Raw genomic sequence first — 55,140 nt, 5'->3', positions numbered from 1 at the left:
ATCCACAACCGAGTTACACACATTTAGCCTCCTAGAAAGGCATTACGATATCTCGGCGGGCGTTCGTGTCACGGACGCTAATTTCTAAGGGGATAGATGAGATGCTCACCACCAATAGTTTTTCAACAGTATCCGCCAGTAGCGGGCATTCACTGCCAGTGTCACGACAACTCCACTAAGGTATCGACGAAAGCGCGCACGGCCGGGTTCGACCTTCGGCTTTCTGGCCACAGCGCCGTGATATCGTGCCGGTTCACTGCATAGTTGGCCAGAACCGGAACAAGCGCCCCACGGCTCACCCAGGCGCTGGCCATAAAACTGGTTGCCATTCCTATGCCGGCACCCGCCGCAATCGCGGCAATCACGGCTTCACTTGCGTCCACGATGATGGCGCAGGAAGGCACAATCTCCACCTCCCTGTCCCCGACGCGGAAAGGCCAGCGGAACAGCTGGCCGCTGCTCTGGTAGCGCAGGTTGACCGTCTGGTGCTCTTCCAATTGGTCCGGATGGGTCGGCGGGCTGCGCCGCGCCACATATTCGGGTGAGGCATAGCAGCACAAACGATGCGGTAGGAGGCGGCGCGAGAGCAGGCGCGAGTCTGACAGATCGCCGATGCGCACCGCCAGATCGAAGCCGCCTTCGATGAGATCCACTATGTGATCGCTCAAACGCAGATCGATGTTCACCTTGGGATAGAGACTGCGAAAACGAGGAAGCAGGGGCGCGATGATATGCAGACCGATCGGCAGTGAGGCAGCAATCCGCAATGTGCCGGCGGGCTCGGTGCGCACTGCTTTTGCCGCCTGTTCGATGTCTTCGGCGTCGTGCAGCAGCCTTAGCGCACGCTCATGCAGATCGTGCCCTTCTGCCGTCAGCGTCAGGGAACGCGTCGTGCGCGCAAAGAGCGAGACGCCAAGCTGCTTCTCCAGCCGCTGAATGCTTTTACTGACCGCCGATGGTGAGATGGACAAGGAACGTGCGGCAGCGGTGTAGCTTCCGAGCGATCCGGCGCGGGCGAACGCGATCAGCCCTGTCAGCCGATCAATTCCTATTTGTTCCTTCATGGCACTATTAAAGCGAATAATCTCACCATTATCAATGCAGCCAACTAGTCATATCTTCAGTCATGGAAACGACATCCAAAGAGGTAGCGATGACTGACATGATGAAAGCCGTGCGTTTGCACGAATTCGGAGGACCAGATGTCCTTCGCTATGAGGATGCACCCCGACCGGAAATCTCGGCGGACGACGTGCTCGTTCGCGTCCATGCCGCGAGCCTCAACCCGCCGGATCTCTATCTGCGCGACGGCTATCGGGTTCTGCCGCCAGAGTGGCACCCCAGTCCACGCTTTCCGCTGATCCTTGGCACCGACGTTTCCGGCGAGATCTCGGCTGTCGGTGAAAACGTGACGCAGTTCAAGGTCGGCGACGAGGTCTATGCGATGGTCCGGTTCCCGCATGACTTGATGACGGGAAGCAACGCCTATGCAGAATACGTTCGCGTTCCCACATCGGATTTGGCACTGAAACCTTCGGGGGTCGATCATATCCAAGCGGCCGGCGCGCCGATGTCGCTTCTGACCGCCTGGCAATTCTTGGTCGATCTGGGACATGATGAGCCGAACCCGTTCCAGATCTTCGCGCATGCGCCGGAACCGCTCGACGGCAAGACGGTGCTGGTGAACGGCGCGGGCGGCGGGGTTGGCCATCTCGCAGTCCAGATCGCGAAATGGCAAGGCGCAAAGGTGATTGCCGTTGCTTCCAGCAAGCATGAGGCGCTTCTCAATGATCTCGGTGCCGATATTATCCTCGACTACACGAAGGCGGCTGCCGAAACCGTGGCGAAGGATGTTGATCTGGTGCTCGATGCCGTCGGTGGCGCGGGCATGGAACGATTTCTCCCCTGCATCAGGCAGCATGGCGCCCTGTTTCTTGTAAACCCGCTGGGCTTTTCAGGCCATCATGAAGCTGCCCGACGAAAGATCACCGTCTCGACGACGCAGGTGCGTTCGAACGGAGCGCAACTGGCGGAGGCTGGCCGTCTGCTCGATAATGGCTCCGTTCGGGTAGTGATCGACAGTACCTATCCGCTGGCCCAGGCGTCGGCCGCTCATCGTCGGGCTTCCGAAGGGAGCATCCAGGGTAAAATCGTGCTGGACGTCGCCTGATTACAACGTGACCAGTCAAAGCTCAGGCCGCCGCGAACAGGCGGTTGAAGCGCTGATTCGGGAATATCCTATGTTGATCATAACGGGGCAACATCCACGTCGATCTGGCCGACCTGGCAAGTTCATGAAAGAACTGAATGCGCTGGCCCCACAACGCGGCAGCGTCCGGGAAGCGTCCGATACTGCCGTGGACGACCCACAATCCAGGATGATCGCTTCATCCATCGTGAGTTCCGGGATCAGATCTTGGTCCGGGGTGTCCGCAGCATTGAAAACCTAGTCGCCAGGCCAAAGCCTCAATTGGACAACGTCGTTGTATTGGGAGAGCTGTCCACTCGATCGGCGTAACCCGATGTTGGACTGAATTGGCAAGAGCATGCCAACATGGCATTGACGAATTCCTCGATAATTGACCGTCGCGAGAATTTAGCCGGTTTTTTAAAACCATTCTTAAGTGAGAAATGCATTAATGACCCCAAACCAAATGGGGCATCAATGCGCGTTCTTCTTCATCTTTTCGCTCTCGTCACACTTCTTCTTCCTTTGACCGCCTATGCCTCTGGTGACGATGATTGGCATGTTGCCAAGGCGAGCAGCCAGGTACGCTATACGACCGACCAGTCAATGTGGAAGGACTTGCAGACAGGCGACGTCGTTCCAAACAGCGCCTGGATCTCGACGGGCCCTCGCGGAAGGGTACAGCTTGTGCGCGGTGTTGAAAGTATCGGCTTCCAGCCAAGCACCCTGGCTGCAATAACAACGAAGTCGGGCGGACTGTTCAGCGCGCGCAAGACCAACATCCTCCAGCAGATCGGCGAACTCGATCTTGAGATCGAAAAGCGCAGCCAGCCTCATACAACCGTGCAGACACCTTATCTGGCTGCTGTTGTGAAGGGCACAATTTTCCATGTCAGCGTCGGCAAGACAAACGCTTCAGTGTCCGTTGATCGTGGCCTGGTACAGGTAACCTCATTCGCGAGCGGCCAGCTGGCCAATGTCGGCCCCCGTCAGCGTGCCACCGTCGACCGGAAGTCGGGAATGAAGGTATCTGGCGCGAACTCGCGGCCCACAATTAGCCCGGTTGCGCCGTCTGTTGCAGTTGTGCCTGCCGTGGGGACGACAGCGCTCGCAGGTCAGGCTGAAGTCACGACAGATGACAAGGGCAAGTCGTCCAAGGCGAGCAATGATGCAAACGCGAAGAACGCCGCGCAAAGCAACGGGAAGTCCGGCAAGGGCAGCTCCGGAAGCAACGACAGTGGAAAGAGCGGCAACGGCAACAACGGTAACGGGGGTGGCAACGGCAGCAGCAACGGCAACTCTGGAAGCAACGGGAATGGAGGCAGTTCCGGTGCCGGAAGCAGCGGCAATAACGGCAATGGGAACAGCGGAAACGGTGGCGGAAACAGCGGAAACGCTGGGGGCAACGGCAAAGGCAACAACGGTAACGGGGGTGGCAATGGCGGCGGCAAGGGCAATAGCGGCAAGGGCAACAACAAGTGACGAGCTTTGGCTCTTCCCTGCGGAGAATGTGCTCCGCAATTGCCGGGCCGATCGCCTTGCGTGGGGGGCTCATAGCCGCGATGCTCGCGCTTCCGGTCGTCGCGCCTGCGCTCAACGCAATCACCGCTCTTAATGACGGCCTGATTGCCCAACGCTTCGAGTGGGCGCCACGAGAAGCCTCGGGAAAAATCGTCTTCATTGCCATCGACAAGAAAACGCTTGACGAGGTCGGCGTCTGGCCTTGGCCACGCGGCATCTATGCAAAGCTTCTAGCAAAGCTTATCGCGGCGGATGCAGCAGATATCTTTTTGGATATCGATTTCTCAACGCCATCAAACGCGGCCGAAGATGGCGCGCTCTCATCTGCCCTCGAACAAGCCGGCAGCGGGGTCTTGCTGCCGGTCTTTCGCCAGCAAATCGCTGCGGCATCGATTAACACCAGCGTCACCAAGCCGATTCCCAGTCTGCTATCCAATGCCTGGCCAGTCTTTGCCAACGTCACCACGGATGCCGATGGCGTTGTGCGCAAGTTCGACTTCGGCAGCGAATTCAATGGCGCAGCAACGCCGTCTGCCGCTTCCGCCCTTGCCAGAAGCGCTGAGACTTCAGGACGACGGCTGATTGATTTTTCCATCAAACCCACCAGCGTGCCGACCTATTCTATGGCGGATGTAATTTCCGGGAAGGTTGCGGCCGGCCAACTTTCAGGGCGTTCGGTCGTGGTCGGTGCGTCTGCGACCGAGCTTAAAGATATCTTCCCGGTACCGGTGAATGCAGCACTGGCTGGTCCGCTCATTCATGTGCTTGCAGCGGAGACACTGATCCAAGACCGTCTTCTGACAGCGTTTAATCAGACGCCGCTGGAGCTACTCCTTGCGGCCGCGCTCATCGTCGCCATCTTGTTATCGCGTTCGGTAGGCCTGGCGAATCTTTGCCTTCTCGCCGTTGCCGCGGGAATGGCCGGCGAAGTCGCTGCTTTCATTCTCCAGAAGGATTTTGCAATCATCACCGGGACGGTAGTGCCGTGGCTGCAGCTTATTCTGGCAGGCGGTCTGGCGCTGACCGAGCGGATCGATCTCGGCCAGATGCTGGCCGCCCTTGCTAATATTGAAGCACGCAATACCCGCCGCCTGATGCGGCGGATTATCGCCGACAGCTCGGATGGGATTGTTGCCTTCACCAGCGACATGGTCATCGCTGAAATCAGTGAATCTGCCAAATCGATTCTGCGCGTGGGCGCCGGAGCACATCTGCTGGCAAGTTCAGAGCATTCCGTTGCTGCCGCAGTTCGTGGTCTTACAGCTCTATACAATTGCGAGCCAGGCAGGATCCACAGCACCGTCATCGAGTTCGTCAGGCATAAAGATGACTGCAATTCGATAACCTACGAAGTGGCCATCACCCTTTCACCAGTCGAGGAACAGGGGAGGCTAGGTAGAGGCTCATTCGGTGGCTGCATGATTATCCGCGACGTTACGTCTCGCAGGGCGTACGAGGCAAAGCTCAAGCGGATGGCAGAGCGCGATGAACTTACGGGGCTTCTGAACCGGCGTGAATTCCTTGCACGTTTCGAAGGGCGCAACGGCGTAGTGGCCGTCCTGAACATTGAGCGCTTCTCGGACATCTGCGCGACACTGGGTCGCGATGTCGGCGACACCTTTCTAAAGGCTGTCGCTACACGGCTCTCCGCCACTTTTCCCTGTGAATTGCTTGCGCGCATAGATGGTGACCTGTTCGCTGTCCTCAGTGCCGGGGAAGATGCCAACCCGGCTCTTCATGCGGGCTTGCTCCTCGCCGCCTTCGAATCGCCTGTTGTATTCGACGAGATATCAGCGTCGGTGGCTGTTCGCGTCGGTGTCGCAAGGGTTGGTCTGGAAAGTGCCGAGAGTTCATTACGGGCTGCCGAGTCCGCGCTCGACGGTGCGAAAAAAACGTCGGAGCGATGGTCGATGTACGATCCGGCGGTGGCACTGCAGCAGGTGCGCTCCAGACGTCTCGAAGCCGACATGAGCAATGCGCTGCGAGACGGACAGTTTTTTCTTCTTTACCAGCCGCAGGTCGATCTCGTGACTGGCCGCTTCGTGGGTGCAGAAGCGCTGCTGCGCTGGCGCCATTCGGAGCTTGGGCTCATCGCACCAACGGAATTTATTCCCATTGCAGAATCTTCGGGAATGATCTGCGATATCGGACGATGGGTTATGATGGAGGCCTGCGCGGAGGCCATGCTGTGGCCGGAAGGGATCGTGTCGGTCAATGTGTCGCCGATTCAGTTCGAAAGAGCGGATGTCGAGGCGGACGTACGTCGAGCGCTTTTTGCAAGCGGGTTGCCCCCGTCCCGACTCTGCGTCGAGCTTACGGAATCTGTATTCCTAAGCGATGGTGGCCGGTCGATATCGACGATGGCTGCCGTTAGCGCGACCGGCGTATCACTTGCGCTAGACGATTTCGGCACTGGCTATTCCTCGATGAGCTACCTGGCCGACCTGCCGCTCAACAAACTCAAAATTGATCAATCCTTCGTTCGAAGGATGACCGAGGATCAGAACGTTTTCGAGATCGTAAAAGCGATCGTCTTGCTTGCCCATGGCCTGAATCTTGAGATCGTCGCAGAGGGGGTCGAGGGTCCTGCCGAACACGTACTCCTTCGCAAACTACAGTGCGAGACGGGACAGGGATATCTATTCGGTAGACCACAGCACGGTGCCGAAATGCTGGCAAGCCTTGCAGGGAATGAGGCATCAATATTCGTTGCATAGCAATGAAAATCCTTCAGTCATAAGACCTTGTGCCGTGGTGCGACGCTGCTTGCTGGTGTTAGGATCCAAAGTCTGGTCACAGTCTGGAGTCTCGTATGCGCGTACTTATTGTCGAGGATGAGCCGGATGTGGCTCTTGTCATCGAAGACATTGCTCTGGCTGAAGGATTTGAAGTCGTCGGTATCGCGACAAGAGCGACCGAGGCTATGGAGCTGGCCCGTGAAGCGGATTTGGCAATCGTTGATGTCCGACTTGCGGATGGTCTATCAGGCCCGAAAATTGCCCGTTCCCTTGCGACAGGGTTCGACGTTGCAGTCGTGTTTCTCACTGGCAACCCGGAGCTGGTCGATGGGCTCCCTGATATTCATATCGTCGATAAGAAGGACGGTGCCGAGGGTATTGCTGAGGCGTTGCGGTTGGCTGCGAGGTCTCGTACGAAACGCTCGGTATAAGTTCGGCGCTTAAAACAGTGGCGGTTGTTGGTGGTGCCCTATTAGTGTCGATCCTGGATCATCTGCCGGTCGACCCGGGAACAGCAGCGTCGTCGTCATACGTCGCGTGCGATCTTCTTTTCTCACTTGGGGCGAGATCCAAGATCGGAGGCCATCAATTCCAATGGCGCGTTGCTCAATGCGTGATCAAGAGCCTTACGCAATCAATTGAATGAAGAGAGCGTGCATGTGTCTCGGCGATCATAGTGTGTCATGACCGGTTTCGTTACGCGTCAGCCGGGGCTAACATTAGCGCTTGAGGAAACCGAAGATGGGTCAACGGCGTCGAGACCTTTCGATGTCCGTCGCAATCCTGGTCCGTGTTTGGCGCCGAAATTGTCTAGCCGGCTTGGATTTTTTCGGAGGAGGCAGAAATCTCATAAGTCCTGTCCTGCGTAGTATCCTGAGAAGGAGGCTCAAATTATGAGTTGCTCGAGACGAAACATGTTGAAAATCGTTGCTGGTGCGGGATTGGCCAGCGCTTTTTTTCCGCTTGAAGGCGCGTCCTTACTCACGCTCGATGCCTTCGCAAAGAGCGGCAACAATGGAAATGGCGGCGGTAACGGCAAGGGCGGTGGGAACAGCGGCGGAAATGGAAATTCCAGCGCGGGCAGCGGGAATGGCAATGGCAATAGCGGGAATGGCAAGGGTAATGGCGGTCCGGCAACTTCAGCTGAGCCCGCTGACGGGGGGATGACCAGTGCGGCTAATGGTGTGCAGGCAACACGCAGCGCGGATGGCTCAATCCGGATTCGACACCGAAACGGAATTATCGAGACCATTGTGTCGAACCGTTATGTCATGAAAGATCCGAAGGGTCGGACGATCAGCAACAGGATCGCGACGCAGGCAGATGTTACGCGCCTCTCGCGTTTTCTTCACTAGGCTAGATCCCGCCATTTAATGGCGGCCTCTGTTCGATTTGTGACACCGAGCTTCAGCAGGATTTGCGTCATGTGATGCTTAACGGTTTTTTCCTGCAGATCGAGCCGCAATCCAATATGCTTGTTGGAAAGACCTTCAGCGACGAGTCCCATTACTTCGCGCTCACGCGGCGTCAGCGAGGCCTTGGGCGAGGAATGCGCTCCAAGGGAGCGCTCTATCACTTTGGCAGACATTACGGGTGAGACGAACTTCGACCCGCGCATCACCACCCGGATCGCTTCGGCAAGTCCGCGCGATCCAATTCCCTTCAGTACATATCCGGCCGCGCCGCGCTGCAAGGCTGCAGAAAGCGTCTCGACTTCCTCGGATGCTGTTAGCATCAGCACCCGCGTTTCCGGACTTCGTGACAAAACCGAACTGATTGTCTGCAGGCCACCACCGGGCATCGAAACGTCGAGTAGGAGCACGCAGGGGCGATCCGAGGCCGCCAGCCTGATCGCGTCATCGCTGCTCGCGCCTTCGCCGATCACCACAAAATCAGCGACCTCCGAAAGGCTACGGCTGACGCCCTCGCGGAACAGCGGGTGATCGTCCACGATCCCGATTGTGATAGCCGTCATCTTACCGCCTCCAATTCCATCAACCGAAGCGTCATCGACACGACAGTGCCTGCGCTGCCCGTCTTGATATCGAAATCGCCCCCCAGACTGTCGACGCGTTCGCGAAGTCCCGCAAGCCCGAGACTTGTCGGCCGCACCTCATTCGGATCGAAGCCATCCCCTTGATCGCGGACTTCGATCCGGACCTCGCTGCCACGCGCTTGTGCGGTTACCGATTGTTCGATGCCGCCGCCGTGACGATAGGCATTGTTGAGGGCTTCTTGTACGAAGCGATAGACACAGATCTTCACGGCGGCCGATAAGTCTGAATGATCATCCTCGACGTTGCGCGCAACCGCGCTGGCTGTTCTTGTTTCGTGGGCAGAGACAACCCGCTCGATGATTTCTTCGAACGAGACACCTTCGATCTCCGGCAGGACGAGACCGCGACAGATCGTGCGGATCTCCCTCATGGCCTCGGCGAGGCTCGAACGGATCCAGGCCAGTTCCTTTTCTCGCATAGCAGGGTCTGTTGTGGCGTCGACCAGCATTTCGCTGTCGAGCCGCAAGGAGGCATAGGCTATATGCTGAGCGGGTCCATCATGAAGGTCGGCGCCGACGCTTCGGAGGTAGGTTTCGTTGAGGGTTGCCGCCCGCAAGGAAGATCGCTGCAAGCGACGCTGTAGCGCGAGCTTCTCGGAGAGCAACGCGGAGAGCTCCTTTACCTTGTTCCGGAGATCGGTCCGCTGTGCCTCAATCAGCCGGCTACCACGGAAAACGAGCGCCGAAAGCGTTAAAAAGAAGATTGCCGTCAGCCCAGCGACCGATGCCCAGCTCCATCGTCTTGCGCGAGCGATGCTGTCCGCAAGTCCCTGAGCCGTTTCATAGAACTCGACGACTGCGACGGGCTGACCGGACCATGGCTGCAGCACCGGATTGTAGATTTCCATCAGCGGCTTGCCGAGCTGCCGCTCCTTTTCGCTCTCCGGATCGCTCGCGACCTCGTATCGGGCGACGAGCAAACCTGAAAATGCCTGGCGAAGCTTGTCGCTGACCGGGAATTTGTGGCCGATCAGCTCCGGTTCGTTGGAATAGAGGATAGTGCCGTCGCTGCTCCAGAGCTTGAACGAGACGAGGCGCTTTCCGAGCGCGCCTTGCGACAGCGTCTCGTTTAGTGCCTGGGCGCTTCCTTCGTCGAGAAGCGTTTCTGTTTGCATGTCTGGAAGAAGTGGAGCAACGACGCTATCGACATAAAGCGCGGTCGCTGCCCCGGAATTGTGGATCACCGCATCCTCGATCAGCCGTGTCAGCAGAATGCCAATCAGCAGCATCGCCATGATCGACACAACGCCCCCGGTTATGAAAAACTGGGAGGCTAACGAGCGGGCATTCCAACGGCTGAGCCAATGCATCTGCGACCTGTCGACTGCGTGTCCGACAGACATGGTACTACCCTAGAAGAATTCCAGATAGCTGCGTGACATCTCGGGTGCCTTTAGTTCGGAACATCGCGTGTATCGATGATGTCCGCGCCGACAACACTCCTGGTGATCTGCGTATCGCCCGACATGGCCGCGCCGAAGAAGTAGAGTGCGCCGCACAGGAATGCAACAAAGGCGACGACTGACGCATTGATCGCGACCGGGCCGGCGGAGGGTCTATGGATGATGCTCATAATTGCACTCCTTCATCGCTGTAGCAACGAGGCAAAATGGTCGCGGTTCCCGACCCCCGACTATGGTCCGTGTTGCCCCGGACTGAGGTCCGATATCGGGAACAAGCGATACCTTTGGCGGATTGTGGGGCCGCGGTCATAAGGGCCGCTCAGCGACAAGGAGAAATAAAAATGCTCTCTAAGGTTATGGTAGGCGTGGCTACGGCCGCGACCCTCATGTCGGGCGTCGCACTCGCTCAGTCGTCCACCGTCAATGGCGCTGCAGGCGGAGCCGTAACCGGCGCGATCGTCGGCGGACCTGTCGGCGCTGCAGTCGGTGGTGTGGCCGGTGCCGTCGTTGGAACGGTTATCGATCCGCCGCCGCAGAAGGTCGTAACCTATGTGCGGGAAGCACCGGCACCTTCAGCTACAGTCGTCGTTAAGGAAAGGGTGGTTGTCGGCCAGCCGCTTCCCGAGACCGTCGTTGTAACGCCGGTCCCCGAAAATCCGAAATATGCCTATGCGGTCGTGAATGATGAGCGCGTCATCGTAGAGCCGACGTCCCGCAAGGTGATCCAGGTCATCAACTGACCTGATCCCGGACGCGGCTGATGCCGCGTCCTTTCTTGGTCAATACGAAACGAAATCCAGCCGCACTTGTGAGGTATGGCCGCGTGCGGCCTGAACCCAGAGAGATGGTCATGAAAAAGAAGTCCCTTGCCATGCTGGTGGCGGCGCTGTCGATCGGTGTTTCGTCTATGGGCCTCATGTCCGCCACTGCCAAGGATGCCGCGATCATCAAAAAGAAGGGTGCAGCCCAGACCGATCAGTCCGGTGGTTCTGCGCAGCAACAGCCGCACGCCAGTGGCGCCCAAGTGGCGCAGCCTGAAGCCGGTACCGTAACCTAAGCTGGTGGCGTTCGCTCCACCGTTTTTTTCTTATGGAGAGACAGATGAACTACGGGGAAACGAAATCGGCAAGCGTCGTTCTTCCGATCGTCGCAATACTAATGGCAATGGCCGGCTGCATCCTCGTTCTGCTTTCAAATGTCGATCGCGGTGACGAAAAGCAGGGCAGGGTATTCGTTCCAATCGAGCAGCGGGAGCCTGGCAAATGAACGCGGTCGCATCACTGACATTCGGTATCGTGACGTCCGTCGCCGTCTGTGTCGTGCCGGCATCTCTGGCCTCCATCGTCATGGCGAAATCGGAAACGCGTCAGCTCGCCGATCTTTCCGCGCCCGATCTTTGGACGACAGGTCTGGTTCGCGTCGATCCGGGTAAACAGAATTATCAGCGAATCGCGCCAGCTTATTCGAGTTACGTGACCGGTGCGCCGAAGGTCATCGTGGCCGCGCGCACGCAGGATCCAGAACCTGTCGCGGATTCTGCGGCAGAACCGGCCATTCCGGCAGAGCACCTCGCTTGGTGCTCGCATCGCTACCGCTCCTACAATCCCTCCACCAATAACTACCGCGCCTTCAGCGGCGAGATGCGCAGTTGCACCTCACCCTTTGCAGAGCAGGCTGGCAGCAGCCGCGAAGAGGTTGCCACACAAAATGCAATGGCCGGTGCTGGTCGTGCAGGAGGAAATGAAACCGCATCAGGTTGGTGTGTCGAACACTACCAGTCCTACCGTGCGCAAGACAACAGCTATCAGCCTTTCGAAGGACCACGCAGGCAGTGTGAAGCACCGTCGCGGGATGTCCTCGTTACGGCCTCGTATTAATCGGCGTTCGAATAAAACACTCGATTTTGACGTCACGCCTGACCATCGTGAATTTTATTCCTTTTGGCTCAAGGCGCACATTCCGCCAAGTGCGCCCACTTTTGTGGGAGTGCGGGACCAAATTCCGCAGGCTATTGCGGTCCATCCTACTCGATGAGGTCAAAAGCGCGAGGAACGCGATATTCGCCAGCAGGTCTGGTGTTCCGGCAACCGCTTGGCGAGTGACTTTTTGGGTCCAGGACGAATTATCCACTCGCTGTTGGTCGCGAGACCATCTCTAGAAAGTCGAATTCTTCAAGCATTGAATGTGCTTCGTTGCCGAAACGAGCGACGGTCCAATATTCCCGCTCCTTGCCGAATACTGTGGAGACGTAAACGACTTCGACAATGGCATCAGGGGTTGTCTTAATTGCCCAGTAGTGCTGTTCTGGCTCGATTAGCGACGGATCCAACACGATTTAACCTCTTCTAAGTACTGCATTGGATTAGCCCGGAAGGTTCCTGGAAGGATACCCCGGACCTTGGTCCAATATGTGCTGGAATCGAAGTGCGTCCGCCCATTCGCTCTAAGTGACAATAACGGGTACAACACCGATGGGGGCTAGCCCTCGGCGTCGTGTTCGACGCTATGTCAGACTAAGGTCTGAGCAATGTCGGACTGAAGTCCGACCTCGGAACCTGGAGCAATTAGAGCCGTTTTTCATCTCAATGAAGAAGGAATGATTATGCCTTTCACAGTTCCTGTGGCTGCGCTCGCAGCCGGACCCTTCGCGTTTAATAAACCATGCTACATCTGCGAGATCATGTAAGTGGACTATGCTTCACCACTGAACGCTTCACGCAATGTCGCTGACTTGAGCAGTCAAACGCGGCGGCGCTTTGACCCATTATTCTTCCTGCAAGAGATCGACATAATTGCCGATGATCTTGCCAAGCTGCCCCCATCGATCGATAGAACTGTAGTTGAGCTTCGCCTTGCCCAAATGCGGCAAGCAGTTGAATTTTGTTCGCAAAATGCAGGCTTCTGTTGTCTTGCTGAACAATGGACCTGAAACAGCGATGACGAAAGACGCGCCGTCACCAAGCCGTTTGAAACGTTCAATGTTCTCAAACCTAAAGTTGCACAAGAGCATTGGCGCTAACCGGCAAGATCACTCAGCCCGCGATGCTTAGACATGGCCATCTCCAGAGCCGACTGGGTATCGTGGCCCTCCCGATAAAGGGTGATTATGATCGCTGCGGCGAGCTCGGCTTCCGGGCTGCCTTTTAGGACTTGGTGCGCGTCCAGCCAATTTTGGAAAGCCTCATCAATTGTCTCGAGCTCCATTGGTCCGAATGCTGTTTCCAGAAACGCGCGCATAGCCTTCCCCCTTCTTTGCGGCGCCCATATGGGAAATGGGGCGTGCGGGGTCAAGACCAATCAGAGTTGGTAAACGGACGAGAAACCTTACGCCTAAGCTGGCATCTCACGCTGATTTCATTGAGGAAAGGCCTTGCAGGGAATTGGTTGCGCCATAAATCTGCCAGCTGGAAGATCGGAAACAAGGTGCGGTGGCGCAATGGGAATGTAGAGCGGATACCAATGAGGAGCGAAGCGGGGAAGATTTTCGAAGGGACCGACGAGATCTCTCGCCTTATCGAGAGCGGAAACTGGGACGATTCCATCCTGGGGCCGCCGTCAAAATGGTCTGTCTGCCTCAAATCCACCGTCGACATCATGCTGCCAGCGATGGCTCAGATCGTGATGTTCTGGGGACCCGGCCTTGTCGCGCTTTACAACGAACCCTACGCTCCGACGATTGGCCAACGGCACCCCAAGGCGTTTGGCCGGCCCGCACGAGAGAACTGGGCCGAACTTTGGGATGATCTTGAGCCACTTTTGCGCCGGGTCTTGGAGACCGGAGAAACGGTGGCTGCAAAGGATCGTCCCTTCTACATCGAGCGGCACGGCTACCCGGAAACGGTCTATTTCGACATCTCCTATTCGGCCATTCGCGATGAACACGGCACAGTTTGCGGGGTCTTCTGCATCGTCAACGAAACAACTGATCGCGTCCGCGCTGACCAGGCGTTGCAGGCAAGCGAGGAACGGCTCCGGGCGGTTGTCTCCCAATCTACAGCCGGTATTGGTCAGGGCAGCCTGGAAGGCAAGATCCTGCACGTCAACCGCCGGTTCTGTGAGATCGTCGGATATGAAGAGGAGGAACTCGTCGGGAAGGACACCGCCGACATCACCTTTGCCGCTGACATGCCCGAGCAAACCCGTTTGTTCAACCGGCTTGCCGAGACCGGCCAAAGCTTCGACATGGAGAAGCGCTATGTTCGTAAGGACGGTAGCCTCGTCTGGGTGAACAATACGGTTTCCGCTTTGCGGGATGACGAGGGGAAGATCCATCAGGTTGCCGTTGTCTCGGTTGATATCACGGAACGCAAGCAGGCTCAGGAAGCCGAGCGGCGCCTGGCCTCTATCATTGCATCCTCTAACGACGCGATCCTTGCGATCGACTTGGACATGACGATTACGGCCTGGAACCGTGGTGCCGAGCAGCTTTACGGCTACACTGCTGAGGAGATTGTGGGTCAGTCTGTCCTGGTGCTTGTACCAAAAGACAGGCGTGACGAAGAGCCGGGCTTGCTCCAGCAGATCAAAGCCGGTTTCGTGATAGAGGCCTACGAAACACAGCGTCGCCGCAAGGACGGCCATCTGGTTGACATTTTGCTCAGTGTCTCACCGGTCTATGGCCCGGCTGGCAAGATCATTGGTGCCTCGAAAATTGCCCATGATATCTCCGCAAAAATAGAAGCCGCCCGGCTTCAGGCGGTTCTGATCGGTGAGTTGCATCACCGCGTGAAGAATGTTTTAGCAACGGTGATTGCCATTGCGCGTCAGACCGTCGCGCAGGCGACTGACATACAAGCTGCGATCGCTGCGTTCGAAGCGCGCCTCTCGGCAATGGCCCACGCTCATGATCTGCTTGCCGAAGGTGACTGGCAGAGCGCGGACCTCGTCGCGCTGGTCGAGCAGGCCACTGCGCCTTACCCGCCGGAGCGATTCACCGTTTCCGGTCCATCCGTTCTCCTGCCTCAAAAGGCAGTTGCGACATTGTCGCTCGCCTTGCACGAGCTCGGAACGAATGCCGCCAAATATGGAGCCCTATCTACTCCAACCGGACGGGTGTCGATCATCTGGAGCTATGACCCCGAAACCTCGGCTCTCAGCCACCGCTGGCAGGAAAAGGGCGGGCCGACGGTCGCTCAACCGAACAAGAAGGGCTTTGGATCCCGCCTGGTCGAGCGCTTGCTGGCGGCGGAGCTCAACGGAACGTCGGCAATCATTTATGACGCTGCCGGTGTCGTGTGTGAGATCGGGGCGGTGTTGCTACCGCACCCTATAAAATGACTGGCAGGAACGAATTCATCCGCCGCGACTTCTGTTGTCGGTTAACACAATCAGGATCACAATGCAGGAAAAGGATCAAAATCGGCGGGATGCGCGCAGCGCCGGAGACCGCCTGGTCGCCGGGCACGTCAGCGAAGACCCGTTTGCGGCGGCGTTCAAGGCTACGCGCATGCCAATGATCGTCACGGATCCCAGCCAGCCTGATAATCCGATCATCTTCTGCAACGATGCATTCAGGAAGCTGACCGGTTACAGCGACGACGAAATCATCGGCCGGAATTGTCGCTTTCTGCAAGGGTCGGAAACGGACCGGGAGACAGTCGCAAAAATCCGCGACAGCATCGTGGCGGGTCGGGATGTGGCTGTCGACATTCTGAACTATCGAAAGGATGGCAGCACGTTCTGGAACGCCGTCTTCATCAGCCCTGTGCGGGATGAGGCTGGGACAATCATCTATTTCTTCGCCTCCCAGCTGGATTTCACAACGGTCAAGAGCCGCGAGGCGGACTTGGCGGCGGCTCGTCACGAGGCCGAGGCGGAGGTTGCAAAACACACGGCCAATCTTCGCGCAGCCTTGGAGGCCCGTACCCTGCTCGTTCACGAGGTCGACCACCGGGTGAAGAACAACCTCTTGACCATGGCCTCGATCGTCAAGATGCAGGCGCGTATAGCGACGGACGATCGGCAGAGGAAAACGCTTATGTCGGTCCTTAACCGCATCGAGGCTCTCAGCACGGTCCAACGCAAGCTATTCACGCTCGACGACGTCTCGAAATTCGACATGTCGGAGTTCACCCGTGAGCTGGTGACCGATCTGGTCGATGCAACCGGTCGAAAGGACATTCGTCTATCTCTGGATCTCTCCCCGCTCCTCGTGCCGGCTGTGAAGGCGACGCCGCTGTCCCTGATCGTCAACGAGCTGGTCGGGGACGCCGTTCGCCGTGGTTTGAGCGACGGTGGCGGAGATATTCATGTTGTCGTCCGGCGCCTAAACGGTCATTTCCTGATCCGCGTCGAAGACACGTCGGAACCGGTCGAGCCGGATCGTGAGAGCGCTCAGCTCGGAAAACTGTTGCTGGAAGCATCAGCCTTGCAGCTGGGCGCTGAGATCCAACGGAAACAGGACGGCCGCAAAACGGTCGTCGATGTGGTGCTGCTTGTCGGCGACCATCAGGAGAGTGCGCATTGAAAGTCATGATCGTGGAAGATGAGATGTTGCTCGCCATGGAGCTCGAAAGCGAAGTGGAGATGGCGGGTCACCAGGTCACGGGGCTCGCCATGAGCAGCGCCCAGGCCCGAGACCAGATCGGCAAGGCGAAGCCAGATTTCGCTTTCGTCGACATTCACCTGATGGATGGGCCAACCGGAATTGATGTTGGGCGCGAGCTGGCGGCGGCCGGCATCCCCTACGTCTTCGTCAGCGGCAACATCAAGCGAATCCCACCAGACTTTGCCGGTGCCCTTGGAGCAATCGAAAAGCCTTACACGATGAACGGCATGAAGAATGCGCTGGTCTATGTCTCGGCAATCATCCAAGGGGACGACAGCGGTGCACCGCCAGCGAGCCTGGTCCTGGCGGAGGATGCGAATGCCGGAAAGAGCTTTGGCTAAGATGCTGAGAAGTATCTGCTAAATGCCGATAGCACGTGGGAGGAAACAATGAGCCAAAATCAAAACATTTTAAAAGAGGTCAAGCCAAAGCTTCTTGCTCTGGTCGAGGAGCTCGTCGCCAAGGGCGCCGAGCGATCCGCGGTGATCTACATGATCGAAAAGGAATCCACCCAGCTTCGTGATCCTGTGGACGACAGGTCCGATCGTCAGATCGACGAGCCCTCGGACGATTGGCCGGCGGCAGGCAGGTCCCAGTAGGTCTTGCCTGCCATTCAACCTCGGCGTTGTGGCCTGGACAGTCAGACGCGGGCCAATGTTTTCCTGGCTGCGCGTATGACGGCATCTGTGGTGATATCGAACTTCTTGTAGACGTCGCCGATTTTGCCCGATGCGCCGAACTCATGCATGCCGACAAATTCGCCATCAAGGCCAAGATAGCGGTCCCAGGAATCGCGGACAGCCGCTTCGACCGCGACACGCGCTCGCGTCACGCCAAGGACTTGATGCTGATAACTCGGATCTTGTCGCTCGAACACGAGACGGCAGGGCATCGAAACGACAGCTGTCCTTATCCCGTCTTTTTGCAGGACTTCCCTTGCCTCGACCGCCAAATGAAGCTCGGACCCTGTTGCGAAAATTGTCAGCTGCCGCTGTCCACCTTCCGCCTCAAGCAGGACGTAACCGCCCTTCACCGCATGGTTTTGTGAGGACGGGTCCCGCCGCAGGAGGGGCATAGGCTGGCGCGAGAGTGCGATCAGCGCCGCTTCGCGCGGCGTATCGAGGATTGCCTCCCAGCATTCTGCCGTTTCGATCGGATCTCCTGGTCGATAGACGGCAAGCCGCGGGATCGCCCTGAGTGCGCTGAGATGCTCGATCGGCTGATGGGTCGGCCCGTCCTCGCCAAGCCCGATAGAATCGTGGGTCATGACGAAGATCGAACGGATTTCCATCATCGCAGCCAAGCGGATCGAAGGACGGCAATAGTCGGAAAATGTCAGAAACGTCCCGCCATACGGGATGAGACCGCCATGGAGCGCCAAACCATTCATTGCGGCCGCCATGCCGTGCTCGCGTACGCCGTAATGAATATATGAACCATCGAAATTGCCGGGCGTGATTTCCGCCTGGTTTTTTGCCCTGGTGTTGTTGGATGGGGTAAGATCCGCCGAACCGCCAAGCAGTTCAGGAATCGCATCGAACAGGTGGTTCAACACAATCCCGCTTGCCTGGCGGGTTGCCAGATCTTTCTCGGATGCGACGAGCTCATCCTTGGCGGCGGAGATGGCCGAGCGCCAATTCTGCGATAGTTCGCCCTTCATCCGCCGCTCAAAATCGCGGTTTGCACTTTCCTCAACCCGCTTTGCCCAGGCCGCCCGCTCCGTGCGACCCTTCGCACCGATCTTGCGCCAGGCGGCGAGCAAACCGTTAGGGATCTGGAAAGGCGGCGCTTTCCAGCCGAGAATGTCGCGGGCGCCGGCGATCTCCTCTTCACCGGGTGCGTCGCTATGGGCCTTCTGGGTGCCTGCCTTGGTGGGAAACCCGAACCCGATGACGGTCTTGCAGGCAATCAGCGACGGGCGGTCTTTCACTTTCTGTGCCTCAATGATCGCGGCGCGAATGGCATCGGTATCATGACCGTCGATCTCCTGGACATGCCAGTTGGCTGCCCGAAAGCGTGCTGGCTGGTTTTCGGATTCGGCAAGGCTTGTCGCACCATCGATCGATATGGAGTTGTCGTCCCAGAAAGCGATGAGCTTACCGAGCTTCAGATGACCGGCCAGCGATATCGCCTCATGGCTGATCCCTTCCATCAGGCAGCCATCACCCACAAAAACATAAGTGTTGTGGTCAACAAGATCGTCGCCGAAAGTAGCGTTCAGGAGCCGCTCGCCAAGCGCCAGTCCAACCGAATTGGCTAGCCCTTGGCCAAGCGGTCCGGTCGTGGTCTCGATACCGGTCGCATGATGATACTCCGGGTGGCCAGCGGTCCGACTATCGATCTGACGGAAGCGCCTGATCTCCTCGATCTTCATATCTTCATAGCCTGTCAGGTAGAGCAGACTGTAAAGCAGCATCGACCCATGGCCGTTGGAGATGAGAAAGCGATCCCGGTCGAACCAATGCGGATCGGCGGCGTCAAACTTCAAGAAATCGGAAAACAGCACCGTTGCGATATCCGCCATGCCCATCGGCATGCCGGGGTGACCGCTCTTGGCCGCCTGAACCGCATCCATCGACAGAAAGCGGATGCAATCGGCCATATCGCGCAAATGCTGATCTTTGGGTGCGGGGACGGTTTTGCGGGACTGGTCAGTGATGTCTGACATGATCATTCCTCTTGCGTGCCTGTCCCTGCAAGCGTGCGAGCCGCAGTTCAAAGGCATCTTTTTTGGAAGGGTTTTGACGGTACGTGTCGGAAAACGACCGGATAAGCGGCAAGTTCCATGACCAATAGGGCTGCCCCGCACACCAGCCAGCGCTAATGGTCTATATCAGGTTACGGTTGTGCGGTTCGAAGCTTTAACGTCCATGTTGAGCGCGATTGGCATTCACTGCCGGTCCGACGTCGGCTTTCGCGAATTCCCCTTCCAGCGAAATGGATTCGGGCGGGTTCGCCTCATGGCAAGCGGGCGCTACTTGTGCGCGCTGACAGGCCAGCCGTTTGCAATCCTGGTCGGATGGCATTGCTGGAGACTGAAGACAAGCGGCGATCCTGCAGTAGTGTTATTGACAGGGTAGTCCATAATAGCTAATTATCACGCCATGGCGAGACCTAGAGAATTTGACCGCGACGCGGCATTAGAAAAAGCAATGCAGGTGTTTTGGGCGAAGGGGTTCGCTTCAACGTCCACCGACGATCTACGTGAAGCGATGGGCATTGGCAGGCAGAGCCTATATGGCGCGTTTGGTGATAAGCGGACACTTTACCTTGAAGCGTTCGATTCCTACCTGGAGCGGATAGGGTCGGCTCATTTGATCAGGCTTTCCTACGGCAGTCCGATTGAAGGAATAGAAAATCTCTTGGCAGGTCTTGCGCCAGAAGACGATCGGGAACGGGCGCTGGGCTGCATGGGCGTAGGATCAGTGGGTGAATTTGGAACAACGGATCCAGACCTCAACCTTCGTCGGAAGGCGTCGGGCGAAATGCTCATGAGACATGTCGCGCAGAGGATTGTCGAAGGCCAAGAGCGCGGGGAGATTGCTCGCAAGCTCGATCCCGCCGAGACGTCCGCCTTCGTTGTTATGACAATGACGGGATTGCAGATTGCCGCGCGTGGCGGTGCATCGGCAAAGGAGTTAAAAGCGATGGCGCGGTTCGCAACCTACCGACTGATGCCATAAGACCCGCTTTGTAATCGGAGCGGGTACTTTTCCGGATAATTATGGACTGATCTATCAAAAATGGAGAACCTATGACGGTCAACGAACCCAGATCCGCTCTCGTCTTCGGAGGCGCGCGCGGAATAGGTGCTGCTTCGGCCCGCAAACTTGCCAAGGATGGCTTTGACGTTGCCTTTACCTATGTGTCGCGGCCAGACACCGCCTCAGAACTCGTTTCGGAGATCGAAGCGGACGGACACCGTGCCATCGCGATCCAGGCGGACAGTGCGGACCCACAGGCCATTGAAGCAGCGGTACGTACTACCGTGGAAAGGCTGGGCGCTATTGACGCCGTCGTTGTGAACGCTGGCATTCTTCGCACTAACACGGTCCACAAAGTTTCGCTTGAGGAGCTTGATCTCATGATCGATGTCAATATCCGCGGGGTGTTTCTCGCCATCCAGGCCGCGGCGGCGAGAATGAAGGATGGTGGCCGGATTATTACGATCGGCTCCAATACCGCCGAGCGGACCGGTATGCAGGGAACAAGCGTGTACCAGTTCACAAAGGCGGCTGTCGCGGCAATGGTCAAAGGATTGGCGCTTGATCTCGCACCGCGACGCATCACCGTGAACAACGTGCAGCCCGGCCCGACCGACACTGACATGAATGCTGGCGCTTTGGAGTACCTGTCCGAGCGTAGCCCCATGAAGCGCGTTGCTCATCCGTCCGAAATCGCGGAGCTCGTAGCCTATCTCGCCGGCCCTGGCTCCTCCTACATGACCGGTTCCAGCTTGACGATAGATGGCGGCTGGGTGCTCTAGCGCGACACCTACGATGGGGGCGATGCAGCCAGGTGGCAGCATCGCCATGCCTTACCAGAGCCACTCAGCCGCCAAGGCATCCGCCAGCTCTGGGGAACCGTCAAAGGATTTAAGGCTTACCACTTAGTATTTGATTTGCGGTCGCGGGAGAATTGCGATGTATCATTTGGGTCGGGTAATCGATCATATTCATCTTCGGGTCTCAGATCTCCAGGCCAGCCGGAGGTTCTATCGCGCGATCTGTGATGCGCTTCATCTTGAGGGCGTTTTCGGGGAGGGGGCAGACCACTTTGTGATCGATGAAATCTATGTGGATGCTGCCGACGATTTCGTGTCGCGAATCCACCTGACGTTTCAGGCTCGCTCGCGAGAAGACGTCGAAGCGTTTCACCGGCTGGCGCTCGAAGCCGGCGGGCGTTCCAATGGAGGGCCCGGTCTGCGGCCATACCACGACAGATACTATGCAGCTTTCGTGCTCGATCCAGATGGGAACAACATTGAAGCCGTCTGTGATGCCCCAAGTTTGCGCAGCGCAGATTCCGTCGTGGTCGAACGAATATAATCGGTCAACGGCCAACAGCTTCAGCTGCCAGTTAATGGCGTGGCTCGTTAATCGACGCGCTCTGCCCGGAATTTCCGCACTCTGGCAGCCGAGCCACAAGTCTTGTCCGAACACCACCGCCGGTGACCGCCGCGAGACTGATCTAGAAATAGCCAACCGCAGTTTCTTCCCTGACATATCCGTACCGCGCGGCGCTGCTGCCGCGATATCAGGAGATCCGCTGCCAAAGGCGCGATCCGCTCTGCGATGGCAGTCATCGACATGGCAGGTGCGTTGCTCCAGATAACGCCGTCCTTCCCTTTTCGCAGGCTTCGTTGCCCGGCTGCGAGTCGACAAGCGGAGCTCAGGTGGTCGAGATCGTGTTGATCACAAGGCGTCTCCTGGGCCTCCGCGCTGAATATACGGTGAAGGGATTCCCTTAGGACTTTGGCTTTCTCAAGTTCTGCGTCCGCCACACCAGGGTTGTTTGCCGCCTTGTCTAGCAAGACATTATGTTCAGATCGATCCACCAGACCGGCGCGAAGAGCCCAACCGACCAGATCCCCGAACGACGTGAGAAAATCTGGGCCCCACCTCTCGCCGCGACTGTCTATCGTATTGACGAAGTCGAGCGCTGCGTGGCCGCCGAGCAGACTGATGTCGTCAATGGTTTTCAACGTCTCCATAGCGCTAATATCGTATCGGGGAACGATTTGGGCAAGGGCGTGTTGTAACGGTATAAAAAGCTTTTAACCGTTACAGGTGAGGACGCGCGATGGTCGCCGGTCTAGACACGAACAAGGTCCGATTCCTTATGCTCTGCCTCATTTGGGGGAGTACTTGGATTGGTATGAAAGCTGGTATCGAGGTCGTGCCGCCGCTGGTGTTTGCGGGGACACGCTTTACCGCGGCTGGTGGTTTGCTCCTCATTTATGCTCTGGCAAAAGGCGAAGGCGCCCTTGTCCGGAGCAAGGACTTTATTCGGCTTTTCGCGGTGAGCATCTTTATGATTACCCTATGCTACGGGCCACTGTTCTGGGGCATGCAGTATATAGATACAGGCACTGCAGCGGTCTTGGAAATGTCACTTACGCCAATTGCCCTTCTGTGCTTTGCCCTGTTTCTTCGTGAAGAGGCTCTGAGTGTACGGCGCATCATCGCCCTAGGGCTGGGAGTTGCCGGCCTACTCGTCCTGTTCTGGCCATCCACCACAGTTGCTGCATTGCCTGAGCCGGAGGCCTTTCCAGGCGCAAATCTGTTAGGTGGCATGGGGGTGGCGTCGGCGGCGTTCACCTACGGCTATGGATCGGTCCTCGCCCGCCCGCTCCTGCGCGCCTATCCAGCGTTGTTGATCGCAGGGATCACGACATTTGTTGGGGGGCTGGGCCTCGTCGTCATGGCGCTGATCTTTGAAACCGGTGCATTGGGGGCGCTCTCAGGAGATTGGGGCTCGGTCGCCTGGATGAGCTGGCTTCTCCTAGTCGTCTTTGGTTCGCTGATTGGTTATACCACCTACATGCGGCTGTTAAGGGATGTCGGAGCTTCAAGGGCAGGAAGCTATGCGTTTGTCTCGCCTGTTATCGCCGTGGCGCTTTCAGCGATATTGTTCGCCGAGGAGGTTACACTGCTAGATATCATTGGTATCATGGTGATGCTCAGCGGCGCCTATCTCGCTATGGCGGACGCACCTACCGCGGTCGCAAAAACTTGCACCGAATAATTGGCCGTTTCTGTCATGGAGGCTGCTCAGCCATGTCGAATACGACGGCGTTGTCCTGAATCTCTCAAGCCTTCATAGGTTACATGGCTAAAGTTGCCGTTGTCCGTCCACCCAGGAAACGGCGCAAAAGGATCGCGCCTGCGAGCATGGATGGATAGCCGCGTTCGCCAGGAATTTTCAGAGCGGGTTATACCGATCGATGGTGCTATCGCTACGCGTTGTGCCCACCTATATAATCCTGATCGCAATGAGGCTGATGCGATCACTGCCGCCACGGCGTGCGTTCACGGATTCGCAGTTGTGACGCGCGAGATTCAGAATTTCAGGGAACCGGTGTTATCCTTGCGGATCCATGTCAGTCCTGAGGTCGATACCGTCCGGAGCGAATGGCCAAGTGTGACACGTCATCACATACAGCCCTATGGTGTTTACATTATATAGATTGTGACAGAGGCGCGTTAGAGCAAATGGTCGTGAGGGCGGGCGATTGGGTCGCATAGCTGACGGAGAGCTTGATCCGAAAAGGCCCCGGCAGCCAACTGGGGGAGGCGCACCGGAGCCCTAGATCGCAGCGTGCATGATGAGGCGCTGCAGCTGACAAACCGTTCGGCGGTCAAGTTGTTCCGCTTGGAGGAAGAAGCCGCGCGAGCTGCTGGAGAAACGCTCCCATAAGAAAGTGAGATTTATAGAAGGATGGCAGTGAGCCGCTCCTATGTTCCGGTTGCCAATCTGACGGCTTGCAGGCCGCAGCCGTTATGGCTGCCGCGGGCCGCTCGCAGACCCGCAAGTGCAGGTGATGACGCTTTATTTCTCATGAAATTGGAACAAATGCCGAGCGAGAATCTTTTCGAGGGACTTCGACCTTTTCGATTTCCTTCAAAGGCGAAGCAACAGGGGAGTTCAGAATGTCCAGAGCGATCTCAATGGCTGTTATTGCCATTTCATCGGCATCTATGCTCGCAGCGTGCACGCCAACCGAAAGAGGCACGGCAATCGGCGCCGGAACCGGAGCAATCATCGGCGGTGCAGTCACCAACAGTTGGGGAGGCGCGGCAGTGGGTGCTGTAGCTGGCGGCGTCGCCGGCGCGCTCATAGGACGGTCGACGGAGCGCCGCGGCTACTGCATCTATCGTGATCAGTACGGCCGCAAATACGAAGCAAGGTGCCGTTAAGCCGCATAAGCCCAAAGCGATGCTTCCGACAGAAGTCTGACCTTCAGGGCCGGTTCTTTGAGCCGGCCTGTTGGCGGATATGCGTCGCGACAATCTCGGACATTGTGCGGACCGTGCGAAAACAGGCCCTTGATCACCGCAGCCGGAAGGCCCTTGCGGATACCTGCCCGTTTCGCGGTTAGTACAAAGCCCGCTTCGGCGGCGAAGCCGCTACTTGCTCTGAAGGCAGCGAATGGTCAGCTTGACGGTACAAAGTCGCTGGCTAACGCGTCTTCCAACGCGCTGTAGCGACCGAGCGGTTTTGCGCGTGGTCACCGCATCATTACACCGCCCGTCACCTAAACCATGTGTGTCCAGGCAGAATCTGGTGAGGCGGGAGATATACGAGTAGAAACTAGCGCTGCTTCGCGGTTTACTGGAAGTCAGTGCCGGAAGGTTGATATTTGCTGATCAGCGCCTGTAGATTCCGCTCCACATAGCGCACTTGCGACTATTTAGCAGGCCGCTTCTTCACTGGTACAACGCCCATTTCTCGATCCAGCTTTTTCTTGGCGAGCTTGCGCGAGCGACGGACACCTTCCGCCTTTTCACGGGCGCGCTTGACCGATGGCTTCTCATAATGTTCCCGTTGGCGCATTTCGCGAAGGATACCTTCCCGCTGCAGCTTCTTTTTGAGAAGGCGAAGCGCCTGATCGACATTGTTGTCGCGGACAAGTATTTGCACGGATATCCCTCAAGACAGGAGAATGTGGTTGGCGCGAGGCTTTGCCTGATTGTCGCCGGCTTGGCAAGACGACTCATGGCCGCGCGCGAGGATTTTGTCTTCGCTCGATGAATGATGCGATCCTGCCCGAGCTGCTTTGACGAACGATAGAGAGACCTATGATTGCATCATTGCTGGAGTCGCTAGTTCCAGTGAAATTGATTCACGAATTTCGCTTGTAGGGCCGCTTCAGCAGATGTTGAAGCCGATTGAAAATGAAGGCGAGACTTGAGAGTCTTGCTGCCGCAGCTTTTTTCTTATGGCTGCCTTTTTTGCCGAAGTCGCACTTGATGACAGCGTGACACCTGTCGGCAAATTACGGTTCACACATGTCGGGCCACGGCAGTATTCGACCTTCACCTGTGCCTCCGTTTGGATCGAGAATTCTCGCAGATTCGCCATCCAACCAGATTTATCACTTGAAACCGGCCCTTTTCACAGGTCAGTCCGTCCCGGCAACGTGCGCGACGCATTGGCGGTAGTGGATTGAAACACGATACCCGCTTCGCCGCTCAGACGAAGATCTTCTCCGGAAATGCGCTCCCGACCACCTCGAGAAATGCCCGCACCTTGGCGCCGATCAGGCGGCGGGAACTCTGGAGCGCCCAGATCTCCACAGGCGGCCCGGTGCGCGTTCCCCAATAGGCAAGCCTTCCGGCTTCGATGTCTTCGGCAACGAGAAGTTTGGGCAGCAAAGCAGCACCGGCACCCGCCAGCACGGCATCGCGCACCATTAGCAAGGAAGAGAGGCGAAGAACCGGGTCCGGCCGCAAGACGATGTCGGCGTCTGTTTCGGAGCCTATCGGCCAGAGGATCCCGGGCGGTGTTGCGGAGAGCAGAACGGCCCTCACGATAGTTTCCTCGCCATCCGCACCGGCAACAGGGCGCGGCATGCCGGGCGGCGCCACGATCAGGCGTTCATCGTTGAGGAAGCGGCGGCCGACGAGGCGTTCGTCCGGAGACGGGTCGATCCGGATGATCAGATCGTAACCATCCTCGACCGGATCGACCTTGCGGTCCTCGGCGACGATTTCGAGCTGGACTTCTGGATAGGCCAAGGCGAACCGCACGCCGATCCGGGGCAGAGCGACATGAGCAAAGACCACCGGCGCGCTCACCCGTAGCCTGCCTCTCGGCGTGGATGCGCCAAGCACGACAGCCTCACCGGCTTCCGCGATTTCACTCAGCAGTCCATGCGTGCGCTCATGCAGCGCCCGTCCTTCATCCGTCAGTCGCAAAGTCTGCGACCCGCGCTCGATCAGCCTTACGCCGAGGCTTTCCTCCAGTTCGGCGACCCGCCGCGACAGCGTGGCTTTGGAGCGACCGGAAACGCGAGAGGCGCGGCCGAACCCGCCGTTGGTAGCGACGAGGTCGAAGTCCGACAAGGCTTGAAGATCCATAGACGTGTTCCGTATTCGAGACAGAGGATCTCGATATTGGCATCTTCTGCACGGCAATGAAACGGCTATCTTCTTCACAGACGTAACGCACACCAACCTGACGAACAAGGAGATTTTCGACATGAGCATTCTCGTTACAGGCAGCACAGGAACTATCGGGGCGCAGGTCCTGGCCCATCTTCAAACGCGCGACGTCGATGTTCGCGCCCTGACACGTTCGCCCGAGACCGCGCAGCTTCCCGCCGGCGTGACGGCAGTTCGCGGTGATCTCGCCGATCCGGACTCGGTGCGCACGGCACTCGAAGGCGTCAGCACGCTGTTCGTGCTCGCCCCGAATGTCGCCGATGAACTGACCCAGGCAATGTTGACGCTTTCGGTCGCCCGTGAGGCGGGCGTCAAGGGCATCGTCTATCTCTCGGTCTTCGGCGGCGACGCCTATGCCGACGTGCCGCATTTTGCCGGCAAGTACACGGTCGAGCGCATGATTGAGGCGCATGATCTCCCCGTGACGGTTCTGCGTCCCGCCTATTTCATCCAGAACGATCTTCGTCAGAAAGACGGACTTTTGAAAGCCGGCGTCTATGCCTCTCCAATCGGCGGCAATGGCGTGTCGATGGTCGATATCCGCGACATCGGCGAGGCCGCGGCGATCGAGCTGGTCCGCCGTGAACAGGCCCCGACCCCGCTTGGCCGCGAGACCTATGCTCTGGTCGGTCCGGACAGTCTAACCGGCGAAGGGATCGCCACCATCTGGAGCGAGGCGCTCGGCCGCACGATCCGTTACGGCGGCGACGATCTCGTCACCATGGAGCAGCGCGCAAAGGCCATGCTGCCCGCCTGGCACGCGCTTGACCTGCGCCTGATGTTCAGCCGCTATCAGACAGAAGGTGCGGTGGCGACAACTGATGATCTGGCACGCCTTAGCAAGCTGCTCGGCCGCGCTCCTCGCTCGTATTCCGCCTTTGCCAGGGATGCCGCTGCCCAGTGGGCGAAGGGATAATCCCGGATCGCACTCCATAATCGAACGAAGGAGACCAGCCATGATGACGATCCACCCCCTTGCGCCTGAAGATGCTCCAGCTGTCGCGGCAATGCGACAGGCCGCCTCCGCCCATAAGGGCGAGCCGCTTGGGCCCGAGGCGCGGCCGATGTTCGACGCCATGTTTGCCGCAACACCTGCTGCGGCAGATGTCCGGGTAGAGGCCGCGACAGTCGGCGGCATCGCCGGCTTCTGGCTCCGCGTGCCAAACGCACGGCAAGGTGCGCGCATCCTCTATCTCCACGGTGGCGGCTATGTGCTCGGCTCGGCTCAGGCGCTGAGCAATTTTGCAAGCCAGATCGCCGCCCGCGTTGGCGCCGATGCCTTCCTCCCCGACTACCGGCTTGCGCCCGAGCATCCGTTTCCGGCCGCCATCAACGATGCGGTTGCCGTCCATCGCGGCCTCGTCGCCGAGGGTGGCGAACGGATCGTGCTTGCGGGCGACTCGGCCGGCGGCGGTCTGGCGCTTGCTCTGCTGTCGATCCTCGCCTCTGACACGACCGAGGGCATGGTGCTACCAGTCGGCGCAGCAGTGATGTCGCCGTGGACTGACCTGGCGTTGACCGGCGAGAGCTTCAAAACCAGGGCCGAGGCAGACCCTATCTTTACGCGCGGCGTACTCCAGGGTTTCGCAGATATGTATCTTCAAGGCCAGGATGCTAAGAACCCCGGGGCATCGCCGATCTATGCAAGGCTCGACGGTCTGCCGCCTGTTCGCATCGATGTCGGTGACGATGAGGCGCTATTCTCCGATTCCATCCGCTACACCGAGCGGGCGCAAGCGGCAGGCGGGGAGGTCACTCTGTCGGTTTGGAAGGGCATGCCGCATGTCTTCCAATCCTCCCTGGGCCAGTTTCGTTCAGCCGAGATATCTCTGAACGCCATCGCTGGTTTCCTCATCATGCGGCTCGACGCCCCCGTCGATACTATCTTCTCTAACTCACCCCATGGAGCTTGATCATGACACGCGTATTGTTTGTAGGCCAAAAGCCGGAAACGGTCGACTTTTCCGATCCCTCCCTGCCACCGGGATTTGACGCCAAGCAAATCCAGGCAGGCATCGATATTGCCGAGGCGACCATGACCGACCGCGGTTGGGATGCCGATATCTGCATGATCGCGCCGGATGACGGCGGCATCGAAACACTGGCGGCGCAACTGGCAAATGTGGATTACGATTGCGTCGTGATCGGTGGTGGCATGCGCATTCCGCCCAAGGGGTTGCCGTTCTTCGAGAAGGTCGTCAACGCGATCCACCAAAATGCACCGAGGGCAGCGATCGCATTCAACACCCGTCCAGAGGATACGGCGGAGGCTGCGGCGCGGTGGATCGCCGAACACGATTAGTAACTTCCCTCATCAGTGGCGCGTGGATGCGTCCCATCGATCAGCACAACTTCGGAGGTTTAATATGAAAATTCTGGTATTGGGCGCAACAGGCGCCACGGGCCGGCTGATCGTCGGCAGGGCCCTTGCAAAGGGATACGAGGTCGTCGCCCTCGTTCGCTCCAAGGAAAAGGCCTCGGGCCTGAAGGGCGCAGAGCTGATCGAAGGGGATGCCCGCGATCCCGGGGTGCTATCCCGCGCCATTGCTGGCTGTGATGCGGTCGTCAGTTCGCTGGGCACGGCCATGAGCCCGTTCAAGGAAGTCACCCTCCTCTCGACGGCGACCCGCGCGCTGGTCGCCGTGATGGAGCAGCAAAAGGTCCGTCGTCTGGTCTGCATCACTGGGCTGGGTGCCGGCGACAGCCGCGGTCATGGCGGTTTTTTCTTCGACCGGCTACTGCTGCCGCTTATGCTGCGCAAGGTCTATGAAGACAAGGATCGCCAGGAAGATGCGATCCGCGCAACCACACTCGACTGGACCATCGTTCGGCCGACGGTGCTCAACGACAAGCCAGCACGCGGCGGCATCAAGGCGTTGACCGACCTGTCCGGCATCCATGGTGGCACTATTGCCCGATCCGATGTGGCCGAGTTCGTCGTGCAGCAACTCGCCGTAGATAGCTGGCTGCGCAAGGCACCACTGATTACGTGGTAGCCTTGGGACGAGTTAGAGACATGGTTTGGGACTATAACGTTACCACTTAGCATCTGCCGGCTGAAGGAGCGCATGCCAGAGCGCTACCAATTCTTTGTCACCAGCCTCACCTGTCGGCTTCAGTCGGGCGGCGGTGTGCACCAAGACGAGGTGGGTTGCCGCATATCTAAAAATGCGCAGTCCTTCAACGCCTTCCATGACGAACGTTCGCTGTGGTGCAGCCATCAGCCAGACCAGATAGCCGGAGCCTCAGGGATGTGTGCCTTGGTCGATGGCTAAAGGCGAGCCAGCCGTCACCGGCTGTGTGGCGTCGAGCGCCCATTGCGTTGGCACGATTTGCTTGTCATTCCAAGTCCCGGTGGTCGAGGAGACGAATTTGTCTATTGGCTCAGATCGCCTCCCCTGACACGGCCGCTCCACTCACATCAAGTAGAGGGACAAACTTCTCTTTTGAATTAATGGTGCGTCGGTAGCTGCGTTAGCGCGAGCTATTGGTACACCACAGCTTATCTCTACATAAGCAATTCGCGTACAACCACTGCCGCCCAATGGCCATCGGAACGGTGATTATCCTGATTAGTCCCCAGAGCTCAAACCCAGCACCCGGGCCATTAAATGCAAAGGCATGCCAGAGAGCCGGATTCGGATCCTCCATGGCATCCGCGGCTGCAGCCTCGGCCACAACATCCTGAGCATGATCAGTGAAATGGAGGCCGTCATTTTCAATATCTGCCTTCATCACCATGTGAAATGTGATGGCACCGGATATCCGGAGAGGCGATCTCGACTGTGGCCAGACTTACAGATTGATGTTTAGATCTGTCGTAACGCGGAGATATTTCAATGAGTTCGATCAGTGTTTTCTATCTCGCGACCGGCAAGCAAGTAAAGAAGCACTAGCCCGAAAATTAGCATGAAGCGGTAGTGTTGCGCAGCAAAACCGCGCTCTCTTGGTGCTATGCTCTGAAGACGTTTATCGTTGCAAGCCATACGGCGGAACTTTTGCGGAAGTCCTAGCTGTGGGGGTGAGAGAACGTCGCGGGACCGAACAACCCTTGGCCCTAGGCAGGTGAGCCAAGTCCATCTGTCGTGATTTTAGGATGTTCGGAAGCGGTCGTGATGTCATTCTGACAGATCTCTTAACAGGGCGTTCAGCCGACATTCAGCGCATAATGCCATAATGCCATTCATTCCGGAATGACCATCGCACTGAGCTTGGGTCCGACCCGGTCTATGGAGAGCAGATCAATGTTCAGGAAAGTTATCGTCTCGACACTTCTCCTCGCCGCGATAACCGCTCCCGTGTCGCTGGCTGCTGGGACAGCGGGGGCACAGGAGTACTACGGGCGGGGCTGGCATGACGATCGAGATTGGGGAGGTCCACCGCCGGAGCGGCACCGCCATCATCACCATCGCGACTACGGCGGACTGATTGCGGGCGGTATTGCTGCAGGCCTTGTCGGTGGCCTCATCGGCAGCGCAATCGATAATGACGTGCCACGCTACTATTCACCGCCGCCGCCACAGTGCTGGTATCAGCGCCAGTCTGTCCCGGACAGCTATGACGACGGGTACCACACCGAGAGCGTACGCGTCTGCCGTTGAAGCGCAGGACATCGGAATGTGGCGCGTAGCCTGACGCTGCCACTCCTACCTACTGGCAGCGCGGTGGCGGATCGGCATCGGCTTGTCGATGAAGTGTGGCAAGTTCTAAGATGTCAGACGCGGTTGCTTAACGACCCTTAGGAACAAAGCCTTCATCGCATCCGCGATACCGTCAGTCGGCGTCACTTCGAAGTAAAGTCCGGGTGAGGCGCATTCCGCCATCTTGGTGGAAATCTGGGTTTGGAAGGGGGAAATCCAAGTATTGTACCAGCTGTTCTTTGGAAGCGGCAAGTAGGTCGTGTAGAGGACGGCGATCTTCACACCGCGTGCCTTCAACGGAGCGCAGAAACTCGTATCGATAGGTTCCTGGCAGCGGCCACCGGTCGTTTTCTTCGTGCAAGTGGATGGCTTGTAGCTGTCACCGACGCCATCGGCTACGAAGAACAGGATCTTCTGGGGGTCCGCAGAGGTGTTCCCGCTCCCCGGGAGCGTGATGATCGTGTTCATCTGCGTCAGGGCACTGTCGAAGCTCGTAGTTTGGTCGCTGTTGTATCCCTGGCTCGGGATAGTCATGAGGTCAACAGCATCGGTGTAGGATCGAACTTGATCCAGATCGTAGGTCGGGTTCGAAATGGTGGTGAGTTTAGCATCCTCGGCTTTAGTGCCAAATGTGTAGACACCCATTCGGAATTGGTTACTGGCAACGCGTGTGCTCTTTGCGGTTGTTGTCAACTGCTGGGTCGCCTGGCGAACAGTGTCTATACGCATCGTTACCCCGAGTGTCTTCGCGAGATTGTAATAGCTCTTGTTGCCGCTCGCGATATCGTGACAGGCGAATGCGCAGCTGTCGGTCGTGTTGGCTTGCATCTTGGCGACATCAGCCGCGGTGGCGCCAACACCCATCGACGGAGTGTTGTCGATAAGGATATAGAAATCCATAAATGATGCCGTCTGATATTCCGCGCTAGCGGTCCCCGAGATGTCGATGCTCGTTTTACCAAACATGGCCATGAAGGACGTGGGTATCGACGTCTTGAAGGCTATGTTTGAGGTCACCTTATTCAGATTGCGCGTCACCGTCACAGACAGATCCATTGGAAGCGTAGCAGCCTCCCCAGACATCTGGCCGGCGAAAAGTTTGCGTGCTTCGCTTTCGCCAACCGATATGGAGCCGTCAGCCGGCATCGCCATGGCTTGGGTGACCGCCAGGGATTTCTCCGCTACCGCTCCGACGGCAGCCGCGTCGGCCGCGTCAAAGAGTTGCGTGCGGATTTCCAACGCATGCGAGAAGTCGATAGCCATCCCCGCCGCGCCGACCAGGGGAATGAAAAGAACTGCCGTGAGCAACCCGAAATTGCCGGAGCGGCATGAAAGAATGCGCTTGATTGTCGTTATCATGCCGGACGGTACCAAGAGGAACATGTGCGAGTTTTAGCAGTCGCCTTTTAAGCTCTAGCTAACTAGCTTGGTAAAACAAAATCAAATGCTTACAGCTAAAACGCGAGCGATAGGCGTTGCTCAGCCCATGATGGTAGTTGTTTTCGGCGTCGCTGGGGCATGTGTAGGCATGCTTCGATGCCGATCGCGGTATGTTGTCTGGCGATGATCCAGCCGACGACTACGAGTGTATCAACCTTCGCCCAAGGATAAATTGCGGGCCGGATTTCAGCCGCTTTTTGAGAGAACATGGTTCGCTACAGTTGAACCCGCAGGGATGTTCCATTGCGGATAAAGGTGGTCGAAGACCACGATATTCTCGGATCGGCTTTTTTGAAAAAGGCGCTTGAGAAGGTCGCCCTGGTGGCCTTGTCAGATAGCGATTACGACGCGCTTGTGTTCATTTCAATCGCTTGCCCGTCATCGTGCATCGATCGGATGAACGCAAAAGCGCACGGTGTGGAACTTCACCCGGTATCGGCCGTTTTCTAAGACCGTTTAGGAGAAACACGCATGGCGAATATCGAACACGACAACGAGAAGGTATGGGACCTCGCCGAAAAAATCGGCTTCTGCATGCTGACGACACAATCCGGCGCTGACTTAAAGGCGAGGCCGATGTCAGCCCATGGCGAGCGAGTTGAAAACGCCTTCTACTTCCTAACTGATGTCGAGAGCCACAAGGACGAGGAAGTCGAGCAGCACCCTGATGTCTGCTTGGCATTTGCTGACGCAAAGGGGCAGAAATATGTGTCTATCTCCGGGGTCGCCCGGGTGCTGAACGATCGCGACAAGATCCATGACCTGTGGTCGACGCCCGCGAAGGCATGGTGGGATAGTGCTGACGATCCGTCGATCCGCATCCTGAAGGTCACGCCTAGCTCGGCTGAGTACTGGGATAGTCCAGGGACTTTGATTAGCTATATCAAGATGGCGGCTGCAGCCATTAGCAATACCAGACCTGATCTGGGTGACCACAACAAAGTGGAGATGTAAGCGCATATGGCGGGCCAAAGCCCGCCATTTTTCTGCTCTACCAGAGCATCGAGGGTTACTCAGGCCCGGAACGTTCAAACCGACATCTGCAGTTGCAGAGCAGGCGGCGAAAGGGTTGAAGCTCCGCGAAAAATTCAAGCCAGTCGGAACAAATTGGCGTGGCGCGGTAGGCTATCATTGTGGGGCTGCAGTTGTTGCCCCTCCATAAGCTCTCAGATCGCAAGGGCCATCCTATTAGCTTGCACTACTGCTGCAACTGTGAGGAGGGCGCTGTCGCAGCCTCAGTAGCCAGCGGCCGACAGCAATGTCTCCCTCTGTCATCCTCAGCGTGGACATCGCTCCCCGACCGGGCCATCGAGATTCAGCCGGCGGGATCGTTTGGGTATCGTTGCAGTGGTCTTCCTGCACAAAAGTGCGGCAGAGAACGTCGCGTCCCGGCGTATTCAGCGTTGCCTTTTTGTCACGGCCACTTCCGAAGGACGAACACTTAACCTCGGTGATCTGGTCGGGGACCGCGTCTCACCTAGTTGTTGCGTCAGGAGCTATCGATTTTTTCGATGGCATGGAGCGCAGGTCTACCATGAAATTTTCAGCCGCACTTTTCGCCGTTATGGTTTCTTCAACGTCTTCGGTTTTCGCTGCGGATTTGGTTGCGCCCGCTGAGCAGGCCGTTTCGGTTCAGTCGACCTCTGGATTTTACATCGGTTCGCTGAGTTCCGTGAATTTTCTGGACGACACAAGTTTCGATTTCGCCGGCGGGACGGTCAGAACGGACTACGATGTTGGCTATTACAGCGCACTTCGTGCAGGCTATGACTTCGGATCTTATGGTTTTGTATCCCCCCGACTCGAGCTTGAACTAGGTTATGGCACTGCCAGCGTCGACGAACATAGCGTCGGCGGCGTCGGGTTGGGTGGCATCAACTCATACGGCGATGCAAGGACATTTCAGGGTTATGTCAACGGGTACATCGATGTTCCGCTCGCTACCGACGGGGCTTTGAGCGCTTTTACCCCATATGTCGGCGGCGGCGTCGGCTTCATAAACCTGGATCTGCGCAAGCAAGGCGTCGGGGGTGTCGGAACATTGATGGATGACAGCGACACGGCCTTTGCATATCACCTCGATGCCGGGGTTGGCATCAATTTGCAGGGACTTGGCTTGTTTTCGAACGTCTCGCTATTCGACAACACGACGCTCGATATCGGGTACAGGTTCACGGCTGCGGACAACTTCGACTTCACAGCTCGAGATGGAACGTCTTCCACTACCGATTTCCGGAGCGATGCTGTTACGTTCGGTTTCCGGAAGAGCTTCTAAGCCAGCCAAGCCACCCTGTACCGGAGAAAACTCCCGCTCACGCCACTGCACGAGTGTTTACATTTGGTGTGGGCGGCATCCACCACAGCTGCGAGATCGTTGATGAATGCGCGGGTCGATGGACGATCAAAGCGTGAAAGATATACGTCGTGTCGAGCAGATGCAGCTCACGATGACATCGCGGACCTTCGACTGACGGCTGGCCCGCTTTGCGTAAGTAGCGATGCAGTTTACACCGTGCAGAGGGCGTGCCAGGACCTGGTTCCAGCCGACACCACTAGTGAACTATGTGCTCGGGGAGAAATATAAACGAGGTTGAGGCGCTTTGTCTCAAGCTCCCCGCGTCCCGAAAACGGGCGCTTACCGTCTAGCCGTCAGCTGGACTGTTGTTGCGTTCCAACGCGATAGACGGCGAGGACAACGGACAACGCTGCTAGCGGGTGCGCGTAGAGCTCCGCGCCTCGGTCTTCCCAAGGAATTGAGGCAAATAGTTCTCTTGCTTCTCCGTATGCCTTTGCGATGCCGGCATGATGTTTTCCAAACATGACACCTAGAGTGAAGACGATTGTTTCCATGAGTTGCCTAGCTTCGTCAGCTTAATTGACGATGCAGTTCGTCCGAAGTGGATTTGAGAAATTAAAAGCCCGCCGACGCGAGATCGACGAGCTGATGCCTGATGGGCCAGCGGTATATGGCTACGAGACCGTTAGATAGAGATAACCATATGCATCATGTTGACAACGATTCCCGGCGCTACCAGACCGCGAGGTACTTCAGGAGCGATACGATGCCGATAATGATAACGATGATCTGAACGATTTGGCGCATTCGGCCGTCTATGCGCAAACGCTGGACCAGGTACAGTACGAGAATAATAACAAGAAACGTGATCCGAATTCCGATTAAAACAGATGCACCCATTTAACGGCGCCATTCATCGATGTCAGCTTCCAGGAATCCCCTTAGCAGCTTGGTTGATCGACGAACTGAGGGTGAGGGAGGACATCACTGGCACCATGTACAATCATGCACTTGGCATGCCTCACGATTGGCATTTCGCCTTAATAGCGATCGACGACTAGAACGTGTCATCTCACGCGTTGGGCGTCAAGCTGAGGCCCGATGGCGCGCCCGTATTGAGGAGTGTTTCGAAGAGAGAGCTCGGTGTCGCTCATGGTGCCTGAGTGACTTCGGTTTGTACAGCCTGCGAGTGCCACCACGATTAGCAAGAAGACCAAATTCAACTTCATGAGGATCATCCGAATAGGAGCACCCCAGCGTAAGGGAGAACGAGGGGGACAGTAGATGCACCACTTGATGGATGCGTTTGAAACTGAATAACCAACGTCAACGATCTTGGTTCCCACTGGATGTCGGAATTCGGTCAGGGAAACGGGCGCTCAATTTCAAAGCCTTGACTGCCTCATCTCACGGTCAACACTCAAGACGGCCATCATTGCCTGCGACGCCGGTCTAATCGAGTGCGAGGATGAGACGACGAAGCCAATGTGTAAGCTTACGTCAGCAGGGCTGGGGTACCGCCGCGCCCGCGGTCTCAGGTTCCAGGTTTGGGATGGAAGTAGCGTCGAAATGCAACCCACAAAGAAGCCATGGGGAAGGACCTTTTGCACCTGCACACTGCGGCCAAAGATGAGCTAGGAACGTGCGCTCAACTCGGAAGCTGAACGCCAAGGCTGCGAGAGATCACAGCTGTCTCACCTGGCTCATCCTGAATATATCTTTGGGTGCGCGCCAAAACATTGAACTATTGCGCATTCGGCGCGTTACGGCGCTGATAGATCAAAATCCACAGGAGCTTTAGATGAAACGTACTCTCGCAACGTTCGCCGCATTTACATTGGCTTTCGCAGGATCCGCGGGAGCGGTCACCAAGCATCATGCGCCGCAACACTCAAAGCAGCTTGTCGCGCAGGAGCCCAAAGAGCGGTTGGGGACACTCTCCTGCGAAGTCGCCGGCGCGGTCGGCCTCGTCATCGGATCAAGCCGTACGCTTGAGTGCTCGTTCAAGCAACGTACCGGAAAGGTCGAGCGCTACACTGGATCGATCGGCAGGCTCGGGATCGATGTTGGTATCACCGGCAAGCGCTACATGAGTTGGCTGGTTGTTAATACGGCCCCGACCCGCATCGGCGATGGTGCCCTTGCCGGAACTTACGTCGGCGCCTCTGCCAGCGCGTCTGTAGGATTGGGTCTTGGCGCAAATGCGCTCGTCGGTGGCAATGCCAAAAACTTTGCGCTTCAGCCGCTGAGCGCCGAAGCTGGCACCGGACTGAACGTCGCCGCCGGAATTTCGCAGTTGAAGCTGCGCAAGGCTACGAGAAACACCCGAGGCTGACATAACCTTACTGACCCGAAAGGCGCTTTCAAATGATCATGCACTTCGACGCATTCGACAGTCGGCATTCCGGTTCCCACGGTGCTGGTCTTTCGAGCCTCAGTACCAAAGCGTCTGTAGAGGCTGCGATCTCGCCGGATCGGCGAATTTCCGGCGCGCGGATCACAGCGTCTATTCTCGGACCTTATGTCGTCCTCGAAGGATGCGTGTCGACTCGCGCCGACGAGGGCGTCGCGCTGGAGCTCGCCCGCTCAATCGCATCCGGTTGCCAGGTCATATCCAGAATGATGCTCCGCCCGGCATCGTGAAGCTGCTTGATCCCGGCTCATGACATGCCGGAATAATCGAAAAATGTCGCGTTTGTGTGTACGCTTGACGGACACCATAACTGATAACTCGAAAATTGCGCCGTGGATACGTTGAGACATATAGTCTGAACATCAGACGCCGGCCGCTCCGAGAAGAGATGCGGCCGGCTATGCCTTGACATAAAGCTCCACGTCGTTTCAGTGCGAGCCCGCCGCTAGCGGCTCGCAGGCCATCGTTCTGCGATTAATCTGGCGCTCGGATCAGCCTCATCTCACAGCAATCCCATTATCTCAACTGCGCTTCATGTTTTCGGCTTTCCCCGAATAAGGAGACGCTGCAGAGTGCGCCGATGCATATTGAGCTGCCGTGCTGTTTTCGAGACGTTCTTCCCCGTCGATTCATATACGCTCACGATGTGGTGCCAGCGCATCATATCCGGAGAAGAGAATGTCGCATCTCCTTCATCGCGTTTGCGTTCAAGAAGGCCTAGTACCTCGAGTATTTCATCAGTGTCCGCTGGTTTGCTCAGAAACTCAGTTGCGCCGAGTTTCACGGCGCTCACCGCGACCGGAACACTGCCGTACCCGGTAAGCACTAGGATCTTTGACTGCGGGAATTTACGCTGCATGGCCTTGACGAGTTCAAGACCACTGTCGTCGGCGATGCGCAAGTCGGTTATCAGCACGTCAAATCTTCCGGTTGCTAGTGCGGCGTACGCAGTCTTTAAGGTGGTTGCAGTTTCTGTTTGGAAACCTCGTGTTGACAATGCGAGTGCAAGCCTTCGCGCAAAGATTTCGTCATCGTCGACGATGAGAAAGTGAGCTGACGTGTCGGGCTTAAAGTCCATGGAAGACCTCGCTGATTTTGGTCGATGCGTAGCACGCCTGCACCCTTCCCCATGCCGATTGCTGCTACCAGACGATCTCGCTGCCGTCGTAGGCGATGAATGATCCACTCTGTTCGGCTGAAAGGTTATCTACGGTCCTGAGGATAAGGCGCGATACTTGCCATGGCTCAAACGGCTGGTGTCCGTTACGGAAGGGAGCTGAAAGCGCTGTAGCCACTGTGCCCGGGTGAACCGCGACGATCACACACTTCGGATGTGTCCTAGCAAGCTCGATCGACGTGGTCTTCACGATCTGATTCAACGCTGCTTTAGAACTGCGGTAGGAGATCCATCCGCCCAGGCGGTTGTCGCCTATCGATCCGACCCTTGCAGATAGAATGACGAAGAGCGAGCGGTCTTTCCTATCAAGCAGTGGAACGAAGTGCTTGAGTATCAGCGCGGGTCCGACCGCGTTGGTCGAGAACTGTTTCAGCATGGCGTCGCGATCGATTTGCCTGATGGTTTTTTCCGGTCCCCGAGTGTCGATTGTCAATGCCCCAGTAGCGCACACGATCATGTTAAAGGACTTGCCTGTCAGTCTTGTCGCGTGCGCATGCAGCGTCCATTCCTTTTCCAGCTCCAGTCCGTCAACCGATCGAGATAGGCCAACCACCTCGCCAGCTCTCGTATCATGTCTCAGAGCCTCAACCAGACTTTCGCCAATGCCGCCCGATGCACCGATGACGAGGCCTCGATATCCAGCAGGAAGGGATTTCATAGATGTCACGACCATCCTCCCTCAGTAACCTTGGAGAGCCGCTAAAAACCGGGCGGCGGTTTCCACGATGTCGCGGCGCACGGCGCCGTCCATCCGGTCCCAGGTCGCATACTGTCTCGCGAGACGCCTATTGCCCGCCAGCAATCTACGGTTGCGCGAGAGAAAGTCCCAGTAGAGGTGATTGAACGGACAGGCGGCAGGCCCCGTCCGCTCTTTGACATTGAAGCCGCAGCCGTCGCAGTAGTCCGACATTCTTGAAATGTAATTTCCGGAGGCGGCGTACGGCTTCGTGCCTACAATGCCGCCGTCGGCAAACTGGCTCATTCCTATGACGTTGGGCATCTCGACCCATTCATAGGCGTCTGCATAGACCTCGAGATACCATTGATGCACCTGCTTCGGATCGATACCGGCGATCAGCGCGAAGTTGCCAGTGACCATCAGACGCTGGATGTGATGCGCGTAAGCGTTCGACCTGGTTTCCCCGACGACCGTCGCGACGCAATTCATATCTGTCATCCCCGTCCAGTAGAAGTCGGGAAGCGGTCGTGTATTGCCAAAGAAGTTGGCATCGCCGTATCCGGGCATCTTCAACCAATAGATTCCGCGCATATATTCGCGCCAACCTATGATCTGTCTGATGAAACCCTCCACCGCGTTCAGCGGCGCGTTGCCCTCAAAGTATGCCCTTTCTGCCCGTCGGCAAACGTCAAGCGGGTCGACCAGCCCCACATTGATGTAGAAGGACAGGAGCGAGTGATTGAGAACCGGATCTCCTGACAGCATAGCGTCCTGGGTCGCACCAAATTTTGAAAGGTGGACGTCTACGAAATCGTCCGCAATGCGTGACGCGTCTTCAGAGCTAACCGCAAAGCGGAAGTCGCGCAGTTCGCCAAAATTATCGGGAAAGAGCTTGCCGACGAGCTCGATGACCTCGCAAGTTATTGCGTCATTTTCAATCGCACGGCGTTCTGCGCGAAACATGTCCGGGCGCGCGGGCTTTCTGTTTTCTGCATCGAAGTTCCAGCGTCCTCCGACAGGCTGGTCCCCATTCATCAATAGTCCAGTCTTGCGCCGCATCTCGCGGTAGAAGAACTCCATGACGAGGTCCTCGCGCCCTGCAGCCCAGTCGGCGAATTCCGATCGACTGCATATAAACCTGCTATCATCGATCACCTCGATTGGCGCTTCGACAGAGGATTGCGATCGGCTGACCATTTCCAGCACGCGCCATTCGCCAGGCTCGGTCAGTCGAACTCTTGTCGGAGAGAGGTCTGCTATCGCCCGTCGGAGCTCGCCGTCAAATGACCCCGTGTTGCGCGGATCGTCGATCGTGACGTATCGAACGCGGAAACCCTTGTTTTGCAGTTCCTGAGCGAAGTGCCGCATTGCACTGAAAATGAATGCTATCTTCTTCTTGTGATGGCGTACGTATGTTGCCTCGTCCATCACCTCGCACATGAGGATCACATCAGTGTCCGGATCAAACACTTCCAGGCTGGAGATCGAGTGAGACAGCTGGTCGCCGAGAATGAAGACCATCGTGTCGACAGAGGGAGCTTCTCCCATGGCGCTAGCCCCTCAGGTCACTGAAAAAGCGCGCCTGGAGTGATGTGTCCGTTCGCAAAACTCCCCTGAACGTTGTTGTAAGAGTCTTCGATCCGCTTTTTGCGATGCCGCGCATCGACATGCACATGTGCTCAGCCTCGACAAAGACGGCGACACCCTGCGGCTGCAGCCGCTCTTGCGGCGCGTCCGCGATCTGACTGGTCATGCGTTCCTGGATCTGCAGGCGCCGGGCATACAGCTCGACAAGGCGGGCAATTTTGGAAAGACCGACGACACAGTTGCTTGGCACATATGCCACATGCGCGACGCCGCGGAATGGCAGCATGTGATGCTCGCAAAGCGAGTAGAACGGAATATCACGCATGAGCACGGCATCGCTGTAACCACCGACCTCTTCGAATGTCGTACTGGGGAAACTGCCTGGCTGTTCCCGGTACCCGGCGAAGAGTTCCCGGTACGCTCGTGCAACACGCGCAGGGGTGTCGTGAAGGCCTTCCCTTTTGTGGTCGTCGCCTGCCCATGCGAGAAGGATTCGGACCGCATTTTGAGCGTCGTCCACAATCTGAAGATGTGCGTCCTGCCCGGGTGCCATCTCGATCTGATCCATTTTCATATCTCCTTACGCCCGCTGCTACGCGAAGAACTGCCAGTTGGATCGACCGGAGAGTCCGAGATTTTATTGATCCAATGGAGATTGGCGCCGTAACAACCGCAAAAAACGTCCAGAGAGTGGCGACCATGCTTGCAGTAGCGGTTAGGAAGCAATTGCCTCGCGTGCATGCGGGGAATCAGATGATGGAAAAGGCGAGGCCTAAAACAGTTCAGATTAGGATGACAAGACTAATGGCCGCCGTCGCAGAGTTGCGCGACGCGGACGCCTTCGAGGAAATCTACGCTTACATTTTCCCGCGGCTCAGATCGCACATGAGGAAAATGACGAGAGATCCAACGATGGCTGACGAACTGTCGCAGGAGGTGATGCTGTTGGTCTGGCGTAAGGCCTACCAGTACGATCCCAATCGGGCGCAGGTCTCAACATGGATTTTCAGGATTGCTCGAAATCTTTACATCGACTCACTGCGCCGACGCATGCCAGAGTTTGACGAAAATGATCCGGCATTTGTTCGGGAAGCGGACCTCCCTGCAGATCGTCTGCTGGTCAATGCGCAGGACGCAGCGGCACTGACACGCGCTCTTGGTGAGTTGAAGGAAGAGCATCTCGAAGTCTTGCGTCTGTCATATTTCGAGGAAATGCCACATTCGGCGATAGCCTCTGCACTAGGGATCCCGTTGGGGACAGTTAAGTCAAGAATTCGAATGGCCTGTGAGAAATTAAGATGGGTATTGCAGCATACAACCCGATGATCCGACATCATATCGACGATGAGATGCTGATGCGATATGCAGCTGGCAAGCTTAGCGAAGGGTGGAGCGTCGCCGTCGCGACCCATCTCGCTTTGTGCCCTTCATGCCGTAACAGTCTGGGCGTCTATGAAGCGATAGGCGGCCATTTTCTGGAAAGCGAGAAGCCGGACAGCGATGTCGAGGTGGCGCCGAGTTGGGACCAGCTGAAAGCGCGGATTGATGCCGGAGAAAGCGATAAGGTCATCCCGTTCAGGCAGTCTGCTGGTGCTGGAGATACCCTGTTACCGGAACCACTCAGATCCTATGTCGATCACGCGGGTGGACTAGTGTGGCGTCGGCTTGGAGCTGGTGGTGCAGCCCAGATGATCGTTGCTACGGGAGACGAGACGACGACCATGCGGCTGTTGCGAATTCCGAAGGGACAACCTGTGCCAGAGCACACACACACGGGTGTGGAGCTTACGCTAGTGCTTGCTGGTTCGTTCTCCGACGAGATTTCCACATTCCGCCGTGGAGACGTCGAGATGGCGGACACGGAAATTCTTCACACACCCCGCGCCGGGGATGATGAGAATTGTATTTGTCTCGCTGTCACAGATGCGCCGCTGAGATTTTCCAGCAAGCTTATGCGGTTTCTCCAGCCTTTGTTGAAAATCTGACGGCGCGGAACAGTTACGGGCGGCCATCACGCAACGGTTTTTATTCCGCTTGTGTGGCAACTATTTTCGATCCAGCCGGATTCCGCCTCGTAAACGTTGATGCCTGTAACGGCATCATTATCAGAGGAGAAACCCATGGAGAGCACGACCAAAGCACTGTTCGTCGGCGCGTCACTGATCCTTGCCGCTGGCGTAGCACAGGCTAAGAACCCCGAGGTCGGCGGGGCGGCCATGTACGAAAACAAGAACATCGTTGAAAACGCGGCTAACTCCAAGGACCATACGACCTTGGTGGCTGCTGTCAAAGCGGCTGGGCTGGTAAAGACGTTGGAAGGCAAGGGGCCGTTCACGGTTTTCGCTCCCACCAATGAAGCGTTTGACGCACTTCCGAAAGGTACAGTTGACACTCTGCTGAAGCCCGAAAACAAGGACAAGCTTGCGAAGATCTTGACCTGTCACGTCGTCGCCGCCGACGTTATGTCGAAGGCGCTGTCTGAAATGATCAAGAAGGACGGCGGCGAGCACGATATCAAGACAGTAGGAGGATGCGTTCTTAAGGCAAAGGCTTCAATGGGCAAGATCACGCTCACAGACGAGTCGGGAGGCGTTGCTGACGTCACGATTGCTGACGTAAAGCAGTCGAACGGTGTCATCCACGTCGTGGACAAGGTACTGCTCCCCAAAAGCTGAGCAGAGCGCGAGGGCGCATTGGAAGGCGCCCTCGCAACCTTTTATCGCTGTGACTGAGCGAGATTCCGGTCCGCCCTTTGCTGGGAGGCTTTAGACGCTACAGCCTTGGCGTGTTTCAAGGACGATCGCGCTGATCGACGCAGGTTTCAACGTGATCAAGGCTGGATATGTACTGGAGGCGGTTCGTACCCTCGGTGTGACGCCGTACATCAGGGAAGTGTTCACGGATGCCGATATGCCGGGCTCTGAAGACAGCCTTGATCTTGCCAGACATATGCGAGCGGGTGGCCACCGGTCGCAATCCTAGTCACGTCAGGCGATCGGCGAGTTTCGCAAAGTGACTTGCCAACTGATGGCCGATTTCTCATGAAACCTTACAGCTCAGCGGAAGCTCTAGCCAATCTGACTGAAGTAAGAAATGATGGCACCATACCGTCGCACGGACACCGCCTTCGTGTCGGGCCGACTACGCGATTTTGATTTGATCCTACATAGGTGCAAACTCGTATGCCACCAAGCAGTATAAGGTTGTCATTTCCGAGAGCGCGCCTGGGCGAGAATAGCCTTCAGTTGCTCCAGTGCGAACGGTTTGGGCAGCTGAAGCGCGTCCTCCAAGCCCGAAATGGACTTCGCATTGCTATCGCCGCTGGCAAAAACGATCTGCACTTCCGGCCGACGCTCCCGTATCGTTCGGGCCAAGTCGGTACCCGACATACCCGGCAATCCGACATCGGTAAATAGGACATCGATCGTTTCTGTTTCAAATATCGAAAGCGCAACTTCCGCCGAACTTGCCTCAAGGACCGTGTAGCCCAGTTCTTCGACCATATCGACCGTCGACATCAGGATGAGCGGCTCATCCTCAACCACGAGGACCGTCCCGGTTTCGCTAGCTATCGGTTCGCTAGCCTGATCTTGACGGTTAAGACGCTCCAACGCGATCCGGTGTTGCTGTGCATTGGCGAGGACATGCCGCACTTTGCGCGCCAGTGCCTCGCGCGTGTACGGCTTGGACAGGAGCTCGACTCCGGCGTCCAGCCTGCCGCCGTGGACGATCGAATTCTCTGTATAGCCCGAGGTGTAGAGGACTGCCATACCCGGAAGAAGCGCCTTTGCCTTTCGGGCGAGCTCTACGCTGCGCATGGGTCCTGGCATCACTACATCGGTAAACAAAAGGTCGATTTTCATGCCGCTGTTCACAATAGCGAACGCCGACTGTGCGTCATGGGCCTTGAGGACGCGGTACCCCAGGTCGCTAAGCAGCGCCACCGAAGTATCACGAACACCGTCGTCATCTTCGACGACAAGAACGGTCTCCGTGCCTCCGGTAGGCGGGATTGCGCTCGCATCTGTCAGCGTGTCCTCGACTTGCATCGTGCGTGGCATATAGAGCTTCATAGTGGTCCCATGGCCCACTTCGCTGTAGATTTTCAAATGCCCCCCGGACTGCTTCAAAAAGCCATAGACCATTGAAAGTCCCAGACCGGTCCCCTTGCCGTCCGACTTCGTGCTGAAAAATGGTTCGAGCACATGATCTATTATCTCGGGCGAAATGCCGGATCCGGTATCGGTTACCGCAACCAGGACGTACTGTCCTGGCCGCACGTCATCGTGTGCGCGCGCGTAGTCCTCATCGAGGACGGAGTTTGCCGTCTCGATCGTCAAACGCCCTCGGCCACCCATTGCGTCTCGTGCGTTGATCGCCAGGTTTAGTATTGCATTCTCCAGCTGGCTGGGATCGATCAGACTGTTCCAAAGGCCGCCTGAGACAATTGTTTCGAGTTCGATTTCTTCACCCAGCGCCCTCCGCAGCATGTCGTCCATGTTCTGAACCAATCTGCGAACATTGATAACCTTCGGCTCCAGCGGCTGTCGCCGGCCAAATGCGAGAAGCTGCGACGCAAGTTTTGCGCCTCGCTCGACACCGGCCAGCGCATTTTCGAGCCGCTGTAAAGCACGAGGATTGCCGTCTACATCCTTCGACAGCAGCTGGAGATTGCCACTCACGACTTGGAGAAGATTGTTGAAATCATGTGCGACGCCGCCTGTGAGATTGCCCAGCGCCTCCATTTTCTGTGCCTGTCTCAACGCGACCTGTGCATTCTCGCGTTCGACCGTTTCTTTTTCGAGATCGAGAAGAGCGGTCCTCAGCTCCTGGGTGCGCTGCTCAACCCTTTGCTCAAGGGTGTTATTGAGGCTGTGGAGCTGCTCCTCGGCGCGTTTCTGGTGCGTGACATCGAAGCCATCGACAAAAATTCCGGTGACCAGCCCGTCGTGATCGAATATTGGCTGGTAGATCAGGTTCATGAACCGCTGGTCCGGTTTCTCGCCCTCACGCTGTAGCAAGACCGGGAGATAACGGCCGATGTACGGCCTCCCTGTCTTGTAAACACCGTCTAGTAATTCGAAAAAGCCTTGACCGGCAACTTCCGGCAAGGCGTCTCTCACCTTTAAGCCCACGAGCGGTCTGTGTCCTACGAGTTGTAGGTAGGCATCGTTGGCGAGCTCGAATACGTGATCAGGGCCGCTCAAAATACACATGAAGCTCGGGGCTTGCTGAAACAAACCGCGCATGCGATCCCGTTCAGTGGTGCGAAGTTCGACTTCCGAGGCAAGCTGGCGGTTCAGCTGTTCAAGGGCAGCGGCCGCCCTTTCCCGCATTTCTGCCGCTTCGGCCAAAGCCGCCGCCCGCCGCCGCTCTGTTTCGAAAGCTTCCGCACTCGCCAAGCGAGACGTTATCTGGCCGGCGATCAATTTCAAGAAGTCGAGATATTCGTCGGTTGCAATTCGATGCGGATTAAGTCCGCTGATCAGGATCCCCTTTGGACCGTTGTTGCCCTGTCCGATCAGCGGCAGGACCATGGCCTGAGACGGCGGCTTGTGCCATGGTCCAGAGGGGACATTGCTGATCGCCGAAAGGTCCACCATCTCGGCGACCTGTTTCGTCCAGGCTTGCTCAGGGTTCCAGATGTCACTGCCGCGATTTATACACGCGGGCAAAAGACCGTCGCCGTCGGTCGTGCCACAAACCCATTGCCGTATCGCATTTCCATCTGCGTCGAAAATATAAAGCGCGCTGAAAGGGAGGTCACGCAGGTTCTCCGATAGGGTGCAATGCGAGGCCGTGAAGACCTCATCTTGCGTGTTCGCAGCCGCAAGCCCGGAAGCGAGTGCACGCATTGTCGACATACGACGTTCGCTGATAACCCTCTCGGTCTCTTCCGTAACAGCGCAAAAGACGCCCTCCACCTTGCCGCTATCGCCAATGAGCGGACTGTAGGAGAATGTGTGGTAGGTCTCCTCGGTGTAGCCGTTGCGCTCCAGCAGGAGAGGAAGCGCCTTGTCCCATGTTGACTGGCCGTCCTTGTAAACTGTGTCGAGGCGTCCTTCGATATCGTTCCAGATTTCCGACCAGAGGATCTTTGTCGGGACGGCGAGTGCATTCGGATGCTTGTTCCCAAGTGTCGGCCGGTAGGCATCGTTGTAGAAGAATGCGATGTCTGGCCCCCATCCGAGCCACATTTCAAACTTGGATGTCAGCAGGAGCCGTATGGCGACCTTGAGCGCTTCCGGCCATTTGTCCGGCAGGCCGAGTGAGCTGCTCGCCCAGTCGTGACGACGCATCATCTGGGCCATCTCGCCGTTGCCAACGAAAATATCGTGCAATTGATTGGAGGCTTGTACGTTCATAGCATTTCCATCGCAGGGTCGCAGACGCCACTTAGGCTATTGATAACACTTGTCCAGCCCGCTAGTTCTGGATCGGGGCGAGTTTTTGCATCTGGTGGAAAATTTACGATGAGCCAAGCGAAATCACAGCCAGATTGGAGCGCCGACGAGCTTAGGCGCGCTGTCAAGTCTGCCGGCGTGGCGCTGTGGACCTGGATTGTCGATGACGACGCATTCTTCATGGACGCGAAGGCATACGAGCTGTGGGATATCCCTGTCGAGGAAGACCTGACCTTCGAGCATCTATCCGCTAAGGTGCATCCTGCGGATCGGGACCGGGTAAGGGCGGCGTTCGTCGCGACCCGAGCCATTGATGGTGCCTTCGAGATCGATTTCCGTATCCTGACCGGTGGATCGGATGTCAGGTGGATTTCCGCGCGAGGCCAGGGCAATGAAGGGGATGCAGCGACCAACAAGATGACCGGAATTTTCCTCGACGTGACAGGCCGCAAACAGGCGGAGGAAGGTCACGAACTGCTCGCTGGAGAGATGAGCCATCGCGTCAAAAACCTGTTGGCGCTGGCGGCAGGTCTTACAAACATCACGTCCCGCTCGACGGAAACGAAGGAGGAAATGGTTCTGCAGTTGATGCAGCGCCTGACGGCACTCGGCCGGGCCCATGAACTCGTGCGCCCGCTAGCGGACGGGCAGGGGAGCGCCGCCTTGCTGGGCGATCTGTTCACTGTGCTGCTCGCGCCTTATGACGACGTAGGTGCCTTTGCCGGTCGCATCCGCGTGGCGGTGCCGCGTATGGGGTTGGGGGAAAGGGCGGCGACAAGCCTCGCCCTCGTCATCCATGAACTGGCGACAAATTCGCTGAAGTACGGCGCATTGTCGAATGACACGGGGTTGCTCGATATCTCCGGGACGCTGAGTGAGGAAGATCTCGAGATCGTCTGGAGCGAGCATCGGGAGAGTGGGGTCAACACTGGTTCGACCACAGAAGGATATGGCAGCAAGCTTTTACAGCGCACCATCTCTGGACAGCTGGGCGGTGCGATCGACTACGAATGGGTTGAACACGGTTTGGTGGTGACGTTGCGCCTCAAGGCAAGCCGACTTGCCGGGTGAGTTCGCCTGCCCAGAAACTACCTGCCGATGGCCGATAGCGGAATTTCGAGGGCGACCAACAAACCATCGCTCGCGAAATCTCGCGTGATCGTTCCCATGAGCTGCGCTTCCACGGTCCGGGCCACCATTCTGGTCCCGAAACCTTTCCTCGACGGGTTTTGCGTGATCGGCGGCCCGCCGATTTCCCGCCAAGTGATCTTTAACGTGTCACCTAAGCTGTTACATTCCAAATGGATGTAGCCATCGCCAGTCGATAGTGCGCCATACTTGGCTGCATTAGTTGCAAGTTCGTGGATTACCAATGCGAGGGCAGCCGCGGTCTTCTCGCCGACGGTGATGCTCTGGCAAGAGACGATAGCCTGCTTTTCATCTCGTTTGAAAGGCGCTAGCAAGGCTTCCATCAAGCCCGCGAGACCGCATGCAACACCGGTCCCATCAGGCCTCGAATCGATGATGAAATCGTTGGCTCTGCTCAGCGCCTGTATCCGTCCAGTGACGCTGCGCACAAATCCATCTAGATTGCTCTCGGTCCTCGACGAGACGAGGAGCAGGCTGGATATGACCGAGAAGATATTCTTGATACGATGCGCCAACTCGCCCTGGATCAGAAGACGCTGCTCATCGAACTGCGCCAGTCTTGCGACGCGTTCTCGCAGGGAAATTTGCTCTTCCACCAGTTTGGCAAAATCAGCGAGTATCTCTTGCTCACGAGCCGTCCATTTGTGCGGCTCGGCATCAATGGCGCAAAGCGAACCCAGGACATGACCATCTTGGTCCAGAAGCGGGATGCCAAGGTACGCGCGCACGTTCAGATCCGGAATAGCAAGATTGTCGCAAACAAGAGGGTCGAGTGTTGAATCTTCGATAACGAGGGGAGCAGCTCTTGCAACGACATGCTGGCAAAACGAATGTGTCAGAGGTGTTTCTCGATCGGTCTTCCAGGGTTCAGGAAGACCAAACGAACTCTTGAAGAACTGCCTCTTTGTGTCGACCAATGAAACGAGCGCCACCGGGACCGACAAGGTCGCAGCAACGAGCCGTGTCAAGCGATCGAAGCGTTCCTCTGGCCCACTGTCCATCAATTCGGTCTGATAGAGCGCGTTAAGTCGGTCTGGTCCGATGTCCAACGAGGTTGGGACGGTATCGTGGTTTGACAGGGTGTCGTGAGTTCGGGTCAAGTCGCATCCTTGCATCGTCGAAACCGATGGTCACCGTATTGAAGACAGGTTCTTCAGTTCCTGTAGCCAACTAGACACCCCTCACGTCGGAAGCAAGTCAAAAGGCTGGAAACGAAGTCGGACAGCTTGGTAAAATGCTGAATGGCGCCGATCGATTTCAAGCTGGCGCCATTCTCATAGCTTACTGATCTGAGTTTACCGGTGCTCGATTGCCGCACACAAAGTTGTTTTCTGAGTTCCTGCGGACCCGCCGATCCAGGCGGCCGCTGCGCCGAGCAGTAACGCAATGAATGCCAGTATCGCGCCGGCGGATACGACCGTGGCTGTCTTCTGCGCCGCTTCGCTCGCCTTCTGCTTTGCCGTGTCCACCGACTGCTTGTACTGCGCCTCATACTGCGCAATCTCGGTCTTTGCCTGATCGACAGGAATGCTCTGCGCCCGCGCTAGAGCCTCGGCAGCCCTATTACGCGCGTTGTCGGCTTTGGCATGGTCGCCTGAAACAACAGCCTGAACGGCGCTCACTGCCGCATCGCGCAGAGCCTGAGGATCGTTGCCGCCCGTTGTGGATCGGATCTGCTGCTCAATGTCCGCGAACGGGTTGCTTGCATTTGCAACAACCGGGGTAGCAGCGGTCACGGCCGTCGTCGCAGTCTGTCCGACGCCGCCGATCAACGACCCAATCCCACTGAATGCGCCGCCGATAACAGCACCAACCGACGTGGTAAGAAGGTATAGTACAACAATTGTCGTGGCCGCCCACGTCGTCAGACCATGATACCCACCTGTAGATCTACTCGGGCGGCCGGAGAGCCGGCTAGACACATATCCACCCACAAAGGATGCGAAGATTCCGGCTGCGACGAACCAGATTGCACTGACAATCGAAAATGTGCTCGCAGCCGGATTGTCAGAGGTTGTGGGGTCTATCACGGCGGCGCCGATCCCGACGCCCAGAAGGTTGAGAAGAAACTGCATCGCGAGTGCAAGAGCGATGCCGGCAAAAATAGCGCCCCACGAAATCTTGTTGAAATAGGCGCCATCAGCAGCGTCGGCATAAGGAATGACTTCGCGGTGGGACACACCAACGGGTTCGATCATCACGATTTTCCTGTGCGGGAAGTGGGAGGGACACAGCCGTCACGGCTGTGTCCTCGTTGGGATGCTAGAGCTTCTTGTTGATGTAATCGGAAGCTGAATTGGCACCCTTCTTGGTTGCGTCCTTGGCGTCGCCCATAGCCTGCTGGGCCTCACCCTTGATTTCCTGAACCTTACCTTCGGCTTGCAGCTTTTCGCTTCCGACGAGCTTGCCGACGCCCTGCTTGATGTTGCCGATGGCTTCATTTGCAAGACCTGATGCTTTATCACCTGTGCTGCTCATAACGTATTCCTTTCGCTTACGTTTTTCCGTTTGCTTAAATTCGCGATGGAACGTTTTGTTCCAACGTAGGTTTGGAGGCGTTTATCTTTTGCATTGAACTGGCAGCGTATCGATCGGCCAGTATCAAATCGACGGTTTCGGCGGGCGCACTTGCAGGTTGCGGATGACCCTGCCCGTCGCGAAGTCGGTAGCGATCGCCACTGCTTCACTCGCGGCCCTCTCTGACGATGCCACGCCGTTGAGCAATATGTCGCCGCCTGCGATTTCGACTTCAATCTGGCAGTCTTCGAGGCCACGCGCGTAAGCTAGCAGGGCGCTGAGTGCTGCACCCGCACCACAGTAATCTGCGGAGATGGTCGCCGTACCTGCATAAAATGGGAAAAGCATCTCAATAACCTCCTGGAAGGATCAGTAACCGAAGCTTGCCAAACGGCGGTTAGCCGTTCGGTGCAGCGCCGCGGCCCGAGGGCCTCGCTGTGTCTTCCTACGGCCCGAATTTTTGCCGACGACTTATCCATCATGCAGCCCTTTTCACCTATGGTGCGTCGATCATCCGACCCCGGCAAAGCCGGTGGCATGACTTTGAAACTAGCGCTGGAGCATGAGAATTTTCAGAGCGAAAAATACTAGATCGCCTAGTATCAAACGACCTTTTTAGCAGGTACACGTCGTAAAATTACTTTTTCTTCTTCTTGTGATCTAAGGCCTTGCCAGTGGCAGCGCCTGTGAAGCCACGTTCTCGCGCCCATATCACTGCTGCCGCGCGGCGATTGACGCCGATCTTTCCATAAAGAGAGGTGACGTGATTGCGGATCGTGTTCCTCGACAGGTGCAGGGTTTGAGCCATATCGGCGTCACTTTGTCCGACGCAGATAAGACCTAAAATCTCGCGCTCCCTGTCACTCAACTCCATCAGTGTCGCCGTGGGCACCGCTGTTGACGCTTGTTTGAGTGTCGCAAGCCGCTCGACGATGGAGCGGCTGAACCATGAAGTGTCCGCCATGACGCTCTCGATCGCTTCGACCAATTGCGTCTCGCTACGCCGGCGCTCGGTCACATCCTGAAGAGCCCAGATCACGCATTGCTCGTCGTTGATCTCGACCCTTTCCGCAGACACAAGACAGTCCGCCATTGCACCGTCTTTTTGCTTCAAGCGTGTCGGCTCGTTACGCACGAAGATGTTGTCACGCAGCTTTTGCTCCAGCGCCCGCCGGGCTGCCACGTCTTCCCAGAGGTGAAGTTCAGCGGCTGTTCGGCCGACGACCTCTGTGAGGCCATATCCCGAAATCTGCAGGAAGGCATCGTTCGCCTCTGTGAAAACGAAATCGGCGAGGCGCGATATGGCGGCCGGCGCAGGCGATAGACGGAAGGATTTCGAAAATCGCTCCTCGCTTTGACGCAGGGCGTTCTGGGCTTTCCTGCGGGCATCGAGGTCCGCAAAGGTAAAAAGCATACACGGCTCTTCGACCACGGAAATCGGCTCGCCGGCGACAATCACAAGCCGGTCACCACCGTCCGGGAGAGGAATTAGCGACTCGCGGTGGCGGATTACCCGCCCTTCGCTGAGCTTCAGAAGCGCGTCATCCCCAGTTTCACAGTTTGAGAACAACCCGACAGCGTCGACAGTCTTGCCGATCACGTCCTCCTTGCTGAAACCCGTCATTTCAAGAAAGCCCTGATTGACGCGAATGAACCGATTGTCCTCCAGGCGGCAGATAAGGCCTGGAGCGGGATTGGCGTTGAAGGACCGTTCGAATCGTTCCTCGGCTTCAAAGCGCGGCGTTTCATCTCGCAAGATCAGCGCGAGCACATCCGCTTTACCCCCGGCGTCGGAGATGACCATGCTCCGAACGGTGTGCACCCAGACCAGATCGAGGTTATCGCTGGGCGAGACTTCGACCGTCATATCGTCGATCGTCTCGCCGGCCAGCAGCCGTTCGAGCGGGTACTGTCCTTCTTCCAGCGGATGGTTGTTGCGATATCGCAAAGTGAATCGACGTCGGTAGCCCGCTGCATCCCTTCCGAGGTCGTCAATTGCCTTTGCACGATGCATGACGATCGCCGCATCATTCGCCCAGGCAATCGCGCCCGCCTGATCAATGAGTATGATGCCATCGCTGAGGCCGCCTATTAGTTCCTGCAGGCTGCCCCGGTTGATGCGTGGAGGCTCGAGTCTGTCGTTCATTAAAGGATCCTTGGACGTCACGCCGCGCGCCGTGAAATCTATTTCGTCGCGTCCACTTCGTCTTCCTGGTCAAGCGACTTGGAGATTGCGTCTCTTGGCAGGATCGCCCGGTTGAGTTGCTCGGCATCGTAGGGCTTGCTGAGAACGACCCCGTCGGAAGCCCGCACGGCCGAGGCGTCACCGGTCGCGAATATGATCCTCGACCAAGGCCGCAAGGTGCGCGCCCGCTCCGCAAGAACCTTGCCCGAGGCGCCTGGAAGGCTGATGTCCGTGACCAGGACGTCGAAGGGAACCGTTTCTAGCGCGGCCATAGCTTCCTCGGCGCTTCCCGCGTCGACCACGATGTGGCCTGCTTCCTTGAGGATATCGGACGTGTTCATCCGGATCAGCGGATCGTCTTCGACCAGGATGATCGTTAGCTGTGCAGATGGTTCGGGCAACGAAGTCTCAGGGGCTTTTGGAGCCGGGGAGGGCGCAGCACCCGACTTTTGTCGCTGATTGTTGATGACGTGCCTGAACTTTTTTGCCAGGGCATCCCGGGTGTACGGCTTCGAAAGAAGCTCGACGCCGGCGTCGAGCTTGCCGCCGTGGACGATGGAATTCTCGGTATATCCCGATGTGAACAGCACGGCGATCTCGGGGAGGCGCTCTTTGGCCTTGCGCGCCAGCTCAGGGCTTTTCAAATTGCCGGGCATGACAACATCCGTGAACAGGATGTCGATGGGTATGCCGCTATCGATCACGTTGAGCGCGCTGGCCGCATCGACCGCCTTCAGCACACGATAGCCGAGGTCTGCAAGGAGGGCGACAACGGTCTCCCGCACCTCTTCGTCATCCTCGACGACGAGGACGGTTTCAGTGCCACCTGCTATCGGGCCGTTGTCGACGTTCACTTCCATGTCTTCGGCCTGGAGGGCTCTGGGAAGATAAAGCTTGATCGTCGTGCCGTGACCGACTTCGGAATAGATCTTAACATGACCGCCTGATTGCTTGACGAAGCCGTAGACCATCGAAAGCCCGAGGCCGGAACCCTTGCCCTCGGCTTTCGTCGAAAAGAACGGTTCGAAAACCTTGTCAATGATCTCCGGCGACATGCCGGTTCCCGTATCTGTGACGGCCAGCAGCACGTATTGACCGGGCGTTACTTCATCGTGCGTTCGCGCATAAAGCTCGTCGAGATGCGCGTTTGACAGTTCGATGGTGAGCTTGCCCTGGCCGTCCATCGCATCACGCGCATTGATGGCGAGGTTGAGGAGCGCATTCTCGATCTGGGCAGGATCGATAAACGTGTTCCACAGCCCACCCGCCACGACGGTTTCGACCTCGACAGCCTCGCCAATCGCCCGGCGCAGCATGTCGTCCATGCCTTGTACGAAGCGGCTGATGTTCACGACCTTGGGCTCAAGTGCCTGACGCCGACCAAAGGCAAGGAGCTGGCTTGCGAGCTTGGCGCCGCGGCTGACACCCGCCATTGCGTTCGACACGCGTTTCTCGGCACGCTCATTGCCGGCGATGTCTTTCGCAAGCAGTGCAAGATTTCCCGATACCACCTGCAGCAAATTGTTGAAGTCGTGAGCCACGCCGCCCGTCAGTTTGCCAACGGTCTCCATCTTCTGAGATTGCGCAAGCTTGACTTCCGCCTGCCGGCGCTCGGCGATTTCCGCGATAACGCGGGCCTCAAGCGTTTCGTTCAGCTGCCGTAGTTGATCCTCAGCTCGTTCGCGATGCCGGACCTGCTGCGCCAATGTATCTGCCTGCTCCCGCAGCGCAGCTTCGGCTGCCCTTTGATGCGTGATGTCGGTGTGCACGCCGACCCATTCGACGATCTCGCCGATCTTGTCGAGAATAGGCAGGGCGCGTACCGCAAACTGGCGCCAAGCGCCATCATGCCTGCGCACCCGGTGCTCGTATAAAAACATGGTCTTCGTCGCGACCGCCCGCTGCCAGGCCTCCACACTTCCAGCAGAATCGTCCGGGTGGACCGCCCTCGACCAGCCGTATCCCTGATACTCATCCTGCGTCTGCCCGGTGAGGGCGGCCCATCCGGGTTGTTCCCCGACCATGCGGCCATCG

Annotated in this window: 55 protein-coding genes (1 of these 55 only partly in view); 32 read left to right on the top strand and 23 right to left on the bottom strand. The window is 57.3% G+C overall.

Going from position 1 to position 55,140, the window contains the following annotated elements; genetic code table 11:
* Positions 1-161: 161 nt before the first annotated feature.
* Positions 162-1,064: a LysR family transcriptional regulator gene (locus AB4Z25_RS15325; RefSeq protein ID WP_112390664.1), complete on the bottom strand. Its 903-nt coding sequence runs from the start codon at positions 1,062-1,064 to the stop codon at positions 162-164.
* 89 nt (positions 1,065-1,153) lie between these two features.
* On the opposite strand from AB4Z25_RS15325, the gene AB4Z25_RS15320 reads away from it, so the two are divergent.
* From AB4Z25_RS15320 to AB4Z25_RS15300, 5 genes are all read left to right on the top strand, one after another.
* Positions 1,154-2,170: an NADP-dependent oxidoreductase gene (locus AB4Z25_RS15320; RefSeq protein ID WP_112390663.1), complete on the top strand. Its 1,017-nt coding sequence runs from the start codon at positions 1,154-1,156 to the stop codon at positions 2,168-2,170.
* A gap of 384 nt (positions 2,171-2,554) precedes the next feature.
* Entirely contained in the window at positions 2,555-3,670 is a 1,116-nt protein-coding gene (locus AB4Z25_RS15315) for a FecR domain-containing protein (RefSeq protein WP_162698778.1), read from the top strand.
* Positions 3,671-3,750: 80 nt separating this feature from the next.
* Positions 3,751-6,426 carry an EAL domain-containing protein gene (locus AB4Z25_RS15310; RefSeq protein WP_442208329.1) on the top strand — a complete coding sequence of 892 codons (2,676 nt, stop codon included), beginning with the start codon at positions 3,751-3,753 and terminating at the stop codon, positions 6,424-6,426.
* A gap of 95 nt (positions 6,427-6,521) precedes the next feature.
* Entirely contained in the window at positions 6,522-6,878 is a 357-nt protein-coding gene (locus AB4Z25_RS15305; RefSeq protein WP_112390661.1) for a response regulator, read from the top strand.
* Positions 6,879-7,361: 483 nt separating this feature from the next.
* A complete protein-coding gene (locus tag AB4Z25_RS15300) occupies positions 7,362-7,802 on the top strand; it encodes a hypothetical protein (RefSeq protein ID WP_442208328.1) in 441 nt (146 codons plus the stop codon).
* Here AB4Z25_RS15300 and AB4Z25_RS15295 read toward each other — a convergent pair.
* The 3 genes from AB4Z25_RS15295 to AB4Z25_RS15285 all read right to left on the bottom strand — a co-directional run bounded on the left by AB4Z25_RS15295 (position 7,799) and on the right by AB4Z25_RS15285 (position 10,076).
* Positions 7,799-8,422 carry a response regulator gene (locus AB4Z25_RS15295; RefSeq protein ID WP_112390659.1) on the bottom strand — a complete coding sequence of 208 codons (624 nt, stop codon included), beginning with the start codon at positions 8,420-8,422 and terminating at the stop codon, positions 7,799-7,801. The genes AB4Z25_RS15300 and AB4Z25_RS15295 overlap by 4 nt on opposite strands.
* Positions 8,419-9,813, bottom strand: a complete 1,395-nt coding sequence (locus AB4Z25_RS15290) for a sensor histidine kinase (RefSeq protein ID WP_112390670.1) — start codon at positions 9,811-9,813, stop codon at positions 8,419-8,421. Before AB4Z25_RS15290 ends, AB4Z25_RS15295 begins: the two co-directional genes overlap by 4 nt.
* A gap of 83 nt (positions 9,814-9,896) precedes the next feature.
* On the bottom strand, positions 9,897-10,076 hold the full coding sequence (locus tag AB4Z25_RS15285; RefSeq protein ID WP_112390658.1) for a hypothetical protein: 180 nt from the start codon (positions 10,074-10,076) through the stop codon (positions 9,897-9,899).
* A gap of 171 nt (positions 10,077-10,247) precedes the next feature.
* On the opposite strand from AB4Z25_RS15285, the gene AB4Z25_RS15280 reads away from it, so the two are divergent.
* From AB4Z25_RS15280 to AB4Z25_RS15265, 4 genes are all read left to right on the top strand, one after another.
* Entirely contained in the window at positions 10,248-10,646 is a 399-nt protein-coding gene (locus AB4Z25_RS15280; RefSeq protein ID WP_112390657.1) for a DUF1236 domain-containing protein, read from the top strand.
* A gap of 110 nt (positions 10,647-10,756) precedes the next feature.
* The gene (locus tag AB4Z25_RS15275) at positions 10,757-10,963 is read left to right on the top strand and encodes a hypothetical protein (RefSeq protein WP_148194376.1); all 207 of its coding nucleotides are present in this window, start codon (positions 10,757-10,759) and stop codon (positions 10,961-10,963) included.
* 44 nt (positions 10,964-11,007) lie between these two features.
* Positions 11,008-11,172 (top strand): hypothetical protein, encoded by a 165-nt coding sequence (locus AB4Z25_RS15270; protein ID WP_162698779.1) that lies wholly within the window; start codon positions 11,008-11,010, stop codon positions 11,170-11,172.
* Entirely contained in the window at positions 11,169-11,783 is a 615-nt protein-coding gene (locus tag AB4Z25_RS15265; protein WP_112390655.1) for a BA14K family protein, read from the top strand. Before AB4Z25_RS15270 ends, AB4Z25_RS15265 begins: the two co-directional genes overlap by 4 nt.
* A gap of 887 nt (positions 11,784-12,670) precedes the next feature.
* Here AB4Z25_RS15265 and AB4Z25_RS15260 read toward each other — a convergent pair.
* Together AB4Z25_RS15260 and AB4Z25_RS15255 are read right to left on the bottom strand one after the other, a co-directional pair.
* The gene (locus tag AB4Z25_RS15260) at positions 12,671-12,916 is read right to left on the bottom strand and encodes a hypothetical protein (RefSeq protein WP_148194377.1); all 246 of its coding nucleotides are present in this window, start codon (positions 12,914-12,916) and stop codon (positions 12,671-12,673) included.
* Between the two features lie 5 nt (positions 12,917-12,921).
* Positions 12,922-13,143, bottom strand: a complete 222-nt coding sequence (locus AB4Z25_RS15255; protein WP_112539142.1) for a hypothetical protein — start codon at positions 13,141-13,143, stop codon at positions 12,922-12,924.
* Between the two features lie 222 nt (positions 13,144-13,365).
* Here AB4Z25_RS15255 and AB4Z25_RS15250 point away from each other — a divergent pair, with 222 nt between their 5' ends.
* The 4 genes from AB4Z25_RS15250 to AB4Z25_RS15235 all read left to right on the top strand — a co-directional run bounded on the left by AB4Z25_RS15250 (position 13,366) and on the right by AB4Z25_RS15235 (position 17,052).
* The gene (locus tag AB4Z25_RS15250) at positions 13,366-15,183 is read left to right on the top strand and encodes a PAS domain S-box protein (protein WP_442208327.1); all 1,818 of its coding nucleotides are present in this window, start codon (positions 13,366-13,368) and stop codon (positions 15,181-15,183) included.
* A 61-nt stretch (positions 15,184-15,244) separates the two neighbouring features.
* Positions 15,245-16,372 (top strand): PAS domain-containing protein, encoded by a 1,128-nt coding sequence (locus AB4Z25_RS15245; protein ID WP_112390652.1) that lies wholly within the window; start codon positions 15,245-15,247, stop codon positions 16,370-16,372.
* Positions 16,369-16,794: a response regulator gene (locus tag AB4Z25_RS15240; RefSeq protein WP_112390651.1), complete on the top strand. Its 426-nt coding sequence runs from the start codon at positions 16,369-16,371 to the stop codon at positions 16,792-16,794. Before AB4Z25_RS15245 ends, AB4Z25_RS15240 begins: the two co-directional genes overlap by 4 nt.
* Positions 16,795-16,842: 48 nt before the next feature.
* Positions 16,843-17,052, top strand: a complete 210-nt coding sequence (locus AB4Z25_RS15235) for a hypothetical protein (protein ID WP_112390650.1) — start codon at positions 16,843-16,845, stop codon at positions 17,050-17,052.
* Positions 17,053-17,093: 41 nt separating this feature from the next.
* Here AB4Z25_RS15235 and tkt read toward each other — a convergent pair whose 3' ends face one another.
* Entirely contained in the window at positions 17,094-19,121 is a 2,028-nt protein-coding gene (gene tkt, locus AB4Z25_RS15230; RefSeq protein ID WP_112390669.1) for a transketolase, read from the bottom strand.
* 436 nt (positions 19,122-19,557) lie between these two features.
* On the opposite strand from tkt, the gene AB4Z25_RS15225 reads away from it, so the two are divergent.
* From AB4Z25_RS15225 to AB4Z25_RS15215, 3 genes are all read left to right on the top strand, one after another.
* On the top strand, positions 19,558-20,136 hold the full coding sequence (locus AB4Z25_RS15225; protein WP_112390649.1) for a TetR/AcrR family transcriptional regulator: 579 nt from the start codon (positions 19,558-19,560) through the stop codon (positions 20,134-20,136).
* Between the two features lie 71 nt (positions 20,137-20,207).
* The gene (locus tag AB4Z25_RS15220; protein ID WP_112390648.1) at positions 20,208-20,939 is read left to right on the top strand and encodes an SDR family oxidoreductase; all 732 of its coding nucleotides are present in this window, start codon (positions 20,208-20,210) and stop codon (positions 20,937-20,939) included.
* Positions 20,940-21,096: 157 nt separating this feature from the next.
* Positions 21,097-21,501, top strand: coding sequence for a VOC family protein (locus AB4Z25_RS15215; protein WP_442208326.1), 405 nt, complete (start codon positions 21,097-21,099; stop codon positions 21,499-21,501).
* Positions 21,502-21,548: 47 nt separating this feature from the next.
* On the opposite strand, the gene AB4Z25_RS15210 is transcribed toward AB4Z25_RS15215, so the two are convergent.
* On the bottom strand, positions 21,549-22,094 hold the full coding sequence (locus AB4Z25_RS15210; RefSeq protein WP_310300772.1) for a CGNR zinc finger domain-containing protein: 546 nt from the start codon (positions 22,092-22,094) through the stop codon (positions 21,549-21,551).
* Between AB4Z25_RS15210 and AB4Z25_RS15205 the strand changes: the two genes are divergently transcribed.
* From AB4Z25_RS15205 to AB4Z25_RS15195, 3 genes are all read left to right on the top strand, one after another.
* On the top strand, positions 21,993-22,214 hold the full coding sequence (locus AB4Z25_RS15205) for a hypothetical protein (RefSeq protein WP_442208366.1): 222 nt from the start codon (positions 21,993-21,995) through the stop codon (positions 22,212-22,214). The genes AB4Z25_RS15210 and AB4Z25_RS15205 overlap by 102 nt on opposite strands.
* 41 nt (positions 22,215-22,255) lie before the next feature.
* Entirely contained in the window at positions 22,256-23,200 is a 945-nt protein-coding gene (locus AB4Z25_RS15200; protein ID WP_112390645.1) for an EamA family transporter, read from the top strand.
* Positions 23,201-24,123: 923 nt separating this feature from the next.
* Positions 24,124-24,372, top strand: coding sequence for a YMGG-like glycine zipper-containing protein (locus AB4Z25_RS15195; RefSeq protein ID WP_112390668.1), 249 nt, complete (start codon positions 24,124-24,126; stop codon positions 24,370-24,372).
* Positions 24,373-24,862: 490 nt separating this feature from the next.
* Here the strand turns inward: AB4Z25_RS15195 and rpsU are convergent, their stop codons facing one another.
* Positions 24,863-25,096, bottom strand: a complete 234-nt coding sequence (rpsU, locus tag AB4Z25_RS15190; RefSeq protein WP_112390644.1) for a 30S ribosomal protein S21 — start codon at positions 25,094-25,096, stop codon at positions 24,863-24,865.
* A gap of 551 nt (positions 25,097-25,647) precedes the next feature.
* On the bottom strand, positions 25,648-26,535 hold the full coding sequence (locus AB4Z25_RS15185) for a LysR family transcriptional regulator (RefSeq protein ID WP_112390643.1): 888 nt from the start codon (positions 26,533-26,535) through the stop codon (positions 25,648-25,650).
* Positions 26,536-26,656: 121 nt separating this feature from the next.
* Here AB4Z25_RS15185 and AB4Z25_RS15180 point away from each other — a divergent pair, with 121 nt between their 5' ends.
* From AB4Z25_RS15180 to AB4Z25_RS15160, 5 genes are all read left to right on the top strand, one after another.
* Positions 26,657-27,535, top strand: coding sequence for an NmrA/HSCARG family protein (locus AB4Z25_RS15180; protein WP_112390642.1), 879 nt, complete (start codon positions 26,657-26,659; stop codon positions 27,533-27,535).
* Positions 27,536-27,575: 40 nt separating this feature from the next.
* Positions 27,576-28,532: an alpha/beta hydrolase gene (locus AB4Z25_RS15175; RefSeq protein ID WP_112390641.1), complete on the top strand. Its 957-nt coding sequence runs from the start codon at positions 27,576-27,578 to the stop codon at positions 28,530-28,532.
* 2 nt (positions 28,533-28,534) lie between these two features.
* Complete coding sequence (locus tag AB4Z25_RS15170; protein ID WP_112390640.1) at positions 28,535-28,921, top strand: hypothetical protein; 387 nt, start codon at positions 28,535-28,537, stop codon at positions 28,919-28,921.
* A gap of 64 nt (positions 28,922-28,985) precedes the next feature.
* Positions 28,986-29,615, top strand: coding sequence for an SDR family oxidoreductase (locus tag AB4Z25_RS15165; protein ID WP_112390639.1), 630 nt, complete (start codon positions 28,986-28,988; stop codon positions 29,613-29,615).
* A 1,248-nt stretch (positions 29,616-30,863) separates the two neighbouring features.
* Positions 30,864-31,220, top strand: a complete 357-nt coding sequence (locus AB4Z25_RS15160; RefSeq protein WP_112390636.1) for a hypothetical protein — start codon at positions 30,864-30,866, stop codon at positions 31,218-31,220.
* Between the two features lie 105 nt (positions 31,221-31,325).
* Here the strand turns inward: AB4Z25_RS15160 and AB4Z25_RS15155 are convergent, their stop codons facing one another.
* Complete coding sequence (locus AB4Z25_RS15155) at positions 31,326-32,618, bottom strand: pilus assembly protein TadG-related protein (protein ID WP_112390667.1); 1,293 nt, start codon at positions 32,616-32,618, stop codon at positions 31,326-31,328.
* 336 nt (positions 32,619-32,954) lie between these two features.
* On the opposite strand from AB4Z25_RS15155, the gene AB4Z25_RS15150 reads away from it, so the two are divergent.
* The 3 genes from AB4Z25_RS15150 to AB4Z25_RS15140 all read left to right on the top strand — a co-directional run bounded on the left by AB4Z25_RS15150 (position 32,955) and on the right by AB4Z25_RS15140 (position 34,974).
* Positions 32,955-33,149 carry a hypothetical protein gene (locus AB4Z25_RS15150; RefSeq protein WP_148194378.1) on the top strand — a complete coding sequence of 65 codons (195 nt, stop codon included), beginning with the start codon at positions 32,955-32,957 and terminating at the stop codon, positions 33,147-33,149.
* 21 nt (positions 33,150-33,170) lie between these two features.
* Positions 33,171-33,653 (top strand): pyridoxamine 5'-phosphate oxidase family protein, encoded by a 483-nt coding sequence (locus tag AB4Z25_RS15145; protein WP_112390634.1) that lies wholly within the window; start codon positions 33,171-33,173, stop codon positions 33,651-33,653.
* A 580-nt stretch (positions 33,654-34,233) separates the two neighbouring features.
* On the top strand, positions 34,234-34,974 hold the full coding sequence (locus AB4Z25_RS15140; protein WP_112390633.1) for a porin family protein: 741 nt from the start codon (positions 34,234-34,236) through the stop codon (positions 34,972-34,974).
* Positions 34,975-35,727: 753 nt separating this feature from the next.
* Here AB4Z25_RS15140 and AB4Z25_RS15135 read toward each other — a convergent pair.
* Positions 35,728-35,895, bottom strand: coding sequence for a Thivi_2564 family membrane protein (locus tag AB4Z25_RS15135; protein WP_112390632.1), 168 nt, complete (start codon positions 35,893-35,895; stop codon positions 35,728-35,730).
* Positions 35,896-36,796: 901 nt separating this feature from the next.
* On the opposite strand from AB4Z25_RS15135, the gene AB4Z25_RS15130 reads away from it, so the two are divergent.
* Complete coding sequence (locus tag AB4Z25_RS15130) at positions 36,797-37,330, top strand: DUF992 domain-containing protein (protein ID WP_112390631.1); 534 nt, start codon at positions 36,797-36,799, stop codon at positions 37,328-37,330.
* Between the two features lie 610 nt (positions 37,331-37,940).
* On the opposite strand, the gene AB4Z25_RS15125 is transcribed toward AB4Z25_RS15130, so the two are convergent.
* The 4 genes from AB4Z25_RS15125 to folE form a co-directional block, all read right to left on the bottom strand.
* A complete protein-coding gene (locus AB4Z25_RS15125) occupies positions 37,941-38,486 on the bottom strand; it encodes a response regulator (RefSeq protein ID WP_112390630.1) in 546 nt (181 codons plus the stop codon).
* Positions 38,487-38,550: 64 nt separating this feature from the next.
* Positions 38,551-39,243, bottom strand: a complete 693-nt coding sequence (locus AB4Z25_RS15120) for an SDR family NAD(P)-dependent oxidoreductase (protein WP_112390629.1) — start codon at positions 39,241-39,243, stop codon at positions 38,551-38,553.
* A gap of 21 nt (positions 39,244-39,264) precedes the next feature.
* Positions 39,265-40,812: a cryptochrome/photolyase family protein gene (locus AB4Z25_RS15115; RefSeq protein ID WP_112444604.1), complete on the bottom strand. Its 1,548-nt coding sequence runs from the start codon at positions 40,810-40,812 to the stop codon at positions 39,265-39,267.
* Between the two features lie 4 nt (positions 40,813-40,816).
* Positions 40,817-41,419: a GTP cyclohydrolase I FolE gene (gene folE / locus AB4Z25_RS15110; protein WP_112390627.1), complete on the bottom strand. Its 603-nt coding sequence runs from the start codon at positions 41,417-41,419 to the stop codon at positions 40,817-40,819.
* A gap of 236 nt (positions 41,420-41,655) precedes the next feature.
* Here folE and AB4Z25_RS15105 point away from each other — a divergent pair, with 236 nt between their 5' ends.
* From AB4Z25_RS15105 to AB4Z25_RS15095, 3 genes are all read left to right on the top strand, one after another.
* A complete protein-coding gene (locus AB4Z25_RS15105; protein ID WP_442208325.1) occupies positions 41,656-42,177 on the top strand; it encodes a sigma-70 family RNA polymerase sigma factor in 522 nt (173 codons plus the stop codon).
* The gene (locus tag AB4Z25_RS15100; protein WP_442208324.1) at positions 42,150-42,836 is read left to right on the top strand and encodes a ChrR family anti-sigma-E factor; all 687 of its coding nucleotides are present in this window, start codon (positions 42,150-42,152) and stop codon (positions 42,834-42,836) included. The genes AB4Z25_RS15105 and AB4Z25_RS15100 overlap by 28 nt, the downstream gene beginning before the upstream one ends.
* Positions 42,837-42,971: 135 nt before the next feature.
* Complete coding sequence (locus AB4Z25_RS15095; protein WP_112390625.1) at positions 42,972-43,526, top strand: fasciclin domain-containing protein; 555 nt, start codon at positions 42,972-42,974, stop codon at positions 43,524-43,526.
* 531 nt (positions 43,527-44,057) lie between these two features.
* On the opposite strand, the gene AB4Z25_RS15090 is transcribed toward AB4Z25_RS15095, so the two are convergent.
* The gene (locus tag AB4Z25_RS15090; protein ID WP_112539147.1) at positions 44,058-47,162 is read right to left on the bottom strand and encodes a response regulator; all 3,105 of its coding nucleotides are present in this window, start codon (positions 47,160-47,162) and stop codon (positions 44,058-44,060) included.
* A 162-nt stretch (positions 47,163-47,324) separates the two neighbouring features.
* On the opposite strand from AB4Z25_RS15090, the gene AB4Z25_RS15085 reads away from it, so the two are divergent.
* Positions 47,325-48,326: a sensor histidine kinase gene (locus AB4Z25_RS15085; RefSeq protein ID WP_112390624.1), complete on the top strand. Its 1,002-nt coding sequence runs from the start codon at positions 47,325-47,327 to the stop codon at positions 48,324-48,326.
* A gap of 17 nt (positions 48,327-48,343) precedes the next feature.
* Here AB4Z25_RS15085 and AB4Z25_RS15080 read toward each other — a convergent pair whose 3' ends face one another.
* The 6 genes from AB4Z25_RS15080 to AB4Z25_RS15055 all read right to left on the bottom strand — a co-directional run.
* Positions 48,344-49,504, bottom strand: a complete 1,161-nt coding sequence (locus tag AB4Z25_RS15080) for a GAF domain-containing protein (RefSeq protein WP_162698780.1) — start codon at positions 49,502-49,504, stop codon at positions 48,344-48,346.
* A gap of 195 nt (positions 49,505-49,699) precedes the next feature.
* Positions 49,700-50,602 carry a PhnA-like protein gene (locus AB4Z25_RS15075; RefSeq protein ID WP_112444606.1) on the bottom strand — a complete coding sequence of 301 codons (903 nt, stop codon included), beginning with the start codon at positions 50,600-50,602 and terminating at the stop codon, positions 49,700-49,702.
* A 64-nt stretch (positions 50,603-50,666) separates the two neighbouring features.
* On the bottom strand, positions 50,667-50,882 hold the full coding sequence (locus AB4Z25_RS15070) for a CsbD family protein (protein ID WP_112390621.1): 216 nt from the start codon (positions 50,880-50,882) through the stop codon (positions 50,667-50,669).
* 123 nt (positions 50,883-51,005) lie between these two features.
* Positions 51,006-51,269 (bottom strand): BON domain-containing protein, encoded by a 264-nt coding sequence (locus AB4Z25_RS15065; RefSeq protein WP_112390620.1) that lies wholly within the window; start codon positions 51,267-51,269, stop codon positions 51,006-51,008.
* Between the two features lie 289 nt (positions 51,270-51,558).
* Positions 51,559-53,067 (bottom strand): PAS domain S-box protein, encoded by a 1,509-nt coding sequence (locus AB4Z25_RS15060; protein ID WP_112390619.1) that lies wholly within the window; start codon positions 53,065-53,067, stop codon positions 51,559-51,561.
* Positions 53,068-53,105: 38 nt separating this feature from the next.
* On the bottom strand, positions 53,106-55,140 hold the 3' portion of the coding sequence (locus AB4Z25_RS15055; protein WP_442208323.1) for a type II toxin-antitoxin system ParD family antitoxin. 1,094 nt of this gene lie beyond the right edge of the window; only the last 2,035 of its 3,129 coding nucleotides appear in the window; the start codon falls outside the window, past its right edge; the stop codon is at positions 53,106-53,108.

This window comes from Rhizobium sp. RAF36 (genome assembly GCF_052114105.1).
Lineage (GTDB): Bacteria > Pseudomonadota > Alphaproteobacteria > Rhizobiales > Rhizobiaceae > Rhizobium.
This window is presented reverse-complemented; position numbering and strand designations above follow the sequence as displayed.

Bases quoted from the DNA above. Each gene is read 5' to 3' on its own strand.
- AB4Z25_RS15235 (WP_112390650.1), top strand. From the start codon at position 16,843: ATGAGCCAAAATCAAAACATTTTAAAAGAGGTCAAGCCAAAGCTTCTT.
- folE (WP_112390627.1), bottom strand. From the start codon at position 41,419: ATGGATCAGATCGAGATGGCACCCGGGCAGGACGCACATCTTCAGATT.
- AB4Z25_RS15260 (WP_148194377.1), bottom strand. From the start codon at position 12,916: ATGCTCTTGTGCAACTTTAGGTTTGAGAACATTGAACGTTTCAAACGG.
- AB4Z25_RS15140 (WP_112390633.1), top strand. From the start codon at position 34,234: ATGAAATTTTCAGCCGCACTTTTCGCCGTTATGGTTTCTTCAACGTCT.
- AB4Z25_RS15295 (WP_112390659.1), bottom strand. From the start codon at position 8,422: ATGACGGCTATCACAATCGGGATCGTGGACGATCACCCGCTGTTCCGC.
- AB4Z25_RS15290 (WP_112390670.1), bottom strand. From the start codon at position 9,813: ATGCATTGGCTCAGCCGTTGGAATGCCCGCTCGTTAGCCTCCCAGTTT.
- AB4Z25_RS15275 (WP_148194376.1), top strand. From the start codon at position 10,757: ATGAAAAAGAAGTCCCTTGCCATGCTGGTGGCGGCGCTGTCGATCGGT.
- AB4Z25_RS15160 (WP_112390636.1), top strand. From the start codon at position 30,864: ATGTTCAGGAAAGTTATCGTCTCGACACTTCTCCTCGCCGCGATAACC.
- AB4Z25_RS15095 (WP_112390625.1), top strand. From the start codon at position 42,972: ATGGAGAGCACGACCAAAGCACTGTTCGTCGGCGCGTCACTGATCCTT.
- AB4Z25_RS15065 (WP_112390620.1), bottom strand. From the start codon at position 51,269: ATGCTTTTCCCATTTTATGCAGGTACGGCGACCATCTCCGCAGATTAC.
- AB4Z25_RS15070 (WP_112390621.1), bottom strand. From the start codon at position 50,882: ATGAGCAGCACAGGTGATAAAGCATCAGGTCTTGCAAATGAAGCCATC.
- AB4Z25_RS15105 (WP_442208325.1), top strand. From the start codon at position 41,656: ATGGCCGCCGTCGCAGAGTTGCGCGACGCGGACGCCTTCGAGGAAATC.
- AB4Z25_RS15165 (WP_112390639.1), top strand. From the start codon at position 28,986: ATGAAAATTCTGGTATTGGGCGCAACAGGCGCCACGGGCCGGCTGATC.
- AB4Z25_RS15085 (WP_112390624.1), top strand. From the start codon at position 47,325: ATGAGCCAAGCGAAATCACAGCCAGATTGGAGCGCCGACGAGCTTAGG.
- AB4Z25_RS15200 (WP_112390645.1), top strand. From the start codon at position 22,256: ATGGTCGCCGGTCTAGACACGAACAAGGTCCGATTCCTTATGCTCTGC.
- AB4Z25_RS15100 (WP_442208324.1), top strand. From the start codon at position 42,150: ATGGGTATTGCAGCATACAACCCGATGATCCGACATCATATCGACGAT.
- AB4Z25_RS15310 (WP_442208329.1), top strand. From the start codon at position 3,751: ATGCTCGCGCTTCCGGTCGTCGCGCCTGCGCTCAACGCAATCACCGCT.
- AB4Z25_RS15280 (WP_112390657.1), top strand. From the start codon at position 10,248: ATGCTCTCTAAGGTTATGGTAGGCGTGGCTACGGCCGCGACCCTCATG.
- AB4Z25_RS15155 (WP_112390667.1), bottom strand. From the start codon at position 32,618: ATGATAACGACAATCAAGCGCATTCTTTCATGCCGCTCCGGCAATTTC.
- AB4Z25_RS15125 (WP_112390630.1), bottom strand. From the start codon at position 38,486: ATGGACTTTAAGCCCGACACGTCAGCTCACTTTCTCATCGTCGACGAT.
- AB4Z25_RS15220 (WP_112390648.1), top strand. From the start codon at position 20,208: ATGACGGTCAACGAACCCAGATCCGCTCTCGTCTTCGGAGGCGCGCGC.
- AB4Z25_RS15145 (WP_112390634.1), top strand. From the start codon at position 33,171: ATGGCGAATATCGAACACGACAACGAGAAGGTATGGGACCTCGCCGAA.
- AB4Z25_RS15270 (WP_162698779.1), top strand. From the start codon at position 11,008: ATGAACTACGGGGAAACGAAATCGGCAAGCGTCGTTCTTCCGATCGTC.
- AB4Z25_RS15090 (WP_112539147.1), bottom strand. From the start codon at position 47,162: ATGGCCCAGATGATGCGTCGTCACGACTGGGCGAGCAGCTCACTCGGC.
- tkt (WP_112390669.1), bottom strand. From the start codon at position 19,121: ATGTCAGACATCACTGACCAGTCCCGCAAAACCGTCCCCGCACCCAAA.
- AB4Z25_RS15325 (WP_112390664.1), bottom strand. From the start codon at position 1,064: ATGAAGGAACAAATAGGAATTGATCGGCTGACAGGGCTGATCGCGTTC.
- AB4Z25_RS15215 (WP_442208326.1), top strand. From the start codon at position 21,097: ATGTATCATTTGGGTCGGGTAATCGATCATATTCATCTTCGGGTCTCA.
- AB4Z25_RS15195 (WP_112390668.1), top strand. From the start codon at position 24,124: ATGGCTGTTATTGCCATTTCATCGGCATCTATGCTCGCAGCGTGCACG.
- AB4Z25_RS15075 (WP_112444606.1), bottom strand. From the start codon at position 50,602: ATGATCGAACCCGTTGGTGTGTCCCACCGCGAAGTCATTCCTTATGCC.
- AB4Z25_RS15285 (WP_112390658.1), bottom strand. From the start codon at position 10,076: ATGAGCATCATCCATAGACCCTCCGCCGGCCCGGTCGCGATCAATGCG.
- AB4Z25_RS15060 (WP_112390619.1), bottom strand. From the start codon at position 53,067: ATGAACGACAGACTCGAGCCTCCACGCATCAACCGGGGCAGCCTGCAG.
- AB4Z25_RS15245 (WP_112390652.1), top strand. From the start codon at position 15,245: ATGCAGGAAAAGGATCAAAATCGGCGGGATGCGCGCAGCGCCGGAGAC.
- AB4Z25_RS15315 (WP_162698778.1), top strand. From the start codon at position 2,555: ATGGCATTGACGAATTCCTCGATAATTGACCGTCGCGAGAATTTAGCC.
- AB4Z25_RS15180 (WP_112390642.1), top strand. From the start codon at position 26,657: ATGAGCATTCTCGTTACAGGCAGCACAGGAACTATCGGGGCGCAGGTC.
- AB4Z25_RS15175 (WP_112390641.1), top strand. From the start codon at position 27,576: ATGATGACGATCCACCCCCTTGCGCCTGAAGATGCTCCAGCTGTCGCG.
- AB4Z25_RS15300 (WP_442208328.1), top strand. From the start codon at position 7,362: ATGTTGAAAATCGTTGCTGGTGCGGGATTGGCCAGCGCTTTTTTTCCG.
- AB4Z25_RS15320 (WP_112390663.1), top strand. From the start codon at position 1,154: ATGACTGACATGATGAAAGCCGTGCGTTTGCACGAATTCGGAGGACCA.
- AB4Z25_RS15205 (WP_442208366.1), top strand. From the start codon at position 21,993: ATGTTCAGATCGATCCACCAGACCGGCGCGAAGAGCCCAACCGACCAG.
- AB4Z25_RS15225 (WP_112390649.1), top strand. From the start codon at position 19,558: ATGGCGAGACCTAGAGAATTTGACCGCGACGCGGCATTAGAAAAAGCA.
- AB4Z25_RS15255 (WP_112539142.1), bottom strand. From the start codon at position 13,143: ATGCGCGCGTTTCTGGAAACAGCATTCGGACCAATGGAGCTCGAGACA.
- AB4Z25_RS15115 (WP_112444604.1), bottom strand. From the start codon at position 40,812: ATGGGAGAAGCTCCCTCTGTCGACACGATGGTCTTCATTCTCGGCGAC.
- AB4Z25_RS15305 (WP_112390661.1), top strand. From the start codon at position 6,522: ATGCGCGTACTTATTGTCGAGGATGAGCCGGATGTGGCTCTTGTCATC.
- AB4Z25_RS15250 (WP_442208327.1), top strand. From the start codon at position 13,366: ATGAGGAGCGAAGCGGGGAAGATTTTCGAAGGGACCGACGAGATCTCT.
- AB4Z25_RS15265 (WP_112390655.1), top strand. From the start codon at position 11,169: ATGAACGCGGTCGCATCACTGACATTCGGTATCGTGACGTCCGTCGCC.
- AB4Z25_RS15120 (WP_112390629.1), bottom strand. From the start codon at position 39,243: ATGAAATCCCTTCCTGCTGGATATCGAGGCCTCGTCATCGGTGCATCG.
- AB4Z25_RS15135 (WP_112390632.1), bottom strand. From the start codon at position 35,895: ATGGGTGCATCTGTTTTAATCGGAATTCGGATCACGTTTCTTGTTATT.
- AB4Z25_RS15130 (WP_112390631.1), top strand. From the start codon at position 36,797: ATGAAACGTACTCTCGCAACGTTCGCCGCATTTACATTGGCTTTCGCA.
- AB4Z25_RS15185 (WP_112390643.1), bottom strand. From the start codon at position 26,535: ATGGATCTTCAAGCCTTGTCGGACTTCGACCTCGTCGCTACCAACGGC.
- AB4Z25_RS15170 (WP_112390640.1), top strand. From the start codon at position 28,535: ATGACACGCGTATTGTTTGTAGGCCAAAAGCCGGAAACGGTCGACTTT.